Genomic DNA, 41,815 nt, shown 5'->3' with positions numbered 1-41,815 from the left:
TTCAGACGCTTTCATCTCGGCAATTGAATAACCGAGGATTCCCGCTTGTTATCCTAAAAAACATCGTGGAGATATGACTATGAGTAAACTTATTTTCTGTCAATTCAACATCGACACAGCCAGCGTAGAACTGGTTTTTGACGATGGAAGCCGGATTTCCATTGACTTCACCGCCGTTGAAAACGAAGTTGCCGATAACCGCTTCCAGTGGTCAGAGCTGGATTATCTGATCTACAACGACCCGCTTGCTTATGCCGATCTGATTCTGAACAGCAAGCTGAACGTCCTGTTTGAATAAACCGACATGAGCATAAACGACAGCGGCCCGGTTCATAATGATTGGACCGCTGCTTATTATATCATTGTATTATGCGAACTCATTCCTCGAACAGATACAGAAGATATCCGTAACCCTCTGCTTTCATCTTTGCGTAAGGCACAAAGCGCAGGGCCGCACTGTTGATGCAGTAGCGCACGCCATTGGGGGACTCCGGATCGCCGGTGAACACATGACCAAGGTGAGAATCTCCGGCACGGCTTCTGACCTCTGTACGGCGCATGCCGTGGCTCAGGTCCTCCAGTTCCACCACGGCAGGCTCTTCAATGGGCTTTGTGAAAGCCGGCCAGCCGCAGCCGCTCTCGTACTTATCCGTGGAGGAAAAGAGCGGCTCGCCGGTGACGACATCCACATAGATGCCCTTTTCAAACTTATCCCAGAACTCGCCTGTGAAAGCGCGCTCCGTGCCGCTCTCCTGCGTAACACGGTACTGCTCCGCCGTCAGCTTGTCCCGGATGGATTCCGCCGCGGGCTTCTGATAGTCGCCCGGATCGATGCGCAGCCGGGAAAACAGCTCCATCTCCGCGCGCGGGATGTGGCAGTAGCCGTTCGGGTTCTTTTCGAGGTAGTTCTGGTGGTACTCCTCGGCAGGATAATAGTTCTTGAGTGGACCTATCTCCACGAAGAACTTTTCACTGCGTCCCCGCTCGATCTCCGCGATGCGCTCCACCGTTTCCTTCGCGCTTTCGTTGGTGTAATAGACACCGGTCTGATACTGGCTGCCCCGGTCGTTGCCCTGTCGGTTCTCCACCGTGGGATCGATCACATAGAAGTAGGCCAGCAGCAGGGCGTCGAGACTCACCTGCCCGGGGTCATACTCCACCCGCACGGCCTCCCGGAAGCCGGTGTTCCCTTGGCAGACGGTCTTGTAATCGGCGTCCGCCTCGCAGGTGCCGTTGGCATAGCCGCTCTCGGCATCGATGACGCCGGGGATGGACTGCATCAGCTGTTCCATGCCCCAGAAGCAGCCGCCCGCCAGATAGATGACATTGTCTGTGGTATCCATATAGGTGACCTCCTCGTCGGACCGGTCAAAAGCCGCTCCGTCCATGTTTGTTTCCTGTCCGCTCTTTTCCTTCGGCACAGTCTGCTTCCCGGCGGCGCAGCCGCCCAGCAGCACTGCGGCGAAAAGCAGGGCCAATACACTTCGATACATCGCGTTTCCTCCTTTCAGGGGAATCAGAGCTCACTCCGCCCCTTGCCCGCCGAGGGCAATGCAATGGCGCGCAGCAGGCACTTTTTAAATCTCAGGTCAGCCCATATCGGCGGCGAGCGCCTTGTCGATCTGGGCTTGCAGCGCCTCAGCCTGCGTCTTGCCGGTAACAGCGCCTACGATGGGCTCACCCACGATATTGCCGCTGCGGTCGACCACATAGGTGGTGGGATAGGCGAAGACATTCTCCACAAACTTACCGGCATCGCCGCCGGAGCCGAAATAGATGTTTTGATAGGTCGCGCCCTTCTTGGCAAGCACCTCCTTCGCCTCGGCGATGGCCTTCTCGTCGCCGTCGAGCGTAAAGGAGTTGATGCCGATGAGCGCGCCGCCCTTGTTCGCCAGTTCCTTGTTCAGCGCGTCCAGCTCGCCAAGCTCACCCACGCAGGGATTGCAGGTGGTGAACCAGAAATTCACTACGGTGACGGCGTTGGCGGAGAACAGCTCGTCGCTCTTCACCGTGTTGCCGTCCAGATCTTTCCCTTCAAAGGCGGGGAACTTCTGCATACTGCCGTCGTCGGGAGAGTTGCTCGTGTCGCTGCCTGCGGGCATGTTCATATCGCCGTCCATGGATTTCTGCATGATCTCGGGATACTTCTCTTCCAACTCGGTCAGCCTGTTTTCAATATTGCTGATCTCCGTGGCTGACTCCTTCAGCCACTCATACTCCTTGTTGGTGAACTGCTCTTTAGCGGCCTCGACGGTATCCAGCAGGAAGTCGCCGTAGTTTTTCCCGTCCTCGATCATGGCCATGCCCTTCTCAGCCTCCATAAAGACATTTTCCCACAGCTCGGTATTTTCCGACAGGATCGCGTTCTCCTGCTCTAGCAGCTCCTTGTGCAGGGCGAGCGCCTCCTCGGCGTTTTTCGGCTCGCCAGTCATGGCGGAGCCGTTGCCGCTCATGTCGCCCATCTTGTCATTGTTCTTCGTACCGCAGGCCGCCAAGGCCAGCACCATCAGCACGGCAAAAGCCAGTGCAAAAATTCTCTTCCTGTTCATTTTGATTCCTCCATCGTTGTTTTCTTTGTTGTTTCTTTCCCGTTGCCGAAGCCGTAGCGGAAGCACACGGCGTTCGTTGGACAGGCGCGGATGCACATTCCGCAGCGGATGCACTCGGTATGGTTGGGCGTTTTCGTCACATCCACATCCATCTTGCAGGCTCTGGCACATTTCCCACAGGAGACGCACTTACTCTTGTCCACCTTCATCTGGAAGAGGGACACCCGGTTGAACAGCGCATAGAACGCGCCAAGCGGGCAAAGCCACTTGCAGAACGGTCGGTAGAACAGCACGCTCAGCGCGATCACCGACAGCAGGATGCTGAATTTCCATGTAAACAGCTTGCCCAGCGCCGCCCGGATGCCGGAATTGGCAAGGGACAGCGGGATGGCTCCCTCCAGTACGCCTTGGGGGCAGAGGTATTTGCAGAAGAACGGGTCTCCCATGCCAACATCGTTCACAAGGAACACTGGTAGCAGGAAAACCATCACCAGCAGGACAGCGTATTTCAGGTATGTCAGCGGCTTCAGCCTTTTTGTGGAAAGCTTCTTCGTGGGGATTTTGTGCAGCAGCTCCTGAAACCAGCCGAAGGGGCATAGAAAGCCGCAGATAAAGCGTCCCAGCAGGACTCCCAGCAAAATGAGAAAGCCTGTGATATAGTAGGAGAAGCTGAACTTGGAAGACCCCACCACTGCCTGAAACGCCCCAATGGGGCAGGCCCCGGACGCCGCCGGACAGGAGTAGCAGTTCAGTCCCGGCACGCAGACGGTCTTCCCCGCCCCCTGATACAGTCCGCCCTTGAGAAAGTTCGGCAGATGCAGGTTGGTCAGCAGCGTCGCCCCCGCCTGAATCCAGCCCCGGAAGCGGGACATGGTCTGTGAAACGCCTGAAAACTTTTTACCCAATGCCCACACACTCCAGACATAATTTGATTGCTTTGCTCAGCACTGTCGCCGCCTCGCCCCGCCAGACACCGAAGCACAGCATGGCGGCTCCGGCCATCAGCAGCACGACCTGCGCTGCGGCCTTTTTCTTGCAGCTCATTTTTCATCACCCTTTCCGATTTTCTGCCCCCATCATAGCGCGGGAGAGTTAAAGTCTCTGTTAAGAACGAAAACTTAACGCAAACCTTATCTGTTTTTGCTATAATGAAAGCAACACAAAAATGAAGAAATAAAAAGGAGGACTCTCATGCACCTTTTAGTAATTGAAGATGAACGCGCCCTGTGCGAGACTATCGTTCGCAGCCTGCGGCGGCTGGCCTACAGCGTGGACTACTGCTATGACGGCGAAAAGGCGCTGGCGCTTCTGGGCGTGGAACGATACGATCTGGTGCTTCTTGATCTGAATCTGCCGAAAAAGGACGGCATGACGGTGCTGCGCACCCTGCGGCAGACCGACCGGGAGACGCGGGTGCTGATCCTCTCCGCCCGCAGCGAAGTGGAGGACAAGGTGCAGGGGCTGGATGCCGGGGCGAACGACTATCTGGCGAAGCCCTTCCACTTGGCGGAGCTGGAGGCCCGCATCCGCAGCCTGACATTGCGGCAGTTCACCCAGCAGGATGTGCTGCTAAGCTGCGGAGACCTGACCTTTGACACCCGCTCCCGTACCGCCACCGTCAACGGGCAGACGCTGACGCTCACCCGGAAGGAAACGGGAATCCTGGAATACCTGATGGTGCATCAAGGAAGGCCAGTAAGTCAGGAGGAGCTGATGGATCACGTTTGGGACAATAGCGTGGACAGCTTCAGCAATTCCATTCGCGTCCACATCTCCGCCCTGCGCAAAAAGCTCCGCGCCGTGCTGGGCTATGACCCCATCCGCAACCGCATCGGCGAGGGCTATCTGATGGGAGGCGAGGAGGAATGAAGCGGTTTTCCCTGCAGTGGCGCATCACGCTGATGTCCGTTCTGCTCATCGGTATCACCTGCGTGGCCATGAATTTGCTGCTGTGCTCCTCCGGTGTGTACTATATGGACACCATTGCGGACAGTTTACAAGGCGGCGGCACGGTGATCCTGAATGATGGCGGAGCGGCGAGCTTTGACCCGCAGCTCATAGCGCCCAACGAGGAGTTGATCATCGTCGTCGATGGGGTGCAGGGGCGCTTCCGCACCACCAACTGGTACATCACGGCGGCGGTAACGCTGCTCAGCGGCATCCTCGCCTATTTCGTCAGCGGACGCGCTCTCAAGCCCCTGCGCAGCTTTACCTCGCAGGTGGAGCAGGTGCAGCTGAACAATCTTGCCGATATGAGGATCGATGAAGACGCTATTTCGGAGTTCCGGCAGCTGAGCCGCTCGTTCAACCAGATGCTGGAGCGGCTGAACAACGCCTTTTCCGCCCAGCGGCAGTTCACCGGCAACGCCGCCCACGAGCTGCGCACGCCACTGGCACTAATGCAGGCGCAGTTGGAGCTGTTTTCCGCGGAGCATCCTGACGTGCGACCGGAGACGGCGGAGTTCCTTACGCTTTTGCGTGAGCAGACGGAACGGCTGATACAGATGACCAGGACACTGCTGGAGATGAGCAATCTGCGGCAGGTGGCGCGGAACGAGCGGATCCAGCTCGCTCCCATGATCGAGGAGATCTTCACAGATCTTGCGCCGCTCTCAGATAAGCGCGGCGTCACGCTGACGGCGGAGGGCGACGGCATTATGACCGGCAGCGATGCACTGATCTACCGGCTGATCTTCAACCTGACGGAGAATGCTGTCAAGTACAACCGGCCGGGCGGCTCGGTACGGGTTTCTGTCACTCAGGAGTTGGAAAAGCTCTTGCTCCGCGTCTCCGACACCGGCTGCGGCATTCCGGAGGTGTATCAGCGCAGCATCTTCCAGCCCTTCTTCCGGGTGGACAAGTCTCGCAGCCGGGAATACGGTGGCGCAGGACTGGGGCTCTCACTGGTATGGGAGATCGCCGATCTCCACGGCGGCTCCGTTTGGGTGGAGAAAAGTTCGGAGAAGGGCACTACCATTGTGGTGGGGTTGCCAACGCAACAATCAACGAAGCCCTAAAACCCTTTTATTCGTTTTTTGCCGCTTCGCTTGCCGCCCTGCGGCGTTCCTCTCTGTATGGGGCGGTCAGTCGGAAAGAGAAGCGTCCCTTTTCAATCTCAAATTCCTTTTATTACGCTGAATTACATCCTCATAGCTGTGGACTTTCCGACGTAGCTACGTATTTTCACGCTCCAATTCTGCCGCACGGAGCTTGCCAAAAATGATCTTCTTAGTATTATTTCGGAGCTGTCTACGATTGCGAAGAAAATCTAAAAAGCATTAGGCGCAATATAACTGCTGACGGCGTAGAATCTTGGTGGCTAACTTGGTGAGTGTCACCCTCTAAGTTATCATGGGTTGCGTCATAGGATTTATCATTGGCTGTAGTATTCCATATTTCGGTAAATAGCACGCTAAGTAAGATTGTAGCAAACGTCGGAAAGATTACAACACCGCTCGCAATGATGGTTACAGGTTCAACGTTGGCTGATATATCTTTTCGAGAAATATTCGTCTTGCCGCAAAAGCTATTTTTACTTCCACGGTGTTATCTGCACTAACAATACCAGTTGTGTTAGTTTTCATACAGTTTATGCAGTAATTTGTTTCTTGCATAATAAAAATACCTAAAGAGTAATTTACACTTGCAAAAACCAAGCAATTAGATAAAGAATTCCCAGAGAATGAAAAATTCTATAGATATTTGCGAAAAAGTTAAGTATAATAAAAGAAACGATGTAGAAAAGTTCGAGAAACTTTGGTTTTCCGGACTTTTTTATTGTTGTATTTTCTTCTTGGGGTTTTCATACAGATTGAAGGCGTGGGAAGCAATCAAAATAAAAGTAATGTGTTGGAAAGGAATTTATTTCATGGCAAAAGAAAGGGATGGCTTTAAAAGCCGCACCGGTTTTGTGCTTGCTTGCATCGGTTCGGCAGTTGGTATGGGGAATATCTGGCGTTTCCCATATATTGTTTCTGATTGGGGTGGAATGACATTTCTGCTTCCGTATCTGTTGTTTGTTGTGCTGATCGCCTCCACAGGCGTGATCGAGGAGATGGCACTGGGACGTGCCGCAAAGAGCGGACCGATCAAGGCGTTTGGCATGTGTACGGAATTACGGACCGGAAAGAAACGGATCGGAGAGCTGATCGGTGTGATCCCGGTACTGGGGTCCATGGCGCTTGCTATCGGCTATACGGTAGTAGTGGGATGGATCTTTAAGTACGCGTTCCTTGCATTGACGGGAAACCTTTATGCCCTGGGACAGGATATGGGAGCGATCGGTGGATTGTTTGACGGTACGGCGACGGGATTTGGCAATAATAACTGGCTGGTCATCACAGTGATTGTCACTGCAGTGATCATGGCATTTGGAATTGCGGGCGGAATTGAGAAGGCAAACAAGATCATGATGCCGCTGTTATTTATTCTATTTCTGGGACTTGGTGTTTATATCTTTACACTTCCAGGCTCAGAAAAAGGCTATCATTATATTTTTACCATCAATCCGGAGGGACTGAAGGATATACGCCTCTGGATCTATGCATTTGGACAGGCATTTTTCTCACTGTCCATTGCAGGAAACGGAACCGTGATCTATGGTTCTTACTTAAGCGATTCTGAGGATATTGCTGCATCTGCAAAAAATGTAGCATTTTTTGATACACTTGCTGCACTTTTGGCTGCTTTTGTGATTATTCCGGGCATGGCAGCAGGCGGCGCAGAACTTTCTTCCGGAGGTCCGGGACTGATGTTTATTTATCTGCTGAACGTGTTCAATGGAATGCCGGGTGGAAAAATCTGCGGAATGATCTTTTATGTCTGCGTGCTGTTTGCCGGAATGAGTTCTCTGGTAAACCTCTATGAGGCACCGGTGGAGACCCTGCAGGAGCGCTGCGGGCTCAAACGACCGGCTGCAGTAGCCGTGATCGCGGCAGCAGGCTGCAGTGTTGCACTGTTTATTCAGGGAATTGTCTCCGGGTGGATGGATGTGGTGTCGATCTACATCTGCCCGCTTGGGGCGATGCTTGCCGGAATTATGTTCTTCTGGGTTGCCGGAACGGACTTTGCCCTGGAGGCTGTAAACCGCGGTGCCAAAAAGGAAATTGGCAAAACATTTGTCCTGCTCGGCAAGTATGTGCTGGTTCCGGCGGCTTTTGTGGCTCTGGTTGCCGGTGCGCTGCTCGGGGGAATTGGCTGAGATACCGGCGAACAGGAACTTTCTCAGTGGAAGATTATGAAAAAGGCTGTCCTTGTGATTCTTTTGCAGGGGCAGTCTTTTTGTGCTATAATCAGATTCAGCGGGATTAAAAAATAAAGGATTTATCAGAAAAAGGAGTATTCATTATGTCACAGGTAACCGAACGTTTTTTGAATTATGTATCCTTCGATACCCAGTCAAAAGAGGACACTGGCAAGATGCCAAGTACAGAGAAACAGTGGGAGCTAGCCAAATGTCTCAAACAGGAACTGGAAGAAATGGGTGCCGAGCGTGTGCGTCTCAGTGAGTATGGTTATATTTACGCGGAAATTCCGGCAAATGTTCCTGCCGGACAGGCTGAAAAGATTCCGTCCCTCGGTTTTATTGCCCATATGGATACCGCACCGGCTCTGACCGGAGCCAATGTAAAACCACAGTTCGTAAAAAATTACGATGGAAAAGACATCTGCCTGAACCAGGAAAAACAGATTTTTATGCGCCTTTCGGAATTTCCATTTTTGGCACGTTATCAGGGACAGGATCTGATCACGACCGATGGAACGACACTTCTGGGAGCAGACGATAAGGCGGGTGTGGCAGAGATCATGACGGCAGCAGATTACCTGCTTTCTCATAAGGAAATTCCACATGGAAAGATCTGCATTGCATTTACCCCGGACGAGGAGATTGGCTGCGGCGCAGACAAATTTGATGTTTCCGGCTTTGGAGCGCAGTTTGCCTATACAGTAGACGGCGGTGAGCTCGGTGAGGTGGAATATGAAAACTTCAATGCGGCTTCTGCGGTAGTGACGATTCATGGATGCAGCATGCATACCGGAGATGCCAAAAAGGGTATGGTGAATTCCATGCTGATTGGAATGGAATACCAGCAGATGCTGCCGACTTTCGAAAATCCGATGTATACCGAAGGCTATGAGGGATTTTTCCATCTGGATCATTTCCAGGGTGATGTGGAGACTTCTGTGATGAAGTACCTGATCCGCGACCATGATATGGAAAAATTTGAAAAGAAAAAAGAGCAGATGCGTCAGATCGCAGTGTTCCTGAACCAGAAATATGGAGCCGGTACCGTGGACATTGAAATTAAGGATTCCTATTTCAATATGAAAGAAAAGATTAAGCCACATATGCATCTGATCGACCGGGTGCGCCAGCTGATGAAAGAACTGGATGTAGAGCCGGTGACCCTTCCAATCCGCGGAGGTACCGATGGCGCGCGTCTTTCTTACAAGGGACTCCCATGTCCGAATCTGTGCACAGGCGGAGCAAATTATCATGGAAAATATGAGTTTATTTCCATTCAGGCTATGGAGAAAATGGTAGAATTGCTTGTAAAGCTGATGACTGCATAAAACGCGAAAAGAGAGAGTGAGTATGAGAGAAAAACTGACGAAATCCGATGTGGAAAAGATTCAGGCAGAGATTGAAGAACGGAAGCTTGTCATCCGTCCGAAATGCCTGGAGGCAGTAAAAGAAGCCAGGGCGCATGGGGATCTAAGTGAAAACTTTGAGTATCATGCAGCCAAAAAAGACAAAAATCAGAACGAGAGCCGGATCCGTTATCTGGAGAATATGCTGAAGAATGCCATTGTGATCTCGGATGCTTCCAAGGCCGATGAAGTCGGACTGAACAAGGCCGTCACGCTTTATATGGAAGACGATGACGAGGAGGAGACCTATAAGCTGGTGACCAGCATTCGTGGAAATTCCATGCACAACATGGTCAGCATTGAGTCTCCGCTCGGAAAGGCAATCCTGCGTCATAAAGTAGGCGACCGGGTAGAGATCACAACGGACAATGGTTTCAGCTATTTTGCAGTGATCCGTAAGATTGAAGATCTGGGCGACGAAGAGGATACGATCCGGAAGTTCTGATGGAGCTTCCTTATCGGTTTGAGGGTTCCTGCTTCTGGTAAAACTGCAGCACAAATTCCATAAACGCATGGATATAAGGTTTTAAGACAAAACTTTTGTGATAGACCAGATACAGGCTGCGGCTGTCTGTGACCACGGGAAGATCAAAAACGAAAAGCTTTTGATCAGAACCGGGGCTGCAGGCGGCCGCTTCCTTCTTCACGCAAAATGACCGGTTCTGATTTCAAAATGATATCGAGCGGAATCGGTTTCGTCTGAAATTGCGCAAAATAAGATGTTTTTGGAGTAATCAGCACCATCTGATCGTGGTAAAATGGTTTAAAACAAAATCGTTCATCTTCGCAGGTCATGCCGACCAGCCCCAGATTAAAACGACCTTCCAGAATCTTTTCCAGGATCCCCTGGCTGTCACTCTGATAAATGTTAAAATATGTCTCCGGATGCAGTTTTTTGTAGGCGGGCAAAAGCTCTGGCAGCAGATAGGTGGATGGAATGGTGGAAGCGCCGAGATGGATCGTATTTTTGGTCTCATTGTTCCAACTTTCCAGCAGATTGTTTTTGAGACTCAGAATGCTGATGGCACATTCATAAAATTCCTGCCCGCGCGGTGTCAATTCGATGCTTTTGGTTGTGCGCACCAGAAGACAGGATTGAAACTCTTCTTCCAGCATACGGATATGGGTACTGATGGTAGGCTGGGAGATAAAGAGCTTTTCCGAAGCTTTCGTGAAGCTGCCGTAATCGACAACAGCCACGAAGGATTGCAGTTGTTTGAACTCCATGGTGTTCTCCTTTATCGAATGGGAATCTGTCTGCCCGCGGCCGGAAAAGGACAGCGGGCATGGCAAAACAGGAAGATCAGATCCAGCCTCCATCCAGTTTTATGATCTGACCGGTTAAGTAAGAGCCTTTGTAGCCGAGATGATAAACGAAATCAGCGACTTCCTCCGCACGTCCGAGACGACCGGATGGGATTTCCTCAACCAGCCCGATCAGCTCATCTTCCTCCATCCACTGATTCATTTCCGTGTCAATGGCACCGCAGGCAACGGCGTTGACCTGGATATTGCTTGGAGCAAGTTCTTTGGCCAGTGCCTGGGTGAAGGCATTGATGCCGCCCTTTGTGGCAGAGTATGCGACTTCACAGGAAGCGCCTACGCAGCCCCATACGGAGGAAATGTTGATGATCTTTCCGTGACCGGCGGCAAGCATCAGCGGAATGGCCAGCTTGCTGCAGTTAAATACGGAGGTCAGGTTGGTACGCAGGATGCGGTCCCACTCCTCAGAAGTCATATCCTGCAAAAGACCAATATAATCGATACCGGCATTGTTGACTAAGACATCCAGACTGCCAAACTGTTTGCGGATCATGGAAAACAGCTGCTCACAGACCGCCATATCGCCCATATCCCCTAAAAATGCAGCGCAGGTTACCTGATAACGCTCAATTTCTTTTTTGGTCTGCATCAATTCCTGCTCCCGGTGGGCGCAGTTGATGATCACGTTATAGCCTTTTTTTGCAAATTTTACGGCAATGGCTTTTCCGATTCCGCGGGAAGCGCCGGTTACGAGAACAACTTTCTTTGCCATACGATCACTCCTTTTGTCATATCATGGTTTCTTGTTTTCTAAACATATTCTATCATAAAACTCCTTACATTTGTTGCTATTTACGCTTTGCGCGAACAGCAAGCTACATTTTACAAATAAATTACAATTTTGCGAACACTCTGTAACTTTCAGAAGGGATATGTTATACTGAATGGCAGATTACGGAAACGTGTTGCGTGCAACTAAAAATCCCGTGTGATACAGTTCTGACAGCAGATTTTGCCGATTTGGAGTGCGAAGCATCGGCAAAATCCCATTGCCGGGCAAGTGCATGTGAATAGAAACAGAAATAAGAAAGGCGAAGACGCATGAAAAAATGGAAGAAAGTACTGGCAGTATCCTGCCTTTGCGCAGCGGCAGCATGTCCGTTTTCTGCTTATGCAGATGCGGCAAAGTCTCCTCATGAGGCAATGTTAGTGGCTGCACCGGCAGACTATGAAAATATTGCGGTATCCCAGGTTACCGATTATGTGAATATCCGGGAACAGGCTACGACGAACAGCAAGATCGTCGGCAAGATCTATAATAACTGTGCCGCAACCATTCTGGAAACAGTAGAAGGAGAGGGCGGAAGCTGGTACCGGATCCAGTCCGGAACGGTAAATGGCTTCATCAAATCGGAGTATTTTATTACCGGTCAGGAGGCAGAGACACTGGCTCAGTCAATCGGCCGGGAGTTTGTGACCGTCAGCGTAGATAACCTGCGTTTGCGCGAGGAGCCAAATCTGACGAGTAATGTCCTGACCATGATCTCCAGCGGTTCCCGTTATGTTGTCCAGGGCGATGAAGGTGATTTTTATAAGGTTGAGGTCGATGCAGACCTGATTGGTTATATCGCAAAGTCATACTGCAAGGTTGAGGTCGAGTTTGACCAGGCGGTGTCCCTGGAAGAGGAGCGGGCGAAGCTGGAAGAGGAAGCGCAGAGAAAGCGCGATGCCCAAACGGCACTTGCAAATCTGGAGCAGGTGATCAAAGTCGAAGAAAATAAAGATGTGATCATTTCTGCAAATCCGGAACAGAGCGATGATTCAGCCATGACCAACGCGCCGACTGCAAACACATCGAAAGATCAGAGTCAGACACAGAGTCCGTCTGCAGGGCAGAGCGGTTCTTCCCAGAGCAGTGCAGGCAATCAGACGGTAACTTCAGCTCCATCTCAGAAGAGTCCGTCCCAGACTGGCTCTGCGCAGAACAGTTCTGCCCCGAATGGTTCCAGCCAGACCAGTTCCTCCGGACCGTCCACGACGACCCAGTCCTCTCCGGTGGCAGGACCGGGCAGCTCGGCAGCCGTAGTATCCGCGACCAGAACCGCAATCGTGGCATATGCGAAGCAGTTCTTAGGAAACCCGTATGTATATGGTGGAACCAGCCTGACCAATGGTGCAGACTGTTCCGGATTTACCCAGGAGGTATTTGCGCACTTTGGCATTACAACAGGACGAAGTTCCAGAGACCAGGCAGCAAAAGGAAAAGAAATTTCCCTGTCTGCGATCCAGCCGGGTGACCTTTTATTCTACGCCAGCGGAAGTTACATCAACCATGTGGCAATCTACATAGGCAATGGACAGATCATCCATTCCAGCAATCCGACAACGGGTATCACCATTACGAAGTACAATTACCGAACTCCATGTAAGGCTGTTACCTTCCTGGATTAAAAGGTGCATGTATGAAAGAAAAAAAACAATACTGTGGCCTGGATCTGCTGAAATTTGTTATGGCACTCCTGGTGGCGGCGCGTCATATGATCCAGGTCTTTTATCCTGCAGAAAGCCGCTGGCGTCTGGTGATCGGCAGCTGGCTTTCGAACCTGGCAGTGCCCATCTTTTTTATCATTGCAGGCTTTCTGCTATTCCGGAAAATTCCGGATCCCAGAAGATGCAAAGATGCGGATGCCGGATATTCATACGGTGGTGGAAATAAAACGGGTGGATGGTCGGTTGTCTGGCGTTACGTCTGGCGCATTGTAAAGCTGTATCTGATCTGGTGTGCCATCTACTGGCCCATCGATATTTATAACTGGTACCATGGCACGGCAACGATCGCAGAGACAGTGAAAGCCTACATCCATTCCTTTTTTGTCTCCAGCACCATTGCCCAGCTCTGGTATCTGCCGGCGCTTGCGCTGGCCTGCCTGATCGTGTGGACCGGTTACCGTGTGGGCTTAAAGATCTGGATGCTTCTGATTCTGACCGGATCGCTGTTTGTGTTCGGCTGCATCTGTGACAACTGGTATTTTACCCAGCAGGCACCCATGAAGATCCAGGAGTTTGTCTGGTGGTATGCGCCGAAGTTTGTGACCATGCGAAATGGTCTGTTTTACGGAAGCTTTTATCTGGCTCTGGGACTCTGGTTTTCCCGGAAAACATGGCGGATGCCGCTTCTTCTGGCGCTTGCCGGAAGCCTGGTGTCTCTGGCACTGATGTACAAAGAGGTTTCCACCTGCTTTAATACGAACATGGTATTTAGTGCAGCCCCGGCCGCTTTCTTTTTGACGGAGCTTTTTATGAGAGCAGAGGGTGGATATTCCAGGTTCTTTGTGACTCTGCGAAAAATGAGCGAATGGGTCTATTTTTCCCATTTCTATTTCTTTTACTTTTTCTCCTGGACCGTGAAGTGGAATCCGCTTCCGCTCACTGAGAAAAATATTGCACTATGTGTCTTGGTACCGATGATCCTGTTCGCCTGGATCGTTTCGGTGCTTTCCGGACGGGAGCGGTTTTCCTGGCTTGGAAAATTGATCTGACAGTCTTGTTTATACATTGCAAAAACAATCGTTGACGATTGGCAGCAGAACTGCAGCCTGCATCCGCCGTCTGGCTTTATGAAAAATTACATTACAGGCAATAAAAAAGGAAACGCACTCAGTTTTGGGTGCGTTTCCTTTTTTGCTGCCTTGTATGAAAGGATGATTGCTGGCTTTTAGAATTCCGGCTCGATCAGTCCGTAGGTCTGACCTTTTCTCTTGTAAACAACATTGACTTCCTCGGTCTCTGCGTTTAAGAATACATAGAAGTTATGGCCTAACAGTTCCATCTGGACACAAGCCTCTTCCGGATCCATCGGTTTCATGGCGAAACGTTTGGTTTTCACGATCTGGATCTCGTCATCCGGCTCGCTCTCTTCGCTGATGAACAGATCTGAGAATGCCTGTGCGGACTGTTTTTTGTCGATCAGTTTGTTTTTGTATTTGCGAAGCTGGCGTTCAATGATTTCCTCTACCAAATCAATGGACACGTACATATCGTTGCTGGATTCTTCCGCACGGATGATATTTCCCTTCACCGGGATGGTAACTTCGATTTTCTGTTTGTCTTTCTGTACACTGAGCGTTACGATGATTTCGGTATCCGGAAGGAAGTAACGTTCCAGTTTTCCAATCTTTTCCTCAATGGCGGCGCGAAGCCCCGGAGTCACATCAATATTTCTGCCTGTAATGGTATAACGCATAAGTCATCAGCTCCTTCTTTTGAGATGTCCTAAGTATAACATATAAAACCGAAAAATTCAACTAAAAACGGGAAATTGTTGAGACAATTATTGCGAATGAAATATAAAAACGAATACTTTATCCACAAAATATAAATTGCATTCCTACCTTTGGAAATGTAGAAAAGTCAAGAGGTTTTCCTTTATTTTTTGGCTTAAACAGTGGATTTATGAGATATGAACAAAGAAAAACCTATTTTTTTCCGTCAGAAAAGAACAGAAAAATGTGGGAAAACTTTGTGGATAATGTGGATAACTTGGTGCATAACTCATTTTTGGCTGAAAATCAAGGAAATGAGATGTGGATGCATTTTTCGTGGATATTGTGGATAAAGTGGATAAGTTGTGAATCGAACATGTTTTTTGTGCAACCTGACAAGTTTACCATAATTTTACAGGACCCGGATTCGCCGCAGCAGGTCAATCCAGGTGATTTTATGAGGATTCCGAAAGAAAAAGTAAGCAGAAGGTAAATTTTTTGTGAACAAGAAGGGGAAAACTTGAATAAATCAGGGGAAGGTGGTACAATATCAAAGATTGACTATAATAATAGGAACGAGACAGACGAAACAAAGAAAGTTTAGGAGAAAGAATTATATGAATCTCATAGAAAAAGTATTTGGTACCCACAGTGAGCGGGAACTGAAGATGATCTATCCGATCGTGGACAAGATTGAGGCACTGCGCCCGACCATGCAGGCAAAGACCGATGAGGAACTGCGCGACAATACCCGTATCTTCAAGGAGCGCCTGGCAAACGGTGAGACCCTGGACGATATTCTTCCGGAGGCATTCGCTACGGTACGTGAGGCTGCAAAGCGTGTGCTGAACATGGAGCATTATCCGGTGCAGCTCATTGGTGGTATCGTGCTGCATCAGGGTCGTATCGCTGAGATGAGAACCGGTGAAGGTAAGACTCTGGTTTCCACCTCTCCGGCATACTTAAATGCACTGGCAGGAAAGGGCGTTCACATCGTAACCGTCAATGACTACCTGGCAAAGCGAGATGCAGAGTGGATGGGACAGGTTCACCGTTTCCTGGGCCTGACTGTCGGCGTGGTATTAAACCCGATGACCTCTGAGGAACGTAAGGCTGCATACAACTGCGACATCACCTACGTTACCAACAACGAGCTGGGATTTGATTACCTGCGTGACAACATGGCCATCTACAAGGATCAGATGGTACTCAGAAATCTGGACTATGCCATCATCGATGAGGTGGACTCTGTCCTGATCGATGAAGCAAGAACCCCGCTGATCATTTCCGGTCAGAGCGGCAAGTCCACCAAGCTCTACGAGGTCTGCGACGTGCTTGCTCACCAGCTGGTACGCGGTGAGGCATCCGGCGAGTTCACCAAGATGAACGCGATCATGGGTGAGGACATCGAGGAGACTGGTGATTTCGTAGTAAATGAAAAAGATAAAGTTGTAAACTTAACCGAAGAGGGTGTCAAGAAGGTAGAGCAGTTCTTCCATATTGAGAACCTGGCAGATCCGGAAAACCTGGAGATCCAGCACAATATTATTCTTGCCCTGCGCGCGAATTACTTGATGTTCCGCGATAAGGATTACGTGGTAAAAGACGACGAGGTACTCATTGTCGATGAGTTTACCGGACGTATCATGCCGGGCCGCCGTTATTCCGATGGTCTGCACCAGGCAATCGAGGCGAAGGAGCATGTCAATGTACGCCGCGAGAGCAAGACTCTGGCAACCATCACTTTCCAGAACTTCTTCAATAAGTTCCGCAAGAAAGCAGGTATGACCGGTACTGCGCTGACCGAGGAGAAGGAGTTCCGTAATACGTACGGCATGGATGCGATCGCAATCCCGACCAACCGTCCAGTTGCGCGTATCGACCATGAGGATGCTGTATACAAGACGAAAAAAGAAAAATTTGAGGCAGTTGTCAACGATGTAGTGGCTTCCCACGAGAAGGGACAGCCGGTGCTGGTTGGTACCATCACCATCGAGACTTCCGAACTTCTCAGCAAGATGCTGACCAAGCGCGGCATCCAGCATAAAGTCCTGAACGCGAAGTTCCATGAACTCGAGGCTGAGATCGTGGCAGATGCAGGTATTCACGGTGCCGTTACCATCGCGACCAACATGGCTGGTCGTGGTACCGATATCAAGCTGGATGATGAGGCAAAGGCAGCAGGCGGCTTAAAGGTCATTGGTACCGAGCGTCATGAATCCCGCCGTATCGACAACCAGCTGCGTGGCCGTTCCGGACGTCAGGGTGACCCGGGTGAGTCCCGCTTCTATATTTCCCTTGAGGACGATCTGATGCGTCTGTTCGGTTCTGAGCGTCTTATGGCTATGTTTGAGGCTCTGGGCGTTCCGGAGGGTGAGCAGATCGAGCACAAGATGCTTTCCAGCGCGATCGAGAAAGCACAGATGAAGATCGAGAACAACAACTACGGTATCCGTGAGAATCTCTTAAAATATGATGAGGTTAACAACGAGCAGCGTGAGATCATCTACGCAGAGCGCCGCAAGGTTCTGGATGGCGACAACATGCGTGACCTGATCTTAAAGATGATCACCGACATTGTCGAGAATTCCGTAGACCTGTCCATCTCCGATGACCAGGCATCCTCTGACTGGGATTTGAATGAATTAAACAGCCTTCTGCTTCCGATCATTCCGCTTGAGACCATCACCGCAGAGAATCATCCGGTGACCAAGAAGAATGAATTAAAGCACATGCTGAAAGAAGAGGCGATCAAGCTTTACGAGGCGAAAGAGGCTGAGTTCCAGGAGGCAGAGCAGATCCGTGAGCTGGAGCGCGTAGTCCTTCTGAAAGTCATTGACAATAAGTGGATGAGCCACATCGACGATATGGACCAGCTGCGTCAGGGTATCGGTCTGCAGGCTTACGGCCAGAGAGATCCGGTTGTTGAGTACAAGATGAGTGCTTACGAGATGTTTGAGGCAATGACTGCAGCCATCACCGAGGAGACCGTCCGCATCCTGTTCCACATCCGTGTTGAGCAGAAAATCGAGCGTGAGCCGGCAGCAAAGGTAACCGGAACCAACCGTGACGATTCTGCACCGCGTGCACCGAAGGTACGTCAGGTACAGAAAATCTACCCGAACGATCCGTGCCCGTGCGGAAGCGGCAAGAAGTTCAAACAGTGTCATGGCCGTGATCTGATGCCGAGATAGCAGAAAATGAGATAAAAACCGTTATGACCGGCGGATGTTCCTTTTTGGAATGCGCCGGTCATTGCAAAAAATATAAATATGAAAGAAGGTGACACAATGGTAGAATTAGATCAGTTCAAGTACACATTATCGACCTTTGAAAAACCATTAGTGGAAGTGAGGGATTCACTTTGACCTGGATAACAAGGTCAGACGAATCGATGAATTAGATAAATCCATGGAGGAGCCGGGGTTCTGGGACGACGCGGACCGCGCCACCAAGCTGGTGCAGGAGGCGAAGAACTTAAAGGATACCGTAGAGCTCTACCGTGGTCTGGAACAGCAGTATGAAGACATCCAGGTGATGATCGAGATGGGCTACGAGGAGGAGGACCCTTCCCTGATCCCGGAGATCCAGGAAATGTTGGATGAGTTCCAGCGCAATCTGGAAAAACTCCGTATGGAGACATTGCTGTCAGGGGAATACGACAAATACAATGCCATTCTGCGCCTGAATGCAGGTGCAGGCGGAACGGAGTCCTGTGACTGGTGCAGTATGCTGTACCGGATGTACTGCCGCTGGGCAGACAAGATGGGGTATAAAACCGAGGTCCTGGATTATCTGGACGGCGATGAAGCGGGCATTAAGTCTGTGACCATCCAGATCAATGGCGAGAATGCGTTTGGATACCTGAAATCCGAACGCGGTGTACACCGTCTGGTGCGCATTTCTCCGTTCAATGCAGCAGGAAAGCGCCAGACTTCTTTCGTATCCTGTGATGTCATGCCGGATATTGAAGAGGACCTGGATGTTGAGATCAATCCGGACGATCTGCGGATCGATACCTACCGTTCCAGTGGTGCCGGTGGACAGCACATCAACAAGACTTCTTCTGCTATCCGTATCACCCATATTCCGACCGGAATCGTGGTACAGTGCCAGAATGAGCGTTCCCAGTTCCAGAATAAAGACAAAGCCATGCAGATGTTAAAGGCGAAGCTGTATATGCTCAAGCAGCAGGAAAATGCAGAGAAGCTTTCTGATATCCGCGGTGATGTCAAAGAAATCGGCTGGGGCAACCAGATCCGTTCCTATGTTCTTCAGCCATACACCATGGTCAAGGATCTGCGTACCGGGGAAGAAACCGGAAACGTGGCAAATGTCCTGGATGGCGGGCTGGACCCGTTTATCAGTGCCTACCTGCGCTGGCTGAGCCTGGGATGCCCGGACCGTAAGGCATCTGCGGACGACTAAGCGTTAAGGCTCACAGGCAGGGATTTTCCGTTCAGAAAATCCAGTTGCAGGGCACGCATGCGTGAACAGGAACAATTAAAACGGGAAAGCAGAGTGTATGCGAGAAAATGCTTGCACTCTGCCTTTTTTTGTGCTAATATCTTCCACATGAGCACAAATGTTCATAGTGGACGAACATGGAGAGTGCGCAGGAGGAGTTGTTATGCCAGAAGAGAAAAGCAAATATTTTGTGGTAAAACAGAAGGCGGTACCGGAGGTGCTGCTGAAGGTGGTGGAGGCCAAGAAGCTTCTGGAGTCCGAGCGTGTGTTAACCGTGCAGGAGGCAACAGAGCGGGTAGGCATCAGCCGCAGTTCTTTTTACAAATACAAAGAAGACATTTTTCCGTTTTATGATAACACCAAAGGCAAGACGGTAACCTTTGTGGTGCAGATGGACGATGAACAGGGACTGCTTTCGGACCTGCTTCATATCGTAGCAGTTTACAAAGCGAATATCCTGACGATTCATCAGAGTATTCCGGTCAATGGTGTAGCGACATTAACCTTGTCGGTGGAGGTAAAAGACAATACCGGCAATGTTTCCAAGATGGTGGAAGAGATCGAGGATCAGGACGGCATTCACTATGTGAAGATTCTTGCGAGAGAATAAAAGCGGCTGTTTGCGCAGCGTGTGAACAGGAATCACAAAAGCGATAGCTGGACAGAAAGCAGAGGATGACAGCAATGCGAAACTGTCTTAAAATATAAGTAAAAGAAAAGTGAGGACGGAGCAATGGTACAGGTAGCAATCATGGGATATGGCACAATCGGTTCCGGCGTGACAGAGATTTTAGATCAAAATGCGGATCAGATCAAAAAAGGCTGCGGACAGGATGTAGCACTGAAATATGTCCTGGATTTAAGAGATTTCCCGGGAAGTCCGGTAGAAGATAAGATCGTGCATGATTTTCAGGTGATCGAGCAGGATCCGGAAGTCAGTGTGGTAGTAGAGACCATGGGGGGCTTAAATCCGGCATACCCGTTTGTTAAGGCAAGTCTTTTAGCAGGCAAACATGTCGTAACTTCCAATAAGGCACTGGTGGCAGCATACGGAACCGAGCTTCTTGCCATTGCAAAAGAAAAGAATGTAAATTTCTTCTTTGAGGCAAGTGTCGGCGGCGGCATCCCGATCATCCGTCCGCTGTACCGCTGCTTAAAGGGTGAGAAGATCGTAGAGATCACCGGTATCTTAAACGGTACTACCAACTATATCCTGACCAAGATGGGCAAAGAGGGTGCATCCTTTGAGACAGTCTTAAAAGAGGCTCAGGCGCTTGGTTATGCAGAGCGTAACCCGGAAGCAGATGTAGAAGGATACGATACCTGCCGTAAGATCGCGATCCTCACGGCGATGGCAACAGGAAAAGAAGTAAACTACGAGGACATCAGCACAGAAGGGATTACCAAAATCACCGATGTGGACTTCAAGTATGCAGACAAGCTTGGAACCTCTGTGAAGCTGTTTGGAACCAGCCGCATGGACGGAGAAGAGGTTCATGCCTGGGTAGCACCGGTTATGATCGGAAAAGACCATCCGCTGTATGCTGTGAATGATGTATTCAACGGAATCATGGTAAAAGGAAATATGCTTGGAACCGCGATGTTCTATGGTAGTGGTGCAGGCAAACTGCCGACTGCCAGTGCAGTCATCGCAGACATTATGGAAGCAGTCGAGAACGCAGACCATCATGTAGTGCTTGGCTGGAGCAGCGAGCGCCTCGCGATTGCAGACCAGAAAACCTCTGTACATCGTTATTTTGTACGCGTAGAGGGAACTGGAGCAGAACTCGAGAAAGCTGCCGCTGCTGCATTTGGAAATGCAGAAGTCGTAAAGTTGGACAGCTTAAGCGACGAGTTTGCACTCCTGACCGGTGAGATGAGTGAAGCAGCATATGCAGACTGTGCTGCAGCGCTGGAAAAGACCGCGAAGATCTGCCAGAGAATCCGGGCAGAGTTTTAAAAAATAATAATTTGGGCGTAAAAGAATGGACCGTGGAAGTTGCCAAAGGCAGCTTCCACGGTCCTCATACGTTAAAAATATGGTTTACTGTGCCGCAGGTGCTACACTGTTTAGAATTTCCTGCGCCTGGTGGTAGACCTGGCGGATGAGTTCAGAGTTGGCTGGGTCTTGAGCGACATTGTAGACCAGCATATACTGGAAAAAGATAAAAAAACTCAGGAAAATGCAGAAGATCCCGATGACGAATCCTGCAATTCCGGCTCCGGTAAAACGGCGGTCTCTCCGGGAGAGCCATGCAGTCAAGGCAGCAGAAGCACCAAAGATGATCTGCAGTGGTGGGTAAAACCAGCTTAAGATCCCGGAAATACCCAGCAGAAGGCTGACCAAGGCGAGTCTATTAGGGGCGGGGCGCTTGGCTCCGGTATTCTGTTCCATGTAAAATTCCTCCGTAAGTATAGATAAAAATACAGCTATTCCCCATCATAACACGAAAAGAACAAAGCCTCAAGGTGGAATTGTGTTATGATGCTGCGGTATGATGCTGCGGAGTAGTTACTGTTTACAGGCAGGGATTTTCTGAACTGGAAATCCAGTATGATGCAGTTCTGGCAGAACAACTTGCGAACCATCCGCTTATCGATTATAATGAGGGGTACAGTTTGCAGCGGTTTTCAGGCAAAGCCTGTGTGAACAGCTGCTACAGTTTGAAAACAAAGGAGCTTTACATTAGATGGATATTTTGAAAACATTGCAGGAGGAACTGCAGATCGGATATAAGCAGGTGGAGGCAGCCGTCCAGCTGATCGATGAGGGAAATACCATTCCCTTCATTGCCCGCTACCGGAAAGAGGCAACCGGATCGTTAAACGACGAGGTGCTTCGTAATCTGGATGAACGTCTGCGTTACCTGCGCAATCTGGAAGAAAAGAAGAACCAGGTTCTTTCTTCCATCCGCGATCAGGAAAAGCTGACACCGGAGCTGGAAAAACAGATCCAGGATGCGATGACCATGGTAGCGCTCGAGGATCTGTACCGTCCGTACCGCCCGAAACGCCGTACCCGTGCCATGATCGCGAAAGAACGTGGACTGGAGCCGCTTGCAGACCTGATCTTGCTTCAGCAGGTGAAGGAGCCGGTGGAGAAGCTTGCTGAAAACTATGTGTCCGAAGAAAATGAAGTGCCGACGGCTGCCGATGCGCTGGCGGGCGCAAAGGATATCATTGCGGAGCGCATCTCCGACCAGGCGGATTACCGTACCTACATTCGTCAGGCTACCATGGAGCAGGGTATGATTCGTTCCCAGGCCAAGGATGAAAAAGCGGAATCGGTATACGAGATGTATTATCAGTACGAGGAGCCGGTGAAAAAGTGTGCGGGACACCGTGTCCTGGCTTTAAACCGCGGCGAGAAAGAAAAAGTCCTGACGGTTAAGGTCGATGCACCGGAGGAAACCATTCTGCGTTATCTGGAAAAACAGGTGATCACACAGGACAACCCGTATACAACCCCGGTATTAAAGGAAGTGGCAGAGGACAGCTACCGCCGTCTGATCGCACCGGCCATTGAGCGTGAGATCCGCAGTTTCCTGACGGAGAATGCAGAGGCAGGCGCGATCAAGGTCTTTGGAAAGAACTTAAAGCAGCTTCTGATGCAGCCGCCGGTAGCAGGCCGTGTGGTACTGGGCTGGGACCCGGCATTCCGTACCGGCTGTAAGCTCGCTGTTGTGGATGCGACCGGAAAGGTACTGGACACAACTGTGATCTATCCGACTGCACCGCAGAATAAGGTTGAGGAATCCAAGAAGGTGGTAAAGGATCTCATCAAAAAATATAACATTTCCCTGATTTCGGTGGGAAACGGAACTGCATCCCGTGAGTCTGAGATGATCATTGTAGACCTGATCAAAGAGATTCCGCAGCAGGTGCAGTATGTGATCGTCAATGAGGCAGGCGCATCCGTATATTCGGCAAGCAAGCTTGCTACGGAGGAGTTCCCGAACTTCGATGTGGGACAGCGAAGCGCGGCATCCATCGCAAGAAGACTGCAGGACCCGCTGGCAGAGCTGGTTAAGATCGATCCAAAATCCATCGGTGTTGGTCAGTACCAGCACGATATGAACCAGAAAAACTTAAGTGAAACGCTGCAGGGCGTTGTGGAAGACTGTGTAAACCGGGTTGGTGTGGATTTAAATACCGCATCTGCATCTCTTCTGGAGTACATTTCCGGTGTGACCAAAACCATCGCAAAGAACATTGTAGCTTATCGCGAAGAAAACGGCGTATTCACAAACCGGAAGCAGCTGTTAAAGGTTGCAAAGCTGGGACCGAAGGCATTTGAACAGTGCGCCGGTTTCATGCGCATCAACGGCGGCACAAATCCTCTGGACATGACCTCCGTACATCCGGAAAGCTACGAGGCGGTTGAGGCGTTGCTCCAGAAGCTGGGCTATCAGGCAGAAGATATTGTATCTGGCGGTCTGAAAGAGCTTGGCAGAAAGGTGCGTGGCTGCAAGGGGCTGGCAGAGGAGCTGGGTCTGGGTGAGATCACCTTAAAGGATATTGTAAAAGAACTGGAAAAACCGGCGAGAGACCCGCGCGAGGAGATGCCAAAGCCGATCCTGCGCACGGATGTATTGGAAATGAAGGACCTGAAGCCGGGTATGGTATTAAAGGGAACCGTGCGCAATGTCATTGACTTTGGTGCCTTTGTGGATATCGGCGTTCATCAGGATGGTCTGGTGCACATTTCCCAGATGACGGAGCGCTATATCAAGCATCCGCTGGAGGCAGTCAGTGTTGGTGATATTGTCGAGGTGAAGGTCTTAAGCGTGGACTTGAATAAGAAGCGTATTGCATTGACCATGAAGCTGTAAAACAGAATGATTCCGAATATTACAGCTGCAAAAAATAAAACTGTTGATAGAAAGGAACGGTGAGTGCGAATGACAAACGAAGCAGTCCAGACGGGAAAAACTGTGGATGTCACTTTAACCGTCACGGAAAAAGATCTCTGGGCGTTTTCCATGTATCACGCGAACGCCGGACTGATGGGAATCTTTAATCTGCTGTTTACGCTGGCGGCGCTGTATCTTTTAATCTTCCGGTGGAGCGGCACAACCACTCCATACCGTTGTCTGCTTGTAATCTGCGCCCTGATCTTTACGGTCTGGCAGCCATTTTTGCTGTGGACCAAGGCGAAAAAACAGGCGAAGCGCCCGGCAGTCAAGGATCCGATGCGTCTGGTATTCGATGATGAAAAACTGACGGTCAGCCAGACGGACAATCAGGCGGAATTTACCTGGGAACAGATGGGGCTTTTGGATGCGAAACGATCCATGTATATTCTGTATATGGACCGTGTCCATGCCTATCTGCTTCCGAAAACAGCGCTGGGAGATCAGGAAGAGGCATTCCGCGAGTTGGTAACGGCGCATCTTCCGAAAGAAAAACGGAGGAAAATCTGATGGAATATAGAAGCAACAGCCCGGAGGAAACCTTTGCCCTTGGAAAACGCCTGGGTGAGCAGGCAAAAGCGGGTGAGATTTACTGTCTGGACGGAGATCTTGGAGTGGGCAAGACGATTTTTACCCAGGGTTTTGCAGCCGGGCTTGGTATTGAGGAACCGGTAAACAGCCCGACCTTTACGATCGTGCAGCAGTATGACAGCGGGCGTCTGCCGCTGTATCATTTTGATGTATACCGGATCGGGGATGTCAGCGAGATGGATGAGATCGGCTACGAGGATTGCTTTTACGGGGAAGGCGTCTGCCTGATCGAGTGGTCCCAGCTGATCCCGGAAATTTTACCGGAACAGGTGGTCCGCATCCGGATTGAGAAGGATCTGGAACAGGGATTTGATTACCGGAAGATAACGGTGGAGGGATTGTCATGAAAACACTTGGAATAGAAAGCTCGTCGCTGGTGGCTTCTGTGGCTGTGGTGACTGATGGACTGGTAACGGCAGAATATACCGTAAACTTAAAAAAGACCCATTCCCAGACGCTGCTCCCCATGATCGATGAGGTGACCCGCATGCTGGAACTGGATCTGAACGATGTGGACGCGATTGCGGTATCCGGAGGGCCGGGCTCTTATACCGGCCTGCGCATTGGCTCCGCAACAGCAAAAGGACTCGGACTTGCGCTTAATAAGCCGCTGGTCCATGTGCCGACGATGGATGCCATGGCGTACAATCTGTACGGAACTTCTGCGCTCATCTGCCCAGTCATGGATGCAAGAAGAGGACAGGTTTACACGGGGCTTTATCATTATGAGGATGCATTTGAGGTGGTAAAAGCGCAGTGCGGCATGGACATTCATGAACTGACCGGGGAATTGAATGCCCGTGGGGAGCGTGTGATCTTCTTGGGCGATGGAGTTCCGGTCAGTGAAAAGGTGATCCGGGAAACACTTCGTGTTCCGTTTTCTTTTGCTCCGGCGCAGTGCAACCGCCAGAGAGGAGCCAGTGTTGCTGCTCTGGGAAGTCTGTATTTTGCGGAAGGCAAGACGGTATCGGCTATGGACCACGCGCCGGATTACCTGCGGAAAGCTCAGGCAGAACGCGAGCTGGAAGAGGCAAAGCGGCAGGGAAAGACCGAAGAGCTGGCAGCCGGACACAGTGTCGGAACAGGAGATGCACAGTGATCCGCCGGATGGAAGAACGGGATCTTGCGGCGGTAGCAGAACTGGAAAAGCTCTGCTTTTCGGAAAACTGGTCCTACCATATCCTGGAGTCCGGGATCCACAGTCCGTACGATGTCTACTATGTGTTTGAACAGGAAGAAAAAATCCTGGGTTATTGCAACCTGCGTGTCCTCGCAGGCGAGGGAGAAGTACAGCGGATCGCGGTGCATCCGGACAGCCGCAGGCTTGGTCTTGGCAGAAAAATGATGGATGCCATGGTAGAGTATGCTATCCGCGAGCGGGCCTATGCCATCAGCCTGGAGGTGCGCGAGAGCAATCTGGCGGCCAGAAACCTGTATGAATCCTATGGTTTTCAGGCAGAGGCAGTACGCAAGGCCTATTATCACAACCCGGCCGAGGATGCCGTGATCATGTGGAAACGGGATCTGCCGGAAAAAATTACCACTTAAAATTACGAATATTTCTATTATAATGTAGGGGATGCGGCCGACGTGCCGTGTCCCCTGTTTTATTCTAAAAAGACAGAATAAAAAAATGCACACCTGTATAGAAACAGGAACGAAAAGGTGAGGAACAAGACATGAGAAAATATCAGACAAACGGAACCCTGGAATCGGTCATCTGCAATGGCTGCGGAAAAAAACAGGTGGTGGAGCGAGGCATCCTGCGGGAGGGAAGCTTTTCGGTTCATTATTCCTGGGATTACTTTTCTGAAAAAGACGGCGAGATCCATCATTGGGATCTGTGTGAGGAGTGCTATGACCAGCTTATCCGGCAGTTTGCGATCGCCCCGGAAATCGAGGAAGCGGTTGAATTCATCTAAACGCTATGCTATGATATCAGCATCAAATGAAATGAGGTTAATCGATTTATGTTAGATATCTGTTTACTGGGAACCGGCGGGATGATGCCGCTTCCGTACCGCTGGCTGACTGCGATGATGGCGCGTTGTGACGGCAGCAGTCTTTTGATCGACTGCGGAGAAGGAACGCAGGTGGCGCTGAAAGAAAAAGGATGGAGCCCGAAGCCCATCGATGTGATCTGTTTTACCCATTACCACGCAGACCACATCAGTGGACTTCCAGGGCTTCTTCTCACGATGGGCAATGCTGAGCGTACGGAGCCGGTCACATTGATCGGTCCCAAGGGCTTAGAGCGGGTCGTGAATGCGCTCCGCACCATCGCACCGGAGCTCCCATTCCAGTTAAAGTTTATCGAGCTGGAAGAAAACAGACAGCAGTTTCATATCGGACCTTATGTGATCGATGCTTACCGGGTAAACCATAATGTGGTCTGTTATGGCTATTCCATTTCCATTCCGCGTGCAGGCCGCTTTGATGTGGAGCGGGCGAAAGCGCAGAATGTGCCGATGAAGGCATGGAGCCGCCTGCAGAAAGGCGAGACCCTGACCTTAGACGGAGTGACTTATACGCCGGATATGGTCCTGGGACCGGATCGCAAGGGTCTGAAAGTTACGTATTGTACGGATACCAGACCGGTTCCGGTCATCGCGGAGTACGCAGACCATGCAGATCTGTTTATCTGTGAGGGCATGTACGGCGAAGACGGAAAAGAAGTCAAGGCCCGGGAATATAAGCATATGACGATGTACGAGGCAGCAAACCTGGCAAAGAAAGCGCAGCCGGCAGAAATGTGGCTGACGCATTACAGTCCTTCCTTAAACCATCCGGAAGAATTTATTGATAAGGTGAGGGAAATCTTCCCGGCAGCAAAGACTGCACGGGATGGCTGGACCAGAGAGCTGACCTTTGAGGAGGAATAAAAACAAATGATGGAGACAGAAAATAAGAAAACCGAAGAAGAGAAGGATATTCTGATCCTGGCGATTGAGAGCTCCTGCGATGAGACTGCAGCTTCTGTGGTGAAGAATGGCCGGGAGATCCTTTCCAATGTCATTTCTTCCCAGATCGCACTGCATACCCAGTTTGGCGGCGTAGTGCCGGAGATCGCATCCAGAAAACACATTGAGAAGATCAACCAGGTAGTAACCCAGGCGCTGGAAGATGCAAAGGTGACTCTGGATGACATCGATGCAATCGGCGTGACCTACGGACCAGGGCTGGTCGGTGCGCTGCTTGTTGGCGTGGCTGAGGCGAAAGCCATTGCCTTTGCGGCGAAAAAACCACTTGTGGGTGTGCATCATATTGAAGGTCATGTCTCTGCAAACTATATTGAAAACCCGGATCTGGAGCCGCCGTTTGTCTGCCTGATCGTATCCGGCGGACATACGCATCTGGTCATCGTAAAGGATTACGGGGAGTTCGAGATCATTGGACGGACCAGAGATGATGCGGCCGGAGAAGCTTTTGATAAGGTGGCGCGAGCCGTCGGACTTGGCTATCCGGGTGGTCCGAAAGTGGACAAGGCAGCCAAAGAGGGCAATCCGCATGCTATTGAGTTCCCGCGCGCAAAGGTAGAAGGTTCCCCATACGATTTCAGTTTCAGCGGACTGAAATCGGCAGTATTGAATTACATTAACAAGGCACATATGACCGGAATGGAGATCTGTGTGCCGGATCTGGTTGCATCCTTCCAGAATGCGGTGGTAGAGGCACTGGTAAGCCGTGCGGTTCTGGCTGCAAAAGAGTATGGCTATGACAAGTTGGCGATCGCCGGCGGCGTGGCATCCAACTCGGCTCTTCGTGCAGCCATGCAGGCGGCGTGTGACAAAGAACACATTCATTTCTATCATCCGTCCCCGATCTTCTGCACGGACAATGCGGCCATGATCGGCTGTGCGGCTTATTACGAATACAAAAAGGGAACCCGGCATGGCTGGGATTTAAATGCGGTACCGAATCTGAAGCTGGGAGAGCGCTGAGAATAACGAAAAAACGTATCAGAGACGAAAAAATACATCGTTTTGAAGGAACACGGCTGTTCCCATGCTGCAAAATGACGATGACAGTAATGGCACTTAGGCAGCAACGAAGAGGAGAAGGAAGGCAGGAATATGATCGGTACAGCACGGATCGGAGCAGTGATCCTGGCCGGCGGGCGCGGCAGCAGGATGCACAGTGATATTCAGAAGCAGTATATGCTGTTAAATGACCGCCCGCTGATTTCTTATGCACTGGAAGCATTTGAACAAAGTATTGTGGATGCGATGGTGCTGGTGACAGGTGCCGGTGAGGAAGATTATGTGCGTCAGGAAATCCTGGCGCCCCTGCACCTGAAAAAGCTTTGCGGTATTGTGACAGGCGGAAAAGAACGCTATCATTCTGTCTATGAAGGATTGAAGGCTCTGCAGAAGTGCGATTATGTGCTGATCCATGATGGAGCCAGACCGTTGGTGACGGGGGAGATTATTTCCCGCGCGGCTTACGCGGCCATGCAGGATGGAGCCTGTGTGGTGGGGATGCCGGTGAAAGATACCATAAAGGTGGTCGATCCAGACGGGTTTGCACAATCTACCCCGGACCGTTCCAGACTCTGGCAGGTGCAGACACCGCAGGCATTTTCCTATCCGCTGGTGCGTGCGGCTTACGACCGTCTGATGGCGGACGAATCCCTTCAAAAAGGAATCACGGACGATGCTATGGTAGTGGAACATTTAAGCGGCACGAAGGTCCGTCTGGTGGAAGGCAGCTATGAAAATCTAAAGGTGACAACACCGGAGGATCTGATCCTGGCAGAGGCATTGCTGAAAAGGCGCTGACGCAAAAAATATAAGGTAAATTTAATTTTACAAAGTGGGAATAATGTAAAATTGATGAAAAACAGAGGTTACACTTGGGAAAAGTTAACAAAATAACGAAGAAAAAACAAGAAAAACGCTTGTGTATTTCACAAAGTGATGATATACTTTGGTTATATTGATAAACAAATATACACATTGCATAGAGAAAAAGAGCGGCGCAGGTGTGTGGGACATTTCGTTTTAAATCCAATTGGAAGGTGGGGTGTCGTGCTACTGCGCTGTTTTTATGCTCAAATTTGGTATATAAGGTTTATTGATGAAGCGTCAGGAATACATCTGGTTTGCACAGACCGGATGATTATAAGAAAACGGAGGAAATGTGTATGAAGAAAAAAATCGCATTGCTGCTCAGTGTTGCCATGATGGCAGTATCCTTAGCGGGCTGCGGAGGCGGAAAAACCAGTTCTGGTTCTGATTCAGGAAGTCAGACTGCCGGTGGTTCTGAGGCAGGAGCAGGAACGGAAGCCGGGAGTACGGCTGTTGGGCACAAGGATAGCCTGATCATTGGTACCGATGCTGACATTAACAACCTGGATCTTCAGCAGCAACAGGATCAGATCAACAACATCGTATTAAAGAATACCCATCAGACCCTGGTATTCTTTAACAATGGTTCCCAGGGAGACGAGCGGTTCGGTCCATGTCTGGCTACTTCATGGGAGTTCAAGGATGACACCCACATCGAGATGAAGCTGCGCGATGACGTACACTTCAACGATGATGACAAGACCCCGATGACCGCAGAGGACGTAAAATTCACTCTGGATATGGCAACCGGCAACATGGTAGCTTCCATTCTGGCAGGCTATGTTGGCTGTACCGTAGTAGATGACTACACCATCGAGATTGAGATTGAGAAATACAACAACGAGTTCATCCAGTCCCTGGCATCGGTTCCGTTATCCATCCAGTCCAAGAAGGCTTACGATGACGGTGTAGAGGATCCGTACTACATCGGTACCGGCCCGTACAAGTTTGACGAGTGGGTAGAGGGTGAGTACTGTCGCCTGGTTAAGGTTGACGACTATTGGGGCAACGATCTCCCGGCAGATGACAACCTGGCTCCTGGTGTAGCTGAGACCATCGAGTTCCGCCCGTACATCGAGGCATCCTCCCGTGTTATGGCACTGCAGGCAGGCGAGATCGATGTCTGCGTAAATCCGCCGATCAACGAGCTGCAGTACTTAGAGGATGACGATAATATTACCGTTTACGAGCAGACCGGTACCCGTCTTTTCTATTTCGCATTTAACGTAGAGAAAGAGCCGTGGAACAACCAGACCTTAAGACAGGCGGTTGCATGTGCGATCGACCGTGACGCAGTCCTTGAGGCAGCTGTATACGGCAAGGGCACACTGCAGACCACCATCTTAAACCGCGGCCTGTGGGGATTCTATGACGACATGGATGGTTTCGACTACGACGTAGACCGTGCAAAATCCTTAATGGCAGAGGCTGGTTATCCGGACGGCGGTATCAGCACCACCTTAACCTATGCATCCGGTGCTCCGTATGAGCAGATTGCAACCATCATCCAGGCAAACCTGGCAGATATCGGCATTGACGTAACCCTTGAACCGATGGAGACGGCAACCTTAAAATCCACCTGTGTAGACGGAAAACAGGAGCTCTTCCTGTGGAGATGGAACGAGGACTCCAAGGTTGACTTTGTATACCGTGACCTGTTCTATACCGGTTCCGGTTCCAACTATCATCACTATTCTGATTCTAAGGCTGACGAGATGATCGACATCGTAGCAACCGAGAAAGATCAGGACAAACGTCTTGAAACTGCAAAAGAGCTGCAGACTTACTTAGTAGATGCATGTCCGCAGGTTCCGTTATACATTGCAAACCTGGTTGTTGCATACAACAAGAACCTTCAGGGACAGTACTTCTATGGCGGCGGCAACCATGACTGGCGTCACGCATACATCGCAGAGTAAAGAGAAGTGCGGTGAAACAGGATCTCTAACCGGATCCTTCTATAACAAAAACATAATGGCTGAAAAGACTTGCGGGTGCTTCAAAAGCCCCGCAAGTTTCCATATAGGAGTAACCTATATAAGCCTTTTATCACACAAAAAGGAGCGACAGGCAAATGCTGAAATACATTGGGAAAAGACTGATCATGCTGATCCCGGTTATTCTGGTAACCTCATTTCTGATCTTCTGGGCCATGAGCCTGACCGGCGGTGACCCTGCGTTGATGCTTGCAGGCGATAACGCGAAACCAGAACAGATCGAGCAGATCCGCGAAGACCTTGGACTGAATGATCCATTTATCGTACGTTATGGCAACTATATGAAAGGCATGCTGACCGGTGACATGGGTAAGTCCTATGTGACCAAGCGTGATGTATTTAAGACTTTTATGGAGCGTCTTCCGAATACGCTTATGCTGGGAGGAGCTGCCGTACTGATTGCCGTAGTGGTATCCCTGCCGCTCGGTATCTACACAGCGATACACCAAAATACATGGAAAGATACAGCGGGTATGATATTCGCCCTGTTCGGCACGTCCATGCCAAACTTCTGGCTGGGCCTGATGCTGATCATCATATTCTCGCTGAAGCTGGGCTGGTTCCCGACGGGCGGAAAAGGAGGCATAAGCAGTCTGGTGCTGCCGGCGGTGACGGTCGGTTTTGGTCTTGCAGCCCTGATCACCAGAACAACACGTTCTTCCATGCTGGACGTACTCCGTCAGGATTACATGACTACCGCACGTGCAAAGGGCTGTTCTGAGAAACAGGTTATCACCGTGCACGGTTTAAAGAACGCCCTGATCCCGATCATTACAGCAATCGGTCTTCAGATGTCCCTGGTTATCACTGGTTCTGTTCTTGCAGAGACGGTATTCTCCTGGCCTGGTATCGGACGTCTTGTCTATGATTCTATCTCCAAGCGTGATACACCGATGGTTACGGGTGCAATTATTATGTGTTCCATCCTGATGTGTATCATCAACCTGGTAGTAGATTTAATCTATGCATTCTTTGACCCGAGAATCAAAGCACAGTACAGTAAGAAGGGGTGATACAATGGCACAGGCAAGCGAAATCAAAAAACAGTATAAAAAACGGACGCTGTTCCAGGAGACCTGGCGGCGTCTGATCAAAAACCGCGGTGCTATGCTGGGATTAGCCTTCCTAGTAATTCTGGTACTGGCAGCAGCATTCAGCCCGGTTATCTTTGATTATGAAAAAGACGTAATCGGACAGAATATGAAAGACCGTCTCATGGGTCCGTGTGCGGCTCACTGGTTTGGAACGGATGAATATGGACGTGATTTATTTGCCCGTATTATTTACGGAGCACGCTATTCCCTGATCATCGGCGTTGGTTCCGTGCTTCTGGGCCTGATCGTTGGAACAATCCTGGGTTCTCAGGCAGGATTTAAGGGCGGCATCACCGATTCCATCATCATGCGCGGCATCGATATTTTCTATTCCATTCCGAACATTATGACAGCGGTTGTTATCGTCTCCCTGCTGGGACCGAGCACCGTAAACTTAATGATCGCCCTGGCCTTTTCCTGTGCCAGCAGCTTTGCACGTATCGTCCGTGCTTCCGTTATGACGATCCGTGACCAGGAGTATGTGGAATCCTCTTATGCCATGGGACTGCCGACCTGGAAGATCATTGTAAAGCATATTCTTCCGAACTGTCTGTCCCCGATCATTGTACAGATCACATTGCTGATCGGCACCACCATCATTTCTGCTTCATCCTTAAGCTTCCTTGGAATCGGTGTTCCGGCACCGGCACCGGAGTGGGGGGCACTGCTTTCCGCAGGACGAAGCCACATCCGTGATGCAAGCTATATGTGTATCATTCCGGGTCTTGCCATTATGTTTACGGTTTTGGCACTGAACCTGTTAGGCGATGGTCTGCGTGATGCACTGGATCCGAAGCTGAAAAAATAGGCAGCTGAAAAATGTTAGGAGGAATAGGGTATGGCTGAAGAGTTAGTACTTGATATAAAAAACCTGGTAGTCCACTACGAGACGGAGGATGCCAATGTCCATGCAGTCAATGGCATTGATCTTTCCATCGCGAAAAAGCGGACCTTAGGTCTGGTGGGCGAGACTGGAGCCGGAAAAACGACCACGGCACTTTCGATTCTGAATCTGGTTCCGAACCCGCCTGGGGTCATCAAAGAAGGCGAGATCAAACTGGATGGAAAAGATGTATTAAAAATGACACCGGCAGAACTGGAAAAAATGCGCGGCAACGAGGTTGCCATGATCTTCCAGGATCCGATGACTGCGTTAAATCCGGTTATGACAGTTGGAGATCAGATCGGTGAGAGTATTGCACTCCATCAGAATATTTCCAAGAAAGAAGCTTTTGAGAAGGCAAAAGAAATGTTAAAAATGGTAGGTATCGCGGAAACCCGTGCCTACGATTACCCGCATCAGTTCTCTGGCGGTATGAAACAGCGTGTTGTCATTGCGATCGCCTTAGCCTGCAGTCCGCAGCTTCTGATCGCAGATGAACCGACCACGGCATTGGATGTGACGATTCAGGCTCAGGTGCTGGAATTGATGAAACAGCTGATTCGTGACAAAGAAATGTCCATGCTGATGATCACGCATGATCTTGGTGTTGTGGCAGAGGTCTGTGAGGATGTGGCAGTTATGTACGCCGGTCGTATCGTAGAAAAAGGAACGGCAGACGATGTGTTCAATCACATGCGTCATCCGTATACGGAAGGACTGTTTGATTCCCTGCCGAACTTAAAGCAGCGCGGCGAGGAACTGGTGCCGATCAAGGGACTGATGCCGGATCCGTCGGATCTGCCGCCAGGATGTGCGTTTGCACCGCGTTGTCCTTATGCGACCGAAGCATGTACAAAGGCAGTTCCGGAGCTGACATCCGTGGAAGGCAGCGAGACACATTTTGTTGCCTGCAGTGCTTACAAAGATCCGGAATTCAGATTAAGGGGGAACCAAGATGGCAGGTAAGACAATTCTTGAGGTAGATAACCTCACAAAATTTTTCAATACCCCGGGCGGACAGCTTCATGCAGTAGACGGAGTCAGCTTCAAAATCGAAGAAGGAAGGACTCTTGGTATCGTAGGAGAATCCGGATGCGGCAAGTCCACCACCGGACGAACCATTTTAAAGCTGCTTGAGCCGACCGGAGGAAAGATCATTTTCGACGGACAGGATATCACCAATTACAGCCGCAAACAGATGCGTCCGCTGCGTCAGGAGATGCAGATGGTATTCCAGGATCCGTTCTCCTCGCTTGATCCGAGACAGACCGTGATGCAGCTCATCAGTGAGCCGATCATCGAACACAAGCTGTTAAAGTCCAAGAGCGACATTGAGGAAAGAACCCTGGAGCTGATGCGGACCGTAGGTCTGGCAGAACGTTACATGAACGTATATCCGCATGAGCTGGATGGCGGACGCCGCCAGCGTATCGGCATCGCCCGTGCACTGGCTGTAAGACCGAAGCTGATCGTCTGCGATGAGCCGGTATCTGCACTGGACGTATCCATTCAGGCACAGATCTTAAACCTGTTGAAAAAGCTGCAGGCTGACCTGGGACTGACTTACATTTTTATCACGCACGACCTGTCGGTTGTAAAATATTTCTCTGACGACATTGCAGTTATGTACCTGGGACAGATGGTGGAAAAAGCACCGTCCGATGTACTGTTCCAGAATCCGGCACATCCGTATACCAAGGCGCTGCTGTCTGCAATCCCGCTTCCAATCGTTGGAAAGGAGAAACCAGTCCGTCAGCTGATCCGCGGCGAAATTACTTCCCCGGTTAATCTGCCGGATGAGTGCCGTTTTATGAAACGGTGTGACTGTGCGGCAGAGTGCTGTAAGCATGGAAATCCGCAGCTGCGTGAGATCGAACCAGGACACTTTGTTGCCTGCACCAGGATAAACGAACTTTAAGAATGATTTTATGACAATTTCATCCATACGCGCGAGAGCATAAGAGGAAGCGTAACCATAAGGGCACAGAACCGATCTGTGCTGCTTTGGGTACGCTTTTTTTGTTGTATTGCAGCCTGGAATATGCCAGTGGCGCATCTGCAGATCTGACAATATGTAATTTAGGAAAACGCAGTGTGTATGGATCGGGAATCAAAAGCTGCAGTTCATGGAAAAAATTTGCGGACTGACAGGAGAAAAAGGGGTGTCTGGAATGATGAAGATTTGGCCGGTACTGGAACAGTTTTCAACTCCGGAAATTTGGGTTCAGACGGAATATCTGATGCGTATTGTGGTAGCAGCTTTTCTTGGACTTTTGATTGGAAACGAGCGGAAAAACCGCAATAAATCAGCGGGGATTCGAACCCACGTGATTGTAGCGCTTGGGGCAGCTTTGATTATGGTGGTTTCCAAGTACGGATTCAATGATGTGGAAAAGGTGGATTCCGCCCGTGTGGCAGCACAGGTTGTAAGTGGTGTTGGCTTTCTGGGGGCCGGTGTTATCTTTGTCCGCAACAATCTCGTAAATGGACTGACGACGGCGGCTGGAATCTGGGCGACTGCGGGGGTAGGTCTGGCACTCGGTGCAGGCATGTATGTAGTAGGAATCTGCAGTGCCCTGCTGGTGCTGATGATTCAGTTCGTGATGCACCGGATCGCCTATTTCGCTGATGTGGCATCCGGGGGGCTGATCCGCATGACCCTGGTAAAACAGGAAGGAATCGTGCAGTCTATGGAGAATTATCTCCAGCATGAGAAACTTAGTGTAGTTTCTGTAAAAATCAACAAGACCAAAAAGGATGAGGTAAAGCTGGAGTTCGATGTGGTATTCCCGCCGGGTTATCAGAAAACAAAATTGCTTGCCAGACTGGTAGAAATGGATGAGGTTCTGGCAGTCAGCGAGTAATGAAAGAACTAAGGTGTTTCAAAAACAGAAACGCAGCAAACAAATCTGGTATATGAAGACAGCAGGAATGCTGGTCTCAGGTTTGAAATAGAGGAGACAGGAGTATGAACAGTATGAAGTATGATGTAGTGGTTATCGGCGGCGGAGTCATCGGCTGTGCGGTGGCCAGAGAACTTTCCCGGTATCAGGTAAAGGCCTGTGTCGTAGAGCGGGAAGAAGATGTGTGTTCCGGGACTTCCAAGGCGAACAGTGCCATCGTACATGGCGGATTTGATGCGGAGCCGGGTTCTTTAAAGGCAAAGTTCAACATTCTGGGAAGTCAGATGATGGAGGAGCTTTCGAAAGAGCTGGATTTCGATTATAAACGAAATGGTTCCCTGGTCCTTTGCTTTGCAGAGGAGGATAAGCCTGCCTTGGAGGCGCTTTATGAAAAAGGGGTAAAGAACGGTGTAAAAGGTATGTCGATCATCAGCGGGGACGAAGTAAGGAAAAGAGAGCCGAATATCGAAGATACCGTGGTAGCAGCGCTGGATGTTCCGAGCGGCGGCATTGTCTGCCCGTTCGGTCTGACGATTGCGCTGTCAGAGAATGCCTGTGACAATGGAGTGGAATTCCAATTTCTGACAGAGGTGGAAACGATTGAAAAAGAAGCGGAGGGCTATGTGCTGAAAACCAGTAAGGGCGAGATCCACACAGCCTGCGTGGTGAATGCAGCCGGTGTTTATTCCGATCAGATTCATAATTTTGTGAGTGAAAAGAAGCTTCATATTACTGCAAGAAAGGGCGATTACTGCCTGTTAGACAAAGAGGCAGGAAGCCTGGTAAGCCATACGATTTTCCAGTTGCCGACGAAGATGGGCAAGGGCGTTTTGGTCAGTCCGACCGTACATGGTAATTTGTTGACCGGACCAACGGCAACCGACATTGAAGATAAAGAACAGACGGCAACAGACGCTAAGGAGCTGGATTCCCTGATGAGCCGTGCAGCGCTCAGCGTGAAAGGAATTCCGTTCCGACAGGTTATCACTTCTTTTGCGGGACTTCGTGCCCATGAGGACGGAGATGATTTTGTGATCGGAGAGGTTTCGGATGCACCAGGCTTTTTCGATGCAGCAGGAATTGAGTCACCGGGACTTTCCAGCGCACCGGCAATTGGCCAGTGGCTGGCTGAAAAAGTAGCAGAGAAACTGAATGCCAAACAGAAAGAGGATTGGAATGGAACCAGAAAGGGCATTGTACGGCCGGAACTTTTGAGCAAAGAAGAGCGGGCAGAGCTGATCCGCAAAAATCCGGCATACGGCACCATCATCTGTCGCTGCGAGAGCGTCAGTGAGGGTGAGATCGTGGATGCCATTACCAGAACGCTGGGGGCGAAGTCCTTAGACGGTATCAAGCGCCGCGTGCGTCAGGGCATGGGACGCTGCCAGGCAGGGTTCTGCACGCCACGTACCATGGAAATCCTTTCCAGGGAGCTTGGCATCCGTATGGAAGAAGTATGCAAGAATGCACCGGGATCTGAGATGCTGACCGGTCAGAAATAAGGGGGAGCGATCATGAGACATGACATTGTAATCATCGGAGGCGGTCCGGCAGGTCTGGCTGCGGCTATAGCAGCAAGAAAAGCCGGCATTCAGGATATCCTCATTTTAGAGCGTGACAGTAGTCTTGGAGGTATTTTAAACCAGTGTATCCACAACGGATTCGGTCTTCATACCTTTAAAGAGGAGCTAACCGGACCGGAGTACGCAGCGCGCTATATTGCCATGGTGGAGGCGGAAAAGATTCCGTACCGTTTAAATACCATGGTCATTGATATCAACGAAAAACGAGAGGTAACCGTGATCAGCCGTGAACACGGCATGGAAACCATAGAAGCAGGAGCTGTGATTCTTGCCATGGGCTGCCGGGAGCGCCCGAGAGGTGCCCTGAACATTCCTGGCTACCGTCCGGCTGGTATTTATTCTGCAGGAACTGCACAGCGTCTGATGAACATCGAAGGTTATAGTGTGGGAAAAGAGGTTGTGATCCTCGGCTCAGGCGATATCGGCCTGATCATGGCGCGCCGTATGACACTGGAAGGGGCAAAAGTCAAAGTTGTAGCAGAGCTGATGCCGTATTCCGGCGGGTTAAAGCGAAATATCGTCCAGTGCCTGGATGATTATGGGATTCCGTTAAAACTCAGCCATACGGTCGTGGATATCCAGGGCAAAGAGCGTGTGACTGGCATTACCCTGGCAGAAGTGGGACCGGACCGCAAGCCAATTCCTGGAACCGAAGAGCATTACAGCTGCGATACCCTGCTTCTGTCTGTTGGTCTGATCCCGGAAAACGAGCTGACCAAAGAGGCAGGCGTAAAAATGAACCCGGTTACATCCGGACCGAATGTCAACGACCAGCTGGAAACCAGCGTGGAGGGTGTATTTGCGTGTGGCAATGTCCTGCATGTGCATGATCTGGTTGACTATGTATCCGAGGAGGCAACGCTTGCAGGAAGCAATGCAGCTGCATATGTGGAAAAGCAGCGCGGGGAGAAAGCAGAGCAGGCTAAGCCGCATAAGGCAGTCTTAAAGGCCGAGAATGGTGTACGTTATACCGTTCCACAGACAATCGATGTGAACAACATGAAGGAACAGGTAGTTGTGCGGTTCCGCGTAGCCGATGTATATCGTGATCGCAGCATCTGTGTTTATCTCGACGGAGAGCGCGTCCAGGCAAGAAAGAAAAAGGTTCTGGCACCGGGCGAGATGGAGCAGGTGATCCTGAAGAAGGAAGAACTGCAGAAGTATCCGGACCTGAAAGAAATCGTGATTTGTACGGAGGTGGAGTAAGATGGAGAAGAGAGAGCTGATCTGTATCGGATGTCCGCTTGGGTGCCCTTTGACGGTAACGATGGAAGAAAACGGGATCACGGTAACCGGAAATACCTGTAAACGTGGAGAAATTTATGCAAAAAAAGAAGTGACGAACCCGACCCGCGTGGTGACATCTTCTGTCCATGTAAATGACGGTGTGATCCCGATGGTATCTGTAAAGACGAAGGAAGATATCCCAAAAGACAAAATCTTTGCCTGCATGGAGGAAATCCGCAGGGTTTTTGTTGCAGCGCCGGTCCATATCGGAGATATTGTGATCGAAGACTGTGCTGGTACCGGAGTGCCGGTCATTGCGACCAAAAACGTGGAAAGAGCGTAACTGGTTTGACATAAAATGTTTTCACAGGCCCCGCCCGTATAGACATGCGGGTGGGGCTGTGCTATGATACGGGAAGATGATGATACATCAGTTTGCAGGTGATTTGCGCAAACGGTATGCGCATCTTCAAAATTACAGATAGAGAGATTTTGCCGGTCTGGAATGTGATGTACCGGCAAAGGCTTGCTGCCAGTCACACAGCAGCAAACAGACAGGAGGACAGGAAGATGAAAGTATATGCGCACAGAGGTTACAGCGGCAGATACCCGGAGAATACCATGCTGGCATTCAAAAAGGCAGAAGAAACCGGCTGTTATGGAATTGAACTGGACGTACAGCTCACAAAGGACGGAGAGGTTGTGATCATCCATGATGAGCGGGTAGACCGTACCACGGACGGAACCGGCTGGGTAAGAGACTACACGCTGGCTGAGTTAAAGAAACTGAATGCGGCAGCAGTCTGGAGCGGTAAGTATGGATTCGAACCGATCCCGACCCTGGAAGAATACTGCCAGTGGGTAAAGAACACGAATCTTGTGACAAACATTGAAATCAAGTCAGGTGTTTATTATTATGAGAATCTGGAAGAAAAAACACTGGAGCTGGTGAAAAAGTACGGACTGGAGAAACGGATCGTATTTTCTTCTTTCCTGCATTCCTCCATTACCCTGCTCCGGAAGCTGGCACCAGATATCCCTTGCGGAGCCCTGGTAGAGTATGATGATCTCGGAAATCCTGGATATTACTGTGAGAAGTTCGATTTCCAGTATTATCATCCGGGCGTAAAGGCTTTAACAGAAGATATGGTACTCAGCTGTAAGGAACACCATATTCCGCTGAATGTATGGACCATCAACGATATGGGAGCCCTGGAGCAGATGGATGAATGGGGCGTTGAAGGCGTGATCAGCAACTACCCGGGTGTGTGCAAAGGATGGATTGACAGTAAAAAATGATAAAAGCAATCGATTTATTAGAAATATCACCGGTGATCGCAGCGATTAAGGATGATGCCGGTCTGAAGAAATGCCTGGATACGGAATGCCAGGTCGTATTTATCCTGTATGGAAATATCTGCAGTATCAAAAACATTGTTTCTGAATTGAAAAGCCATGGAAAGTGCGCCATGGTACATGCAGATCTGGTCCAGGGACTTGGTTCAAAGGAAGTAGCAATCGACTTTTTAAAAGAGCAGACAGGGGCCGATGGCATCATCAGCACGAAGCCGATGCTGGTACGCAGGGCACAGGAACTGAAGATGTTCGGCATTTTGCGTGCTTTTATCATTGATTCCATGGCGGTAGACAACACCAGAAAGATGCTGGAGAGCTTTCGCCCGGATATGATTGAGATTATGCCCGGAGTTATGCCGAAGATCATAAAAAGTCTTCGCGGCAGCACCAGTATCCCGCTGATCGCAGGCGGACTGATCTCAGAAAAGAAAGAAGTCATGGAACTGTTTGAAGCAGGAGCGGACGCAATCTCTACGACCAGGCAGGAACTCTGGTATATTTAGAAACTGATCGTGATATATCCGTTCGTAAGAAAACGTAGTATTTAGAAGTATGGCATGCCAGATGCATTTTAGTGCGGATATCTGGCATGCTGTATTTTTGTTTCATAGGAAATTGCTTTTTTCATAAAAAGCCTGTTGTTACCAGCATAGTGCGGACATAATATAGTCCTGGTTAGCTGTAGAAATGGGGGTTCAAACGAGAAAAACGAAAAAATAAAAAAATGTAAAAAATAGGGTTGACAGGAACAATAAGGTATGCTAAAATTCATCAAGTCGCGTGTGACGAGCAAGACATGAACGAAACACCGATAAAAAACTTAAAAAAGTTCTTGACAAAAACGAAAGCTTTTGGTAACATAGTAAAGCACGTTTGAGGAGAGATATCGAAGTGGTCATAACGAGGCGGTCTTGAAAACCGTTTGTCCGCAAGGGCGCGTGGGTTCGAATCCCACTCTCTCCGTTGGACAAGCGAAAGGCTTGCCGATGACAATATAATATTTACTGATGTTCAGGCATCGGGACTTTGCAGAAGTACCCAAGAGGCTGAAGGGACACCCCTGGAAAGGGTGCAGGTCGTTAATAGCGGCGCGAGGGTTCAAATCCCTCCTTCTGCGCTTCATCTTCGAAAAAGATGAAAAAAGTTGTTGACAAAGCAAAAACAACGTGTTAAAATATCGAACGTTGCCGCTGAGAACAGCAACAATATGAACCTTGAAAATGAAAGAT

41 protein-coding genes and 2 tRNA genes are annotated in these 41,815 nt (G+C 50.1%); 35 read left to right on the top strand and 8 right to left on the bottom strand.

The annotated features are described in order from the left end of the window. Nucleotides 1-79: 79 nt before the first annotated feature. Nucleotides 80-298 (top strand): DUF6061 family protein, encoded by a 219-nt coding sequence (locus tag DXB18_RS15375; RefSeq protein ID WP_118544186.1) that lies wholly within the window; start codon nt 80-82, stop codon nt 296-298. Between the two features lie 79 nt (nt 299-377). On the opposite strand, the gene msrB is transcribed toward DXB18_RS15375, so the two are convergent. The 4 genes from msrB to DXB18_RS16265 all read right to left on the bottom strand — a co-directional run bounded on the left by msrB (nt 378) and on the right by DXB18_RS16265 (nt 3,593). Further along, entirely contained in the window at nt 378-1,493 is a 1,116-nt protein-coding gene (gene msrB / locus DXB18_RS15370) for a peptide-methionine (R)-S-oxide reductase MsrB (protein ID WP_118544185.1), read from the bottom strand. 96 nt (nt 1,494-1,589) lie between these two features. Beyond that, nucleotides 1,590-2,549: a TlpA disulfide reductase family protein gene (locus DXB18_RS15365; protein WP_118708771.1), complete on the bottom strand. Its 960-nt coding sequence runs from the start codon at nt 2,547-2,549 to the stop codon at nt 1,590-1,592. Further along, nucleotides 2,546-3,421: a 4Fe-4S binding protein gene (locus DXB18_RS15360; protein ID WP_182430606.1), complete on the bottom strand. Its 876-nt coding sequence runs from the start codon at nt 3,419-3,421 to the stop codon at nt 2,546-2,548. The genes DXB18_RS15365 and DXB18_RS15360 overlap by 4 nt, the downstream gene beginning before the upstream one ends. A gap of 25 nt (nt 3,422-3,446) precedes the next feature. Next, nucleotides 3,447-3,593, bottom strand: a complete 147-nt coding sequence (locus tag DXB18_RS16265; protein ID WP_182430605.1) for a CD1871A family CXXC motif-containing protein — start codon at nt 3,591-3,593, stop codon at nt 3,447-3,449. Between the two features lie 147 nt (nt 3,594-3,740). Here DXB18_RS16265 and DXB18_RS15355 point away from each other — a divergent pair, with 147 nt between their 5' ends. The 5 genes from DXB18_RS15355 (at nt 3,741) to greA (ending at nt 9,645) form a co-directional block, all read left to right on the top strand. Next, a complete protein-coding gene (locus DXB18_RS15355; protein WP_118544182.1) occupies nt 3,741-4,418 on the top strand; it encodes a response regulator transcription factor in 678 nt (225 codons plus the stop codon). Next, nucleotides 4,415-5,566 (top strand): HAMP domain-containing sensor histidine kinase, encoded by a 1,152-nt coding sequence (locus DXB18_RS15350; RefSeq protein WP_118708769.1) that lies wholly within the window; start codon nt 4,415-4,417, stop codon nt 5,564-5,566. Before DXB18_RS15355 ends, DXB18_RS15350 begins: the two co-directional genes overlap by 4 nt. Nucleotides 5,567-6,417: 851 nt before the next feature. After that, entirely contained in the window at nt 6,418-7,749 is a 1,332-nt protein-coding gene (locus tag DXB18_RS15345; RefSeq protein ID WP_118708767.1) for a sodium-dependent transporter, read from the top strand. Nucleotides 7,750-7,895: 146 nt separating this feature from the next. Continuing rightward, on the top strand, nt 7,896-9,122 hold the full coding sequence (gene pepT / locus DXB18_RS15340) for a peptidase T (protein WP_118708765.1): 1,227 nt from the start codon (nt 7,896-7,898) through the stop codon (nt 9,120-9,122). 22 nt (nt 9,123-9,144) lie between these two features. After that, nucleotides 9,145-9,645: a transcription elongation factor GreA gene (gene greA / locus DXB18_RS15335; RefSeq protein WP_118544178.1), complete on the top strand. Its 501-nt coding sequence runs from the start codon at nt 9,145-9,147 to the stop codon at nt 9,643-9,645. Nucleotides 9,646-9,809: 164 nt separating this feature from the next. On the opposite strand, the gene DXB18_RS15330 is transcribed toward greA, so the two are convergent. Further along, complete coding sequence (locus tag DXB18_RS15330) at nt 9,810-10,427, bottom strand: LysR family transcriptional regulator (protein WP_207665800.1); 618 nt, start codon at nt 10,425-10,427, stop codon at nt 9,810-9,812. A gap of 76 nt (nt 10,428-10,503) precedes the next feature. Continuing rightward, nucleotides 10,504-11,235, bottom strand: coding sequence for a 3-oxoacyl-ACP reductase FabG (gene fabG, locus DXB18_RS15325; RefSeq protein WP_118708763.1), 732 nt, complete (start codon nt 11,233-11,235; stop codon nt 10,504-10,506). Between the two features lie 329 nt (nt 11,236-11,564). Between fabG and DXB18_RS15320 the strand changes: the two genes are divergently transcribed. Beyond that, complete coding sequence (locus DXB18_RS15320) at nt 11,565-12,914, top strand: NlpC/P60 family protein (RefSeq protein WP_118708761.1); 1,350 nt, start codon at nt 11,565-11,567, stop codon at nt 12,912-12,914. Between the two features lie 11 nt (nt 12,915-12,925). Continuing rightward, a complete protein-coding gene (locus DXB18_RS15315; RefSeq protein WP_118708759.1) occupies nt 12,926-14,002 on the top strand; it encodes an acyltransferase family protein in 1,077 nt (358 codons plus the stop codon). 176 nt (nt 14,003-14,178) lie between these two features. Here the strand turns inward: DXB18_RS15315 and raiA are convergent, their stop codons facing one another. Continuing rightward, nucleotides 14,179-14,706, bottom strand: coding sequence for a ribosome-associated translation inhibitor RaiA (raiA, locus tag DXB18_RS15310; protein WP_118544174.1), 528 nt, complete (start codon nt 14,704-14,706; stop codon nt 14,179-14,181). Nucleotides 14,707-14,915: 209 nt separating this feature from the next. Here raiA and DXB18_RS16385 point away from each other — a divergent pair, with 209 nt between their 5' ends. The 5 genes from DXB18_RS16385 to DXB18_RS15285 all read left to right on the top strand — a co-directional run bounded on the left by DXB18_RS16385 (nt 14,916) and on the right by DXB18_RS15285 (nt 21,152). Continuing rightward, nucleotides 14,916-15,218, top strand: a complete 303-nt coding sequence (locus DXB18_RS16385) for a hypothetical protein (protein ID WP_118708757.1) — start codon at nt 14,916-14,918, stop codon at nt 15,216-15,218. 124 nt (nt 15,219-15,342) lie between these two features. Continuing rightward, nucleotides 15,343-17,919: a preprotein translocase subunit SecA gene (gene secA, locus DXB18_RS15300; RefSeq protein WP_118708755.1), complete on the top strand. Its 2,577-nt coding sequence runs from the start codon at nt 15,343-15,345 to the stop codon at nt 17,917-17,919. Between the two features lie 96 nt (nt 17,920-18,015). Next, a protein-coding gene (prfB, locus tag DXB18_RS15295; protein WP_118544171.1) for a peptide chain release factor 2 occupies nt 18,016-19,153 on the top strand; the annotation gives its coding sequence in 2 pieces (ribosomal slippage) (nt 18,016-18,090 and nt 18,092-19,153; 1,137 coding nt in all). Between the two features lie 202 nt (nt 19,154-19,355). After that, nucleotides 19,356-19,802, top strand: coding sequence for an ACT domain-containing protein (locus DXB18_RS15290; protein ID WP_118544170.1), 447 nt, complete (start codon nt 19,356-19,358; stop codon nt 19,800-19,802). Nucleotides 19,803-19,925: 123 nt separating this feature from the next. Beyond that, on the top strand, nt 19,926-21,152 hold the full coding sequence (locus tag DXB18_RS15285; RefSeq protein ID WP_118708753.1) for a homoserine dehydrogenase: 1,227 nt from the start codon (nt 19,926-19,928) through the stop codon (nt 21,150-21,152). An 84-nt stretch (nt 21,153-21,236) separates the two neighbouring features. Here DXB18_RS15285 and DXB18_RS16260 read toward each other — a convergent pair whose 3' ends face one another. Continuing rightward, a complete protein-coding gene (locus tag DXB18_RS16260; RefSeq protein WP_182430604.1) occupies nt 21,237-21,587 on the bottom strand; it encodes a hypothetical protein in 351 nt (116 codons plus the stop codon). Between the two features lie 295 nt (nt 21,588-21,882). Here DXB18_RS16260 and DXB18_RS15275 point away from each other — a divergent pair, with 295 nt between their 5' ends. From DXB18_RS15275 to DXB18_RS15170, 22 genes are all read left to right on the top strand, one after another. Continuing rightward, the gene (locus DXB18_RS15275; protein ID WP_118708751.1) at nt 21,883-24,024 is read left to right on the top strand and encodes a Tex family protein; all 2,142 of its coding nucleotides are present in this window, start codon (nt 21,883-21,885) and stop codon (nt 24,022-24,024) included. A 69-nt stretch (nt 24,025-24,093) separates the two neighbouring features. Beyond that, entirely contained in the window at nt 24,094-24,615 is a 522-nt protein-coding gene (locus DXB18_RS15270) for a YcxB family protein (protein ID WP_118708749.1), read from the top strand. After that, nucleotides 24,615-25,043 (top strand): tRNA (adenosine(37)-N6)-threonylcarbamoyltransferase complex ATPase subunit type 1 TsaE, encoded by a 429-nt coding sequence (gene tsaE / locus DXB18_RS15265; protein ID WP_118708747.1) that lies wholly within the window; start codon nt 24,615-24,617, stop codon nt 25,041-25,043. Before DXB18_RS15270 ends, tsaE begins: the two co-directional genes overlap by 1 nt. After that, on the top strand, nt 25,040-25,795 hold the full coding sequence (tsaB, locus tag DXB18_RS15260; RefSeq protein ID WP_118708745.1) for a tRNA (adenosine(37)-N6)-threonylcarbamoyltransferase complex dimerization subunit type 1 TsaB: 756 nt from the start codon (nt 25,040-25,042) through the stop codon (nt 25,793-25,795). The genes tsaE and tsaB overlap by 4 nt, the downstream gene beginning before the upstream one ends. Beyond that, on the top strand, nt 25,792-26,244 hold the full coding sequence (rimI, locus tag DXB18_RS15255) for a ribosomal protein S18-alanine N-acetyltransferase (RefSeq protein WP_347560906.1): 453 nt from the start codon (nt 25,792-25,794) through the stop codon (nt 26,242-26,244). The genes tsaB and rimI overlap by 4 nt, the downstream gene beginning before the upstream one ends. Nucleotides 26,245-26,375: 131 nt before the next feature. Next, nucleotides 26,376-26,618: a hypothetical protein gene (locus DXB18_RS15250; protein ID WP_118544164.1), complete on the top strand. Its 243-nt coding sequence runs from the start codon at nt 26,376-26,378 to the stop codon at nt 26,616-26,618. A 48-nt stretch (nt 26,619-26,666) separates the two neighbouring features. Continuing rightward, complete coding sequence (locus DXB18_RS15245; protein WP_118544163.1) at nt 26,667-27,578, top strand: ribonuclease Z; 912 nt, start codon at nt 26,667-26,669, stop codon at nt 27,576-27,578. A 9-nt stretch (nt 27,579-27,587) separates the two neighbouring features. Further along, the gene (gene tsaD, locus DXB18_RS15240; protein ID WP_118708773.1) at nt 27,588-28,637 is read left to right on the top strand and encodes a tRNA (adenosine(37)-N6)-threonylcarbamoyltransferase complex transferase subunit TsaD; all 1,050 of its coding nucleotides are present in this window, start codon (nt 27,588-27,590) and stop codon (nt 28,635-28,637) included. Between the two features lie 132 nt (nt 28,638-28,769). Further along, nucleotides 28,770-29,474: a 2-C-methyl-D-erythritol 4-phosphate cytidylyltransferase gene (gene ispD, locus DXB18_RS15235; RefSeq protein WP_118544162.1), complete on the top strand. Its 705-nt coding sequence runs from the start codon at nt 28,770-28,772 to the stop codon at nt 29,472-29,474. 365 nt (nt 29,475-29,839) lie between these two features. After that, nucleotides 29,840-31,462 carry an ABC transporter substrate-binding protein gene (locus DXB18_RS15230; RefSeq protein WP_118544161.1) on the top strand — a complete coding sequence of 541 codons (1,623 nt, stop codon included), beginning with the start codon at nt 29,840-29,842 and terminating at the stop codon, nt 31,460-31,462. Between the two features lie 155 nt (nt 31,463-31,617). Next, nucleotides 31,618-32,553, top strand: coding sequence for an ABC transporter permease (locus DXB18_RS15225; RefSeq protein WP_118544160.1), 936 nt, complete (start codon nt 31,618-31,620; stop codon nt 32,551-32,553). A gap of 4 nt (nt 32,554-32,557) precedes the next feature. Beyond that, entirely contained in the window at nt 32,558-33,442 is an 885-nt protein-coding gene (locus tag DXB18_RS15220; protein WP_118544159.1) for an ABC transporter permease, read from the top strand. A gap of 30 nt (nt 33,443-33,472) precedes the next feature. Then, a complete protein-coding gene (locus DXB18_RS15215; protein WP_118544158.1) occupies nt 33,473-34,483 on the top strand; it encodes an ABC transporter ATP-binding protein in 1,011 nt (336 codons plus the stop codon). After that, on the top strand, nt 34,473-35,435 hold the full coding sequence (locus DXB18_RS15210; protein ID WP_118544157.1) for an ABC transporter ATP-binding protein: 963 nt from the start codon (nt 34,473-34,475) through the stop codon (nt 35,433-35,435). The genes DXB18_RS15215 and DXB18_RS15210 overlap by 11 nt, the downstream gene beginning before the upstream one ends. Nucleotides 35,436-35,688: 253 nt before the next feature. Beyond that, nucleotides 35,689-36,381 carry an MgtC/SapB family protein gene (locus DXB18_RS15205; RefSeq protein ID WP_243035383.1) on the top strand — a complete coding sequence of 231 codons (693 nt, stop codon included), beginning with the start codon at nt 35,689-35,691 and terminating at the stop codon, nt 36,379-36,381. Between the two features lie 104 nt (nt 36,382-36,485). Beyond that, nucleotides 36,486-37,922, top strand: coding sequence for an NAD(P)/FAD-dependent oxidoreductase (locus DXB18_RS15200; protein WP_118708743.1), 1,437 nt, complete (start codon nt 36,486-36,488; stop codon nt 37,920-37,922). A gap of 9 nt (nt 37,923-37,931) precedes the next feature. Continuing rightward, nucleotides 37,932-39,209, top strand: a complete 1,278-nt coding sequence (locus DXB18_RS15195) for an FAD-dependent oxidoreductase (protein WP_118708741.1) — start codon at nt 37,932-37,934, stop codon at nt 39,207-39,209. 1 nt (nt 39,210) lies between these two features. Continuing rightward, nucleotides 39,211-39,573, top strand: coding sequence for a DUF1667 domain-containing protein (locus DXB18_RS15190; RefSeq protein ID WP_118544154.1), 363 nt, complete (start codon nt 39,211-39,213; stop codon nt 39,571-39,573). Between the two features lie 227 nt (nt 39,574-39,800). Continuing rightward, entirely contained in the window at nt 39,801-40,529 is a 729-nt protein-coding gene (locus DXB18_RS15185) for a glycerophosphodiester phosphodiesterase (RefSeq protein WP_118708739.1), read from the top strand. Continuing rightward, entirely contained in the window at nt 40,526-41,089 is a 564-nt protein-coding gene (locus DXB18_RS15180) for a glycerol-3-phosphate responsive antiterminator (protein WP_118708737.1), read from the top strand. The genes DXB18_RS15185 and DXB18_RS15180 overlap by 4 nt, the downstream gene beginning before the upstream one ends. Nucleotides 41,090-41,463: 374 nt before the next feature. Continuing rightward, nucleotides 41,464-41,549, top strand: a tRNA-Ser gene (locus DXB18_RS15175). A 65-nt stretch (nt 41,550-41,614) separates the two neighbouring features. Further along, a tRNA-Ser gene (locus DXB18_RS15170) sits at nt 41,615-41,703 on the top strand. The last annotated feature ends 112 nt before the right edge of the window (nt 41,704-41,815 follow it).

It is taken from the genome of Clostridium sp. OM02-18AC, from assembly GCF_003481825.1.
Classification (GTDB): Bacteria; Bacillota; Clostridia; order Lachnospirales; family Lachnospiraceae; genus Brotaphodocola.
This window is presented reverse-complemented; position numbering and strand designations above follow the sequence as displayed.

Bases quoted from the DNA above. Each gene is read 5' to 3' on its own strand.
- DXB18_RS15225 (WP_118544160.1), top strand. From the start codon at position 31,618: ATGCTGAAATACATTGGGAAAAGACTGATCATGCTGATCCCGGTTATT.
- DXB18_RS16260 (WP_182430604.1), bottom strand. From the start codon at position 21,587: ATGGAACAGAATACCGGAGCCAAGCGCCCCGCCCCTAATAGACTCGCC.
- DXB18_RS15355 (WP_118544182.1), top strand. From the start codon at position 3,741: ATGCACCTTTTAGTAATTGAAGATGAACGCGCCCTGTGCGAGACTATC.
- DXB18_RS15350 (WP_118708769.1), top strand. From the start codon at position 4,415: ATGAAGCGGTTTTCCCTGCAGTGGCGCATCACGCTGATGTCCGTTCTG.
- DXB18_RS15245 (WP_118544163.1), top strand. From the start codon at position 26,667: ATGTTAGATATCTGTTTACTGGGAACCGGCGGGATGATGCCGCTTCCG.
- DXB18_RS15185 (WP_118708739.1), top strand. From the start codon at position 39,801: ATGAAAGTATATGCGCACAGAGGTTACAGCGGCAGATACCCGGAGAAT.
- DXB18_RS15215 (WP_118544158.1), top strand. From the start codon at position 33,473: ATGGCTGAAGAGTTAGTACTTGATATAAAAAACCTGGTAGTCCACTAC.
- msrB (WP_118544185.1), bottom strand. From the start codon at position 1,493: ATGTATCGAAGTGTATTGGCCCTGCTTTTCGCCGCAGTGCTGCTGGGC.
- DXB18_RS15205 (WP_243035383.1), top strand. From the start codon at position 35,689: ATGATGAAGATTTGGCCGGTACTGGAACAGTTTTCAACTCCGGAAATT.
- DXB18_RS15320 (WP_118708761.1), top strand. From the start codon at position 11,565: ATGAAAAAATGGAAGAAAGTACTGGCAGTATCCTGCCTTTGCGCAGCG.
- DXB18_RS15200 (WP_118708743.1), top strand. From the start codon at position 36,486: ATGAACAGTATGAAGTATGATGTAGTGGTTATCGGCGGCGGAGTCATC.
- DXB18_RS15180 (WP_118708737.1), top strand. From the start codon at position 40,526: ATGATAAAAGCAATCGATTTATTAGAAATATCACCGGTGATCGCAGCG.
- tsaD (WP_118708773.1), top strand. From the start codon at position 27,588: ATGGAGACAGAAAATAAGAAAACCGAAGAAGAGAAGGATATTCTGATC.
- secA (WP_118708755.1), top strand. From the start codon at position 15,343: ATGAATCTCATAGAAAAAGTATTTGGTACCCACAGTGAGCGGGAACTG.
- raiA (WP_118544174.1), bottom strand. From the start codon at position 14,706: ATGCGTTATACCATTACAGGCAGAAATATTGATGTGACTCCGGGGCTT.
- DXB18_RS15290 (WP_118544170.1), top strand. From the start codon at position 19,356: ATGCCAGAAGAGAAAAGCAAATATTTTGTGGTAAAACAGAAGGCGGTA.
- DXB18_RS15285 (WP_118708753.1), top strand. From the start codon at position 19,926: ATGGTACAGGTAGCAATCATGGGATATGGCACAATCGGTTCCGGCGTG.
- DXB18_RS15190 (WP_118544154.1), top strand. From the start codon at position 39,211: ATGGAGAAGAGAGAGCTGATCTGTATCGGATGTCCGCTTGGGTGCCCT.
- greA (WP_118544178.1), top strand. From the start codon at position 9,145: ATGAGAGAAAAACTGACGAAATCCGATGTGGAAAAGATTCAGGCAGAG.
- DXB18_RS15210 (WP_118544157.1), top strand. From the start codon at position 34,473: ATGGCAGGTAAGACAATTCTTGAGGTAGATAACCTCACAAAATTTTTC.
- DXB18_RS15365 (WP_118708771.1), bottom strand. From the start codon at position 2,549: ATGAACAGGAAGAGAATTTTTGCACTGGCTTTTGCCGTGCTGATGGTG.
- DXB18_RS15220 (WP_118544159.1), top strand. From the start codon at position 32,558: ATGGCACAGGCAAGCGAAATCAAAAAACAGTATAAAAAACGGACGCTG.
- DXB18_RS15315 (WP_118708759.1), top strand. From the start codon at position 12,926: ATGAAAGAAAAAAAACAATACTGTGGCCTGGATCTGCTGAAATTTGTT.
- DXB18_RS16385 (WP_118708757.1), top strand. From the start codon at position 14,916: ATGAGATATGAACAAAGAAAAACCTATTTTTTTCCGTCAGAAAAGAAC.
- DXB18_RS15250 (WP_118544164.1), top strand. From the start codon at position 26,376: ATGAGAAAATATCAGACAAACGGAACCCTGGAATCGGTCATCTGCAAT.
- DXB18_RS15270 (WP_118708749.1), top strand. From the start codon at position 24,094: ATGACAAACGAAGCAGTCCAGACGGGAAAAACTGTGGATGTCACTTTA.
- DXB18_RS15345 (WP_118708767.1), top strand. From the start codon at position 6,418: ATGGCAAAAGAAAGGGATGGCTTTAAAAGCCGCACCGGTTTTGTGCTT.
- pepT (WP_118708765.1), top strand. From the start codon at position 7,896: ATGTCACAGGTAACCGAACGTTTTTTGAATTATGTATCCTTCGATACC.
- DXB18_RS15275 (WP_118708751.1), top strand. From the start codon at position 21,883: ATGGATATTTTGAAAACATTGCAGGAGGAACTGCAGATCGGATATAAG.
- DXB18_RS15230 (WP_118544161.1), top strand. From the start codon at position 29,840: ATGAAGAAAAAAATCGCATTGCTGCTCAGTGTTGCCATGATGGCAGTA.
- DXB18_RS15360 (WP_182430606.1), bottom strand. From the start codon at position 3,421: ATGTCCCGCTTCCGGGGCTGGATTCAGGCGGGGGCGACGCTGCTGACC.
- ispD (WP_118544162.1), top strand. From the start codon at position 28,770: ATGATCGGTACAGCACGGATCGGAGCAGTGATCCTGGCCGGCGGGCGC.
- DXB18_RS15375 (WP_118544186.1), top strand. From the start codon at position 80: ATGAGTAAACTTATTTTCTGTCAATTCAACATCGACACAGCCAGCGTA.
- DXB18_RS15330 (WP_207665800.1), bottom strand. From the start codon at position 10,427: ATGGAGTTCAAACAACTGCAATCCTTCGTGGCTGTTGTCGATTACGGC.
- fabG (WP_118708763.1), bottom strand. From the start codon at position 11,235: ATGGCAAAGAAAGTTGTTCTCGTAACCGGCGCTTCCCGCGGAATCGGA.
- DXB18_RS16265 (WP_182430605.1), bottom strand. From the start codon at position 3,593: ATGAGCTGCAAGAAAAAGGCCGCAGCGCAGGTCGTGCTGCTGATGGCC.
- tsaB (WP_118708745.1), top strand. From the start codon at position 25,040: ATGAAAACACTTGGAATAGAAAGCTCGTCGCTGGTGGCTTCTGTGGCT.
- tsaE (WP_118708747.1), top strand. From the start codon at position 24,615: ATGGAATATAGAAGCAACAGCCCGGAGGAAACCTTTGCCCTTGGAAAA.